Here is a 57,671-nt window from a genome sequence, read left to right as displayed (position 1 = left end):
GCCGGGATAGGGCCAGTTTTTGGGGCGACTTCATCACCGTATTGTTCATTTAACTCACCGCGAACATAGCAATGTAATGAATCATACAATGGTTTAATTTGTGCCCATAGGCGGTCTAATTCTGCAGAGAACGCTTCAGGTTCCATATCGTATTGACTACGCCACAATTCAGACAAGTCGCTGTAACCAAGATCTTGTGCGCCTTGATTAGCTAATTCCACTTCACGTTCAAATAAAGGACGCATTGGTTTAGCTATTTCGCGCCAACCTTTCCATGCTTCTAACAATAAGGCGGGGTCTTTTGACTCTGCCATAATATTGGATAACTCAGGTTGAGTTAGACAGCGACCGTCAGCAAAACAATATTTACCTTTACCATACAATCCATTGAGTTGTGAGACTATACTGGCAAGTTCAGCATTTTTAGCGGGATCAAGAGGAGCGGGTAATACTATGCTACTGCGGAGACTATTAAGCTTACGTGCATTAACGGCATCTAAATCTAGGTTAGCGTATTTTGCTGCTTCAGTTGCATAGCGCACTGATGTTGATGTGACTTTTTCTCCCATTGCTGCAGATAAGGCCGCGGTATCATCAGTAATGAAATTAGAGTAAATCCACTCCGCGCGGTTAACTTCAATTGATAAATTAGCTAAATCGGCTTCAGCTCGATTAACAAAATCAATTGCCGCAGCAGTATCAATTTTTTCTTTAGGTAACTGAGTAGTTGTAGTCGTATCACTACAGGCACTTAATCCTAATACTATTGAGACAATAAGTGCAATTTGAGACGGTCGTTTTAAAGGCAAGTTCATGTTGTGCGCATCCTTGTTTTATTTTTGACATCAGTGTACCGAAAAACAACATACATTGCATATAAGTTAACAATCTGGTGTGGTTGTTACCGTTTTTGTTGTTTGCCATGATAAAGAAAGCTGACAATTTCGATTGACATCTGTGCGCTCAATGATTAATTTAAACGGGTGTTTAAATTAACTTGGGTCTTGTAATGGCAAGCCGTACTGATACAAAAACAAGAATACTCGATGCAGCTGAAAAGTTGTTTGCTGAAAGAGGTTTTTCTGAAACGTCGTTACGACTGATCACCAGCAAAGCTGAAGTCAATTTGGCATCAGTCAATTACCATTTTGGTTCTAAAAAAGAATTAATTCGTGCTGTACTAGCAAGATACTTAGATGTATTTATGCCAAGCGCTGCGATAGAAATTAAACGTATACACCATGCGCCTGAAGATGCATCACTCAACGAGATTTTTTCTGCTTTAATTAAACCGTTACTTGAGCTCAATAAAGTCCGTAACGGTGGCACGATTATTTTCTTACAGTTGTTGGGACGTGGTTATATTGAAAGCCAAGGTCATTTGCGTTGGTTTATCACTACTCACTATGGCGAACATCTAGCCACATTTGTACAGGCAGTATCGGCTAGTGCGCCACATATTCCTGCCGCTGAAATGTTTTGGCGTTTGCATTTCACTTTAGGAACTATAGTATTTACTATGGCTTCTGCTGATGCATTAAATGAAATTGCTGCAGCTGATTATGGTGAACATAACAATATTGAAGCTATTCTTCGTAAAGTAATCCCCTACATGGCAGCCGGTGTTGCTGTCCCTGTGTTAACAAACTAAGAAGGTATAAAATGAGTATCGTCATATTGCTAGTTATAGCGATCATTGTCCTCTTTGGCGTACGTAATATCAGGATGCAATTTATTACGCGTCCGGTATTTTCGTTTTTCAAAAAAGTGTTGCCTCCTTTGTCGAGTACCGAAAAAGAAGCAATGGAAGCCGGTGATGTTTGGTGGGAAGGTGAGTTATTCCGCGGAAAACCAAACTGGAACACTTTACATGGCTATGGTAAACCAACGTTAAGTGCTGAAGAACAAGATTTTATTGATAATCAAGTTCAGACAGCGCTAACCATGATCGATGATTTTGATATCGTCCATAACCGTAAAGATTTACCCCCAGAGCTTTGGCAGTACTTTAAAGAGCAAGGTTTCTTTGCGCTAATTATCCCTAAAAAGTACGGTGGACGTGAATTTTCTGCTTATGCAAACTCCACGATTGTAGCAAAAATTGCCACTCGTAGTGTGAGTGCAGCCGTTACTGTTATGGTACCTAACTCATTAGGCCCTGGTGAATTATTAACTCATTACGGTACTCAAGAACAAAAAGAACGTTGGTTACCAACACTTGCTGTTGGTAAAGATATTCCTTGTTTTGCATTAACGGGCCCTGAAGCGGGTAGTGATGCTGGCGCAATTCCTGATGTGGGTATTGTGTGTCACCGTGAGTTTGATGGTGAAGAGACATTAGGCTTAAGCCTAACGTGGAATAAACGTTACATTACTCTTGCACCTGTAGCGACAGTTCTGGGGTTAGCGTTCCAAATGCGCGATCCTGATGGATTATTAGGTGATGTTAAAAATATCGGTATTACTTGTGCGTTGATCCCAACAGACCATAAAGGCGTTGAGATCGGCCGTCGTCATAACCCATTAATGATGGCGTTTATGAATGGCACCACAAGCGGTGAAGATGTGTTTATTCCATTAGATTGGATTATTGGTGGACCGCAGTTTGCCGGTAAAGGCTGGCGTATGCTGGTTGAATGTTTGTCTGCTGGACGTGGTATTTCATTACCTGCTCTTGCTACTGCATCAGGCCATGTGGCTACTAAAACGACCACAGCTTACAGTTATGTTCGTCAACAGTTTGGTATGCCAATCGGTAATTTTGAAGGCGTACAAGAAGCTATGGCGCGTATCATCGCCAACACATACCAGCTTGAAGCTGCGCGTCGTTTAACTACTCAAGGTATCGACTTAAAAGTTAAGCCTTCGGTAGTCACTGCTATTGCTAAGTACCACATGACCGAGTTAGGCCGTGATGTATTAGAAGATGCAATGGACATTCAGTCTGGTAAAGGTATTCAACTAGGGCCTAAGAATTATTTAGGTCATGCTTATATGGCAACGCCTATTTCGATTACCGTTGAAGGTGCCAACATCCTTACTCGTTCATTGATGATTTTTGGTCAAGGTGCAACCCGTTGTCATCCATATGTATTGGCTGAAATGGAAGCTGCGGCAATGGAAGATGAAACATCGGCACTTGATCGTTTCGATTCATTGTTACTAGGCCATATTGGCTATGCAATGGGGAATGCATTACGTTCATTTGGTTATGCATTAACTGGTAGCCGTTTGGGTAGTGCGCCAGTGAGTGGTCCAACTCAGCAATATTATCGTGATATGACGCGTATCTCTTCATCACTTGCGATAATGACTGATTTATCAATGTTGATCATGGGCGGCGACTTAAAGCGTAAAGAGATGATTTCTGCGCGTATGGGTGATGTGTTAAGCCAGTTATACCTGGCATCAGCCACATTGAAATTGTTTGAGGATAATGGCCGTCAACAAGATGATTTGCCTGCTGTTCACTATGTGATGACAGAGCGATTACATTTAGCTGCCAAAGCACTTAATGATGCCATTCGTAATTTTCCGAGTAAAGTTGCTGCGATTTTGCTACGAGTGTTGATATTCCCATTAGGAAATCACTTTAATGCACCAAGTGATAAGTTTGCGGTTGATTTAGTCACCGGAATGCTAAAACCTGGACCAGCTCGTGACCGTATTACTTTTCTTTGTAGCGATTTCGAAGGTGACGAAAGTGGTGTTGCTGAAGTTGAACAGGCTTTCTTAGCTAAGTATGCTGCCAAAGATTTGTATAAGAAGCTTAAAAAGGCTCAACGTAGCGGGCATTTAAAATCTAAGCTACCGATGATTGAGTTATTTGAACAAGCGCTAGAAAAAGACATCATTACTCAAGCCGAACATAAACAGCTTGTAGAAGCAGATGTATTACGCTTAGCTGCGATTAATGTTGATGATTTTGAAGCAATATAATCTTCGTTAAATGTAAGCTTTCGATGTAAAGTTTTACACAAAAATCCCTGACTCTGTCGGGGGTTTTTTTATTTATAATCTTGTGTCTAGAAGCAGATATCCACCGTTTAATTAGACCATTACAATCAGAGTTAGTCGACGCAATTAATCCCACAATACCAAGTGAGTTATTGAGTTACACAACTAATAAGGATAGGCCGCGCGAAGCCGCGTCCAATAAGAAATTAAATGGCTTTAATTAAATGACGTAATGCTATAGGCAACGACGGCTTTGCTTCTAACGTTCGAGTATTGATGGATTACAGACTGCAATGTGATGTATGCGTCCGGCGAACTACGTCTTGTCTAGCCTAACCTGCCAGGGTAAGAGACTGTTGAGGTCACAATCAGGGTAGGATAATTGTTCTAAGCAGTGTTCGATGTAATCGAACGGGATGAGTCCATTCGCTTTAGCCGTTTCTATGATGCTGTACAAAATTGCACTCGCCTCAGCGCCGCGATGGTTGTGATTGAATAGCCAGTTTTTACGCCCTATCACAAACGGTTTTACTGCCCGCTCTGCGCGGTTGTTGTCGATATTGAGGCGACTGTCTTGCGTGTAACAACTCAGCTTTGACCATTGATTGAGGCTGTAATGGATGGCTTTGCCTAGCGGACTTTCCTTTGATACTTGCAGCACTGATTTATCCAACCATTGCTTAAATAACCCCAGCTGAGCACGTGAGTGGGTGCGCCTAAAATACAATCGCTCTTCCAGGCTCAGTGCTTGTATTTGGGTTTCAATACGGTACAGCTTGGCTATCATGCTCAGCGCCATATCCGCTTTACTGATTTTGCCTACTTTGGGCTTGCCTTGTGCTATTAGCGCTTCTTTGAATTTACGCCGCGCATGAGCCCAACAACCGACCAGTTTATTGTTTGCTTGCTGATAAGCCGCGTAGCCATCGACTTGTAAATAACCATTAAATACCGTTTGCTCGGTAGCCAGAAAACGGCTCACGCAGGTGCCCGCGCGGCTACCGTCTTGATAGTCGTACAGTACTATATTGCGCAAACTTTGATATCGAGGCTCAGTGCTTGGTTTATCCGCGCCAGCGCAATACACCCACATGTAGGATTTCACCCGCTCATCGTTAATCACTTTGAGCGTGGTCTCATCGGCGTGGATGACATCTTGTGTTAATAAATGGTGGTGGAGTAAATCATATAATGGCTTGAACAGCGCTGCAGATTTCATCATCCAATCCGCCATGGTTTGCCTGCTTAAGGCGATACCGTGTTGCTTGAATAAGGTTTCTTGCCGATAAAGGGGTAATGCGTACTGATACTTACTGGTAATGAGTTGGCTTAACAAGCTTGACGTCGCCACGCTTTTAGGGATAGGACTGACTGGCACGGGCGCTTGTTTGATATTGGCCTGGGGTCCTTTAGTCTCACAATGCTTGCAGCTGTATTTTAATCTAACGTGCTCAATCACACTGATTTGCGCCGGAATAAACTTCAGCTTCTCACTACTGTCTTGGCCCATTAACGCCAGCTCATGACCACAGCACTCACACTGCTTATCTTCATCACTAATATCATGGATAATCACTTCACGTGGCAGGTTTTTAGGCAGTAATTTACGCTTGGCGCGCTGTTTAGGTGACACAGGCGCGTCAGTATCTGCTGTTAATTCAACAGGCTCATCAACCGTGACTTCAGCTTCGTTAAACAACTCACCTTGATAATCATGGCTTTCACTGCTGGCGCCGAAACGTTGTTGCTGGGCTAAGCGAAATTGTTCAAGCAAACGCTGCACAGAGTGTTTAAGTTCGGCGATTTCAGCGTCTTTCAACTCGATAACATTATCTTTAGCCGCCAGCGTCTCAAGCAATAATTGCTTAAGTAAATCAACGTCATTGGGTAAGTTATCAGGGTTTAGTTTCATGGTGTTATTATATCAAATATCCCATTAAATAAGGCTAAAGCAGTGATCTAATTATCGAAAACAGCCTTCGCAATGGCGATCAATTAACTGTAATTCAAGCCGTTCACATGCTGATGACCCAACACATCAAAGCCAGATAACAGCCAATGAAACTGTTGCTCAGATAAACTCAGGCACTCATCAATACTTTTCGTCGGCCACTTAAACTTATCCTGCTCGAGGCGTTTGTACCAAAGTGCAAAGCCGGTGTTATCCCAGTAGAGGATTTTTAATTTATCACGGCCTTTATTACAAAAGACAAACACACTGCCGTCGGTGGCCTGTAAGGATAATTGCTGCTCAACGATAACAGCTAAGCCATTTATCGATTTACGAAAATCCACCGGTGCACGGTGCAGATAAACACACGGAAGCTCACGAAACATCAACATGCTTGTAGGCCTTTTATAATCTCAAGCAGGTATCGTGCAGGCAAGGTGCTGGGGAAAGTCCATAGCCCTGTATGATGCTGAAAATGGATAGCCTGGGCTGAAGCGGAAGGTTGAGCTTGGGTTGTCATCGCTGTCGGCGATGTCACGGTAGCCTTAACAAACGGCGCTATCTGTTGGGTGCCCGTTTTAGCCATGTCCGCTTTGCGGGCGTAAAACCCACTAAGACTAAGCTTGTGCACACGACAAAAATTTGAAATCGTTAAGCCGCTAGCGGATTGCTGTTGTATCAAAGCAGCCCAATCTTGATGTGAACGTGTAGCCATGTTAACTCCTGATGTCATTACCAGTCGTTAAGATAAAGGCTCGATGAGCGCAGTTGAAGACGTACTTGCCCGGACGCATACAATGTGATAGGTAAGTTGTTTGTTGTTAACGCACTTGTAGATTACATTCATACAACTTGAATCGAAAAGTGGAGGTGCTCTGAACTATCCAGATGACTGACGAGCTTGGTAGCATGAGGGAGCTAGTTGTTTAACCTTAGCGAGGTAAAAATATGGGATAAACTTATAAAAATGGATTTATCGTCAATATCAAGCTAGTCATTTTTGTTAACAAAGAGCATGTTGACGGTAATAGCTAACCTTTTGCGAGTAAATAGAATGTAGTTTGCAGGGCACAGGCTTTGTTATTGATTTTTAGCTGAGATTAATCAATAAAAAAGCCAATCCGAAGATTGGCTTTAGTGCGAACAAGGTCATGGCAACACCATTACTTATAAAGCTAATAGCGAGTCAATAATCCTTATTATGTATTAAACGTAATTAAGCAACGATTAATACTTTACATGTGTTAGTGCCACCAATAGTTTCCATTGCGTCACCTTTAGTCATCAGCACCATATCACCACTAACTAAATAACCACGGTTAACCATGCAATTTAATGCTTCTTTGGCTAATTCATCAGCAGGGTACGCTGTTGAGTCAAACTCAATTGGTTGTACACCGCGGTACATTGCCATACTGGCTAATGTTTTTTGATGACGTGATAATGCGAAAATCGGCAATCCAGAACTGATGCGAGACATTAATTTTGCTGTCGCGCCAGACTCTGTTAATGAAATAATCGCTTTAACGCCAGGTAAATGGTTAGCTGCATACATAGTAGAAAGTGCAATCGTTTCTTCAACTGAAGAGAAACGTTGATCCATACGATGCTTAGACACATTGACACTAGGGTGTAACTCTGCACCTAAACAAACGTTAGCCATTGCCATAACCGTTTCTTCAGGGAAGTCACCAGCAGCAGTTTCAGCTGAAAGCATTACCGCGTCTGTACCGTCTAATACTGCGTTAGCCACGTCCATCACTTCTGCACGTGTTGGCATCGGGCTTGAAATCATCGATTCCATCATTTGTGTTGCAGTGATTACTGCTTTGTTAAGTTGACGCGAGCGCTCAATTAAACGCTTTTGTACAGCAACAAGTGCAGCATCACCAATTTCAACACCTAAATCACCACGAGCAACCATGACAATATCAGAGGCACGGATAACATCGTCCATTGCTTCATCAGTTTCAACGGCTTCAGCACGTTCAACCTTGGCAACGATCAACGCATAGCTGCCGGCTTCTTGTGCAAGCTTACGTGCCAAATCTAAATCAGCACCTGTACGAGGAAACGATACGGCAAGGAAATCAACATCAATCAACGCAGCAGTCTTAATGTCTGCCATGTCTTTTTCAGTCAGGGCTGGAGCGGTTAATCCGCCGCCTTTTTTGTTGATACCTTTGTTATTTGACAACGGGCCTGCAACCGTGACGGTTGTAAAGACTCTATGGCCTTCAACACGGTCAACTCTTAACTGCACTCGGCCATCGTCAAGCATTAATATATCGCCAATAACAACATCATTAGGCAGTTGCTTGTAATCAATACCAACTTGCTTATGATCGCCTTCGCCTTTTGCTAAGTCAGCATCAAGGATAAAGCTATCACCTAAGTTAAGTTTGATTTTTTGGTTATCTTTAAAGGTAGAAATACGTATTTTAGGGCCTTGTAAATCACCCAAGATAGCAACGTGTTTACCCAATTCTTTAGCAATTCTACGTGTATCCGTAGCGCGCTTTAGATGATCTTCTGGTGAACCGTGTGAGAAGTTAAGTCTAACAACGTTAGCACCTGCTGCGATAATTTTACGTAAATTGTCATCGCGGTCAGTTGCTGGCCCAAGTGTAGTAACGATTTTAGTTCTGCGGAACATAAGATACTCCGTTAATGATAAGAAAGATTTTGTGTTAAATTGAATTAGGTTATTTAAAGTACTTTAGCAATCTGGGTACTTAAATGATGTCACTATATTAACAGACATTCTTAATAAATGTAGTAAAGTTACCAACAAAAAGATCGTTTTTAATGTGTGATTTATGTGACAGATTAGCGATTTTTACAATAAAAAAGGCCAAACAGATGAATCCGTTTGGCCTTATAAACAATTTACAATGGCACTAGATGATAATTCACCCGAAAAAACATAACTAAATTGTGTAATTATTTACCAGTTATTCTGTAAGCTTTGTGAAAAAACACGACATAGTAAGCTTATTGTCGTGCAAAATGAGTCATAATATTCAGTCTACAGATTTTTAAAAAAACAATATCTAATCCTAAATGATGTCTCCACTTAAGTACCCATCAATTTAGATGGTTAAATCCTTATTCACACGTGATTCTTTTAATACTTCTTTAACGCGTTTTAAATTATCACGGAAACGAGGGCCTCGGCGTAGGGTAAACCCTGTTGCCAATACATCGATGGTAACCAATTGCGCTAAGCGTGATGCCATGGGTAAATACATGTCAGTATCTTCAGGGACTTCCATGGTGACAGGCAAAGTACATTCAAAAGACAATGGTGAGTTACGGGCGGTAATACCAATCACTGCAGCGCCATTCTCACGAGCAATACGGGCTATTTCTATTAGCGATTTAGTCCGGCCAGTATGCGAAATCAACACAACTACGTCGCCTTCATTGCAGTTAATACAGCTCATGCGCTGCATTAACACATCATCGAAACATATTACTGGTACATTAAAACGGAAGAACTTGTTTTGCGCATCATGAGCGACAGATGCAGACGCACCAAGGCCAAAAAACGAAATCGTCTTAGCTTGAGTGAGAATATCAACCGCTTTATTTATTGCTGATGTATCTAAACTTTGGCGTGCAGTATCGAGTGATGCCATTGAAGATTCGAAGATTTTTGTTGTGTATGACTCTGGAGTGTCATCTTCTTCAACATGTCGACTAACATAAGGTGTACCGTTAGCAAGACTTTGAGCCAAATGTAACTTAAAATCAGGAAACCCCTTAGTGTCTAATCGGCGACAAAAACGGTTAACCGTTGGCTCACTAACATCAGCCATTTTGGCTAATGTGGCAATACTTGAATGTATAGCAGTTTGCGGTGAGGCTAATATGACTTCGGCAACTTTACGTTCCGATTTACTAAATTGGGTAAGGCTTTTTTGAACCTTTTCAAGGGTATTCATAAGCAAGCATCCGCTAGAAAGTAGCTAAAAGTAGGTGATGTAATTTTATATCATAACTTACAGGAATTACGTGATTTAAGTTATTTATTTACCTTTAACAGTAAACTGTAGTTATTTTTCAAGACACTGGTCACGGTTAAATGGTTCGCAAGCCTTGTTGTTGGTAGAAAATCATAGCAGATAATAGATACGCGTGACTAGGTTAACAACAATACAAAAAGTGCAAATTAAAGATGCAATATTCAAATTCTGTTGTTATATTACAACAAAAGTGTGTTTTTATTCATCGACCGAATTCGAACATGATACACACATACAAATAGGAGAGCTTTCAGCAATGGGCAAATCAATTGGAGCCAAGGCTTGCGACTTCGTACTTTTCGGTACTAAAGGCGATTTAGCTAGGCGTAAATTATTACCTTCTCTATATCAGTTAGACAAAGCAGAATTGCTTGATAAAGAAACCAAGGTAATCGGAGTCGCAAAAGACGCATTTACTCAAGAAGAGTTTGTTGCCCTGGTGACTAAAGCATTAAATACATTTGTTAAAGATGAACTTTGCCCAATCACGTTAGCGCGCTTCCTCAGTCGTTGTCATTATATCGGTACTAATTTTACAGATCCTGAAGGTTACAGTGCCTTCCACGATTTACTAGAACCAAGTAAACGCGTTATGGTGAACTACTTCGCTACACCTCCTTCGATTTTCGGTGCCATCTGCCGTTGTTTACACGCACAAGACCTTATTCAATCTGACACTCGTGTTGTGCTCGAAAAGCCAATTGGTACTGATTTAGAATCATCGCATGTAATTAATGACCAAGTGGCTGAGTTCTTTAACGAGAACCAGGTTTACCGTATAGACCATTACTTAGGTAAAGAAACGGTACAAAACCTGATTGCTTTGCGCTTTGCTAACTCATTGTTTGCCTCTAAATGGGATAACCGTACGATTGACCATGTACAGATCACCGTTGCTGAAGAAGTGGGTATTGAAGGTCGCTGGGGCTACTTTGATGGCGCAGGCCAAATGCGTGACATGATCCAAAACCATTTATTACAAGTGTTAACGTTGGTTGCGATGGATCCGCCAGTCAATTTAGACGCTGATAGTATTCGTGACGAAAAAGTAAAAGTACTTAAATCACTTCGTCCAATTAACCAAGACAATGTGTATGAAAATACCGTCCGTGGTCAATACAGTGCCGGTTTTTTAAAAGGTTCGCCTGTTCCTGGTTATCTCGAAGAAGAAGATGCCAATACACAATCGAACACCGAAACCTTTGTGGCACTTCGTGTTGATATTGATAATTGGCGTTGGGCTGGTGTGCCATTCTATTTACGAAGTGGCAAGCGTATGCCATTTAAAAGCAGCGAAATTGTGGTGTACTTTAAAAACCCACCGCATAATTTATACCGAGCAAGCTTGCGTAATCTTCCGCCAAACAAATTGACCATCCGTTTGCAACCTCATGAAGGGGTTGAAATTCAGATGATGAACAAAGTTCCTGGTCTTGAGCAAAAGCAGCGTCTACAAACAACCAAGCTCGATTTAAGCTTTAGTGACACTTTTAAAAACGAACGTATTGCCGATGCATATGAACGTTTGTTATTAGAAGCTATGTTAGGTAACCAAGCCCTATTTGTTCGTCGTGATGAAGTTGAACAAGCATGGAAATGGGTTGATGGAATTATTCAGTCATGGGAACAAAGCGGCGAAAAACCTAAGCCTTATCCTTGTGGTACATGGGGACCAGTGGCATCGGTTGCATTGATAACCAAAGATGGCCGTTCTTGGGACGAGTAGGGAGTTCACATGATTAAAGATACTGTATTTAAATTGTTCGATACCCCAGCTGATTTAGAAGCTAAGTTAGCAGATAAAGTTGCTAAGCAATTACAAGATGCTGTTGATACCCGAGGTAAAGCCAGTTTAGTGGTTTCTGGCGGTTCAACTCCATTGAAATTATTTGAGCTATTAAGCCATAAATTAGTTGATTGGAGTGACGTGTATGTCACTTTAGCTGATGAGCGTTGGGTTAATTCTGATGAAAAAGATTCAAACGAAAGACTGGTTCGCCAACATTTGTTGCAAAACCGTGCTGCTAGTGCCAAGTTTCGTGGCTTGAAAAATATGTTTGCAACCCCTGAAGCCGGTTGTGATATGACTAGTGAATCGTTAGCTAATTTTCCACGACCATTCGATGTGGTGATATTGGGTATGGGGACAGATGGACACACGTGTTCATGGTTCCCTTGCAGTGCAGAACTCGATAATGCATTAACTACTAAAGCTTTGTGTGTTGCAGTCAATCCGACTACGGCAGCGCATGCTCGTATCAGTTTGTCTAAAGATGCCATTTTAAATAGTCGTCAGATTTATTTGCATCTTGTCGGAGAATCAAAATTAACTGTTTATCATCAGGCTCTTGAGAATGATGATGTAACCCAAATGCCCATTAGAGCAGTATTAGCGCAGCGTAAAACGCCCGTTGATGTGTTCTATAGCGCGTAAGGAGTTTTACCATGCACTCAGTAGTACAAGCAGTCACCGATAGAATTATCGCTCGCAGCCAACAGTCTCGCTCTACCTACTTAACAGCGTTAAATGATGCCAAGGCCAAAGGTGTTCATCGTAGCGCATTAAGTTGTGGTAATTTAGCTCATGGTTTTGCCGCCTGTCAGCCAGCCGATAAAGATTCTTTACGCCAGCTAACTAAAGCCAATATTGGTATTGTCACCGCATTTAATGACATGTTATCAGCGCATCAACCGTACGAAACCTATCCAAATATGCTCAAGCAAGCGTGTATTGATGTGGGCAGTGTTGCGCAGGTTGCTGCCGGTGTACCTGCGATGTGTGACGGTGTGACTCAAGGTCAGCCAGGCATGGAATTAAGCTTGCTGAGTCGCGAAGTCATAGCAATGTCTACCGCGATAGGCTTATCTCACAATATGTTTGACGGTGCATTACTACTGGGTATTTGTGACAAAATTGTACCTGGTCTATTAATTGGTGCGTTAAGTTTTGGTCATTTACCAATGCTATTTGTGCCTGCGGGTCCAATGAAGTCTGGTATTCCGAATAAAGAAAAAGCCCGTGTTCGTCAACAATATGCCCAAGGGCAGGTAGATCGTGCTGCATTGCTTGAAGCGGAAGCTAAGTCATACCACAGTGCTGGTACGTGTACTTTTTATGGTACGGCAAACTCAAACCAGTTAATGCTTGAGATTATGGGGTTACAGCTTCCTGGTTCATCATTTGTCAATCCTGATGATCCGTTACGTGATGAATTAAGCAAGATGGCGGCTAAACAAGTTTGTCGTTTAACTTCAATGGGAACTCAGTACACACCCATTGGTGAAGTAGTATCTGAAAAGTCAGTGGTTAACGGTATTGTAGGCATTCTTGCAACAGGTGGTTCTACTAACCTAACCATGCACATTGTTGCCATTGCTCGCGCTGCTGGGATTATCATAAATTGGGATGATTTTTCTGATTTATCAGATTCAGTTCCATTATTAGCTCGTGTGTACCCAAATGGTCATGCCGATATTAATCACTTCCATGCAGCCGGTGGCATGGCGTTATTGACTAAAGAGTTACTTGATGGCGGCTTATTACACGAAGATGTTAATACCGTTGCAGGTTATGGCTTACGTCGTTATACCCAAGAACCTCGTTTGCTTGATGGCGAGCTTAAGTGGGTTGATGGTGTGACTGAGAGCTTAGACAATGAAGTATTAACCCACCTTGCGACTCCATTTCAAAATAATGGTGGCTTGAAATTGCTTAAAGGTAATTTAGGCCGTGCAGTGATTAAAGTCTCTGCTGTGCCTGACAATAATCGTGTGATTGAAGGTCCTGCGATTGTGATTGATGATCAAAATAAACTCGACGCATTATTCCAGGCTGGTGAGCTTGACAGAGATTGTGTTGTGGTTGTTAGAGGCCAGGGCCCTAAAGCTAACGGTATGCCTGAGCTTCATAAACTCACTCCATATTTAGGTACGCTTCAAGACAAAGGTTTTAAAGTTGCATTAGTAACTGACGGACGTATGTCAGGTGCCTCAGGCAAAGTACCCGCCGCGATTCATTTAACTCCAGAAGCGCTTGATGGTGGTTTGATTGCCAAAGTTGAAAATGGTGATGTCATTCGTGTTGATGCCACAACAGGTGAGTTAACCTTGTTTGTTGATGAAAAAACACTTGCAAGCAGAACCGCAGGATTAGTGGATTTACACCATTCAAGTTACGGCATGGGCCGTGAATTGTTTGGCGCATTACGCCGCAGTTTAAGCAGCCCTGAAACAGGTGCTCGCAGTACTAATGCGATTGATGAATTATATTAAAAATAAAAGGAAGTCGGTAATATGATTGAGCCTAATAACTGGTTGCTTCAACCACATGACGTGTTTAAACGCAGCCCAATAGTTCCGGTCATGGTCATTAATAAAATTGAACATGCTGTGCCTTTAGCGAAAGCCTTAGTGGCTGGCGGTATTAGTGTTTTAGAAGTTACTTTACGTACTCCTTGTGCGTTAGAAGCGATTGCTAAAATTGCTAAAGAAGTGCCAGAAGCTTTGGTGGGTGCTGGAACTATTTTAAATGAAACCCAGTTACAACAAGCTATTGATGCAGGTTCACAATTTATTATCACCCCAGGTGCAACGGTTGATCTGTTAAAAGCAGCTAAGAAAGGCACCGTGCCACTGATCCCTGGCGTTGCCAGTATTTCTGAGATCATGGTGGGTATGGAGTTGGGATACACTCACTTCAAGTTTTTCCCAGCTGAAGCTTCAGGTGGTGTTAATGCGCTTAAATCTTTCTCAGGCCCTCTGTCTGGTATTCGTTTCTGCCCAACGGGTGGTATTAGTCCTGCGACTTATAAAGACTACCTAGCATTATCGAATGTCGATTGTATTGGCGGTAGCTGGATTGCACCAACAGATGCAGTAGACAATGAAGAATGGGATCGCATTACCCAACTGTGTAAAGAAGCGCTCGCTGCACTGTAATCTCTTTATTGTGTGATAATTCAAAAACCAGCATCTGCTGGTTTTTTCATAAGCATTTACTGGGGTTTTATTATAAACCGTATACTGTTTAGCACATTGATGCCGATTACTAAAATATTCACTAATCACTATGATATGTGAGATAAACTTTTCCTAGCAGCACCATTCATTGTGATTCCATAAAATGATGATGAATGATTCAAACAAATTTATTGATGGTTTAAGTCGATAACAAAGCAAGTCCATTTATATTAAGAGGTATTCTCAATGCTTTATGATTTAACGGTTGTACAATTTAGTAAAATGCTTAATAACTTAAGTGCAATCCTTGTCAAAGGTGAAGGCTTTGCAGAAGCTAAAAAAGTTGAAATGTCGGTGCTACTTAATTCACGTTTAGCCCCAGATCAATTTAACTTAACTCGCCAAGTGCAAATTGCGTGCGATACAGCTAAATTAGCAGTAGCGCGTTTAACTGGCCAAGAAGATAGTGCGCCAAAACATGAAGATAATGAGACGACATTAGCGGAGCTACAAGCTCGTATCGCATCAGTTGTCGATTATTTAGCCACGTTTACAGCCGAAGACTTTACTGGTGCAGAAACTCGCAAAATTACTCATCGTCGTTGGGAAGATAAATATCTTACTGGGCGTGATTTTGCTTTGGAACATGCCATTCCTAATATTTATTTTCATGTGACAACTACCTATGCAATTTTGCGCCATAATGGTGTTGAAGTGGGTAAAAAAGATTACTTAGGTGCAATGCCATTTAAGTCGTAAACAACCAAACGTTTATGCATTGATAGCACCATTTTATGGCAACAATAAAGCCAGCATTAGCTGGTTTTTTGTTACCTGCTTAACATGAATCTACGACAGACAGGTAATCAATGTCAATCATGACACCTTAGGTCCATAAAGCGGTTAATGGACTCAAACCTGAAAATAACAATATGGATCCTCCATTAAGCTTATTATCCCATATTATGTTTCTATCATGATAATAATGACTTTATAGACCAATAGCATTTAGTGATCGGAGTGAGTATGAAAACAATCGGTATGATAGGTGGTATGAGTTGGGAGTCGACACTCAATTATTACAAAGCCATTAATCAAGGTGTTAAGTCTGCATTAGGTGGGCTGCATTCGGCCAAAATTTTTTTATACAGTGTCGATTTTGCTGAAATAGAAACCCTGCAACATAAAGGATTGTGGCACGATACTGCTATTCATTTAACCACAGCCGCGAAAGCGGTTGAAGCTGGCGGGGCAGACTTCTTATTGATTTGTACCAATACCATGCACAAAGTGGCTGATGAGATCCAAGCACAAATCTCTATCCCCATTTTACATATTGCCGATGCCACTGCTGAGGTGTTGTTAGCCGATGGGATCAGTAAAGTCGGCCTACTCGGCACGCGCTTTACCATGGAACAGGACTTTTATAAGCAGCGGATAAGCGATAACTATCCCATTGAAGTACTAGTACCTTCATCAGACGAGCAAACATTAATCCATGACGTGATATATCAAGAGTTATGTCTGGGCACGATTAATCCGCAATCACGGGAATGCTATCTTGGTATTATTGATAAATTATATGCACAAGGAGCTGAGGCGGTAATTTTAGGTTGTACTGAAATAGCCTTACTAGTGCAGCAGCAACATACCCATGTTCCTTTGTATGATACGACTCAAATACATGCCAATAAGGCCGTTATGCTGGCATTAGCTCAGTAGATAGTTTTCGAGATAATCAACAGATTGTAAACGACACTTTGCTCCGCTAGCAGTGTTGATTTGAAACAGACTCGTTTTTGGATGCATGTTTAAGACATAAAAAACGCCTTACAATATTGTAAGGCGTAATGTTAAAAGCTTACTGCTTACTGCTTACTATCGAATCGACTAGTCTTTATAAGCTCGGCCATAGAAGCTGTCCAATAACACCTGCTTAATTTCGCTGATCAATGGATAGCGAGGGTTCGCACCAGTACATTGATCATCAAAGGCATCTTCAGCAAGTAAATCCAGTTTTGCAATAAAGTCAGCTTCATTGACACCGGCTTCTTGAATTGATGCTGGAATACCAATGATTTTTTTAAGCTCTTCTATTTTCTCGATCAGTTTTTCAACTTTTTGCTGGTCTGTCTTACCACCTAGTCTTAAGTGATCTGCAATAGCGGCGTAACGACACAATGCTTTAGGGCGGTCGTATTGACTGAACGCAGCTTGCTTAGTTGGCATGTCTGTCGCGTTAAAGCGAATAACGTTAGAAATTAACAACGCATTGGCTAAACCGTGAGCTAAGTGAAACTCAGCACCAAGCTTGTGCGCCATTGAGTGACAAACCCCTAAAAAGGCATTGGCAAAGGCAATACCGGCTATTGTGGCACCGTTGTGGACCTTTTCTCGCGCTACAGGAGCCTTAGCGCCTAATTCATAAGCATCAGGCAAGTATTTAACTAATAAGTCGAGTGCTTGCAGTGCTTGGCCGTCACTGTATTCGTTTGCCATCACACTAACATATGCTTCTAACGCATGAGTTATTGCATCAATACCACCAAAAGCGGTTAATGATTTAGGCATATTCATCACAAGATTAGGATCAATAATGGCGATGTTAGGCGTGAGTTCATAATCGGCAATAGGGTATTTCTTACCGGTGACTTCATCGGTGACAACCGCAAAAGGGGTCACTTCAGATCCGGTACCCGATGTGGTTGGTATGGCAACCATTTTGGCTTTAAGGCCCATTTTAGGAAACTTATAAATGCGTTTACGGATATCCATGAATCGCAATGCCAAATCAGCAAAATCAACATCTGGATGCTCGTACATGACCCAAATAATTTTAGCCGCATCCATTGGTGAGCCACCGCCTAACGCAATGATGACATCAGGTTGGAAGCTTTGTGCCACTTTAGCACCTTGACGGACAATGGCTAAGGTTGGATCAGCCTCAACTTCATAAAACACTTCGGTTTCTAGACCCTGTGCTTTTAGAATTTTTAAGGTCTCATTACAGTAACCGTTATTAAATAAAAACTTATCCGTAATAATCAATGCACGTTTTTTGTCGCTCAATTCTTCTAATGCAATCGGTAAGCTACCACGGCGGAAGTAAATTGACGAAGGAAGCTTATGCCACAACATATTTTCAGCCCTCTTAGCGACCATTTTTTTATTGATTAAGTGGCTTGGTCCAACGTTTTCTGAAATTGAATTACCGCCCCAAGAACCACAACCTAGCGTTAATGAAGGGGCGAGTTTAAAGTTGTATAGGTCACCTATTCCCCCTTGAGATGCCGGCGTATTAATTAAAATACGGGCGGTTTTCATTCTAAAACCAAAGGCTTTAACGCGTTCATCTTGAGTGTCTTGATCGGTATACAAACCAGAAGTATGGCCAATGCCGCCTAAGGTGACTAAGGCTTCTGCTTTATCCATCGCTTCATTAAAATCTTTTGCTCTATACATCCCCAATAGTGGAGATAATTTCTCGTGGGCAAATGCTTCAGCATCATCAATATCTGTCACTTCACCAATAAGCACTTTAGTGTTGCTAGGCACTTCAAACCCTGCCATTGCAGCAATATCTACCGCACTTTGACCAACGATATCGGCATTAAGGCCGCCATTTTTAAGGATTACAGATTGCATTGCAGCTGTTTCAGCCTTAGATAAAATGTGACCACCGTAGTGAGCAAAACGTTCTTTCACTTGCTTATATATGCTGTCTACCACAATCACGGCTTGTTCTGATGCACACACAACGCCATTGTCGAAGGTTTTAGACATTAAAATAGAACTAACTGCGCGTTTGATATCAGCGGTTTCGTCAATCACGATGGGGGTATTACCGGCACCCACACCAATAGCAGGTTTGCCTGATGAATAGGCTGCTTTAACCATGCCTGGGCCACCAGTGGCTAAAATTAAGTTAACTTTTGCATGGGTCATTAACTGGTTAGACAAAGCAACACTCGGTTGATCTATCCAGCCAATAATGTCCTTAGGAGCACCAGCCGCTACTGCAGCATCTAATACGATTCTGGCCGCTGTTGTAGTTGAGTTTTTCGCTCTTGGGTGTGGCGAAAAGATAATGCCGTTACGGGTTTTTAAACTAATAAGCGCTTTAAAAATCGCCGTAGATGTTGGATTGGTTGTTGGCACAATACCGCAAATAATGCCGACAGGCTCAGCGATAGTAATTGTACCAAAGGTTAAATCTTCCGACAGAATACCGCAGGTTTTTTCATCTTTATACTTGTTATAAATGTATTCAGATGCGAAGTGGTTTTTAATCACTTTATCTTCTAATACACCCATACCTGTTTCTGTTACGGCCATTTTTGCTAATGGTATACGAGCATCTGCTGCAGCAAATGCCGCTGCTCTAAAAATGCTATCAACTTTTTCTTGGCTAAAAGTGGCAAACTCTGCTTGGGCCTTAGCAACGCGTTCTACTAATAGGTCAAGTTCTTGCGTATTGGTGACTGTCATAAAGGTGTCCTCTAAAAATATTCAACAAATTAGTTTTGTAAAACATTCTTTGTAAATAAAATACAGCTTACAGACTGTATATGCTGTGATGATGACCACAAAAGTGTAATTTTGGTAATTTTATTACAATATTGTGTTTTATACTTACTTTATACAACAACGATTAAACTTGGTATTTAACGTTTTTAAGCTTGTCTTTACACAATACCTTGAACTATTAGCATTAAATTATCATTAAGTGAAATACATGCGTTTATGCAACTTGAGTAAGTGAATTTAGATTGTGTCTGTTTAGCGCTAAAGTTTACAGTGAGGTAAAGGTTTGGGTTAGCTCTCCTTTATTTAACCCGTCAGCGCTTGGTTGTTATAGCCAAGCGCTTTTTTACCTTCCGCCAATGCACGATCAAAATGCATTATTGTTCACGGCTTAATTCCATAATGCCTGCCGCTTTTGAACCAAATAATTGCTGATGCAAACGACTTGCAAATCCATCGGTCATGCCAGAAATATAATCTGCAATAACCCGCATTGGATTATTATTATCATGACTCTCTACTAACCATCGCTCGCGTGTGTTTAGTGGCAGCAGCCGCTCAGGATCTGAGGCAAATGCTTCAAACAACTCCATGACAATCTGCTGACCTTTATATTCCAACATCTGGATTTCTGGCTTACGTATTACATACTTAAACACTAATTGTTTCAGTACATGCAAGGTCGCAGCAAAGTCGGGCTCTAACTCTGCATTATATTTTAATAGATCTTCTTCAAATTGTAGGTTGGCATTAATACCTATTGCCGTGACAAAACCATTGACTAAGGTGCCAATGGCATCTTTGCGTAAATGGTGTTCATGGGAGAAGAGTTTGTCACCTATTCGGGCTATTTCTGCTATTAACCATTGATCTTTTATCTCACTTAACGGTTCAACCACATCGCGCTGCCACTGATGCTGGTTAACAATCCCCATAACGATAGCATCCTCGAGATCGTGTACCGCATAAGCAATGTCATCTGCCAATTCCATAATCGAGCAATCAAATGACTTATAGCGCGTTTTTAAATGGGGATAATCAACGTGTGTCTGACTTTGTTCACTGCTAATAAATAACTGCCGATCAGATTCTGACAATGCAGCTAAGACCCAATCAATAATGGATTTGTCATCATCAAATAAACCTTTTACCGGTGGCCATTCTGAGGGTTTTAATTGGCGATGATTGACGATATCTGGTCGTTGTTGGTCAACAAACAATTGGCCATGCATTGCGGGGTATTTCATTACACCTAATAGCGTCCTGCGAGTCAGGTTCATTCCCCATGACAGTGTATAAGGCTCTAGGCGAGTCAAAATGCGAAAGGTTTGCCCATTACCTTCAAAGCCTCCATGGTTACGCATCATATAATTTAATGCAACTTCACCACCGTGGCCGAAAGGAGGGTGTCCAATATCGTGAGCTAAGCATATCGATTCGATTAGGCTCATGGAGTTAAGTAAGTACCTAAGCTCTGGGTATTTACGGCGTAACTGCGCGGTAATACCGGTACCAATTTGCGACACTTCTAATGAATGGGTCAAACGTGTGCGATAAAAGTCATTCATGCCAACACCAAGCACCTGGGTTTTGGCTTGAAGCCGTCGAAATGCCGCGGAATGTAGAATTCGAGCACGATCGCGCTGATAAGGACTGCGATGATCATTACGACGTTGTTTATCTTCACCAAGTAAACGTTGTTGCCAACTATCTTGATGTTCTGTGTTACTCGGCATGACGGTGTTATCAGGCATATAATCCCTTTATAGCATTTGATTAATTTCGTCTAAATTCAATGTAAAACTGGGTATAAAACAGTCTCGGAAATAACCTACAGCCGGGTTAGGGTTGTCATTTAATATTTGTTCTAAACGCTTGCTGGCGCTATTAAATTCGCTGTTACCAGATTTTTGTTCTTCTAAGCATTTTAAATATGCACATAAGGTATCGGCAGCTTTTACAATGGCTTTGTATTGTGGGTCAGCATCCTCACTGATAAACAGGCTGCGGTAATCTTCTCTAAACTCTTCTGGCACCATTTCCAGCATACGCTGTTCGGCTATGGCTTCGATTTTTTTATATTCGGCTTCAATTTCTTTATTAAAGTATTTCACTGGTGTAGGTAAATCACCGGTCAAAATTTCGCTAGCATCGTGGTAAATAGCAATGGTTGCAGCTTTATTAGCATCTAAGTGAGTAGCAAACTTTTTATTACTAATAATTACCAAAGCGTGGGCAACCATAGCCACTTGCAGTGAATGCTCTTGGACGTTTTCACGACGCACGTTGTGCATTAACGGCCAGCGTTGGATCAGTTTCATCCGCGATAAATGGGCAAATAAATGACTCATGAGACTCCTTACTGCGCTCAATAGTTTGTGTCAGCTTACAGGAGCTTATCGATAAAAAAAAGCGACTGTTCAGTCGCTTAGTATTTTGTGCCAGAGGTGTCGTGTCAATAAACTATTGACGATAATCTTCTAAGAAATCACCAAACTCGGTAAGGGCTTTGGCCAAATCTGCTTTATGAGGTAAAAATACCACTCGAAGGTGATCAGGCTCAGGCCAATTAAAAGCAGTTCCTTGTACTAATAGAATTTTTTTGGTTTTTAACAAATCGAGCACTAAGCGCTCATCATCACGTAAATTAAACTTTTTCATATCTAATTTCGGAAATGCATACAAGGCACCTTTAGGCTTTTTACAACTCACCCCAGGAATTTGATTAAGCAACTCGTAAACAGCATCACGTTGTATGGTTAAGCGACCATTGGGCAATATAAGCTCATTAATTGATTGGTATCCACCTAGTGCAGTTTGAATTGCATGTTGGTTTGGTACATTGGCACACAAACGCATCGAAGCCAGCATTTCAAGGCCTTCAATATAGCTTTTGGCGGCTTTTAAATTACCCGATAACATCATCCAACCAACACGAAACCCTGCAGCACGATACGCTTTAGATAAACCATTAAAGGTGATGGTTAAAATGTCATCAGACAAACTTGCTGCAGGAATGTGCTTCGCTTCGTCATAGAGAATTTTATCGTAGATTTCATCTGCAAATAAAATCAAATCGTGTTGACGGCATAGTTCAATAACCTCTAACAATAACTCTTTACTGTAAACGGCTCCAGTAGGATTGTTTGGATTAATTAATACGATGGCACGGGTGCGGCTGCTGATCTTACTTTTTATGTCGTCTAAATCAGGAAACCAATCGGCTTCTTCATCACAGCGATAATGTACTGCTTTACCGCCTGCAAGGTTTGCTGCTGCAGTCCATAACGGATAGTCAGGCGAGGGGATAAGGACTTCATCGTCAGTGTTAAGTAAGCCTTGCATAGCCATTACGATAAGTTCAGAAACACCATTACCGATATAGATGTCTTCAATATCAACACCAAAAATACCTTGCGCTTGATAATGCTGCACAATCGCTTTACGTGCAGAAAATAAGCCTTTTGATTCACAGTACCCTTGCGAACTCGGTAGGTTTAAAATGACGTCACGAACAATTTCTTCTGGTGCTTCAAATCCAAATGGGGCCGGGTTACCAATATTGAGTTTTAAAATGCGATGACCTTCGTCTTCTAAACGGCGGGCTTCTTTATGCACTGGTCCACGAATATCGTAGCAAACAGAGTCAAGTTTATTCGATTTGATAATGGGTCGCATACTACTCTCAATAACTAAATACGGCTTAAGTTAGCGAACCATAACGAATTTATTGGTGTTGTGAAAGGGGTAAATGCGCAAAATTAACAATAATATCAGTCAAAAACACTGTTTTTATAGGTAAGTTAGTCATTGCTTTAGTGTTTTACGCTGTTTATTGGGGGTTTTTCAGTGGTAATGTGGCGTTTAATAACAAAAAAGCCAGCACGTAGTGCTGGCTTTTACTGAGTTCACTTGTGTTATTACTATTTTACTAATAACTCAAATTAACTGGCGATTAAACGCGCTTCTTGAACTCGCCTGTACGAGTATCAATTTCAATCTTGTCACCCACTTTAACAAAGTCAGCAACAGTCACAGTACCACCACCAGTAATGGTAGCAGGCTTCATCACTTTACCTGAGGTATCACCACGAGCAGAAGGCTCTGTGTAGATGACTTCACGTACAATGTGAACTGGCAATTCAACTGAAATAGCTTTGCTTTCGTAGAAAGTCACTTGGCAAACGTCTTCCATGCCATCAATAATATAGTCAGCAGCATCACCTAAGTTGTCTGCTTCTACATCATATTGGTTATATTCTTCATCCATGAATACATACATAGGATCAGCAAAGTATGAGTAAGTACAATCAAGACGTTCTAAAATGATATCGTCTAATTTGTCTTCACCTTTAAAGGTTTGTTCAGTGCCAGAATCTAGCAATACGTTTTTTAATTTTAACTTAACGATTGCAGCGTTACGGCCAGAACGAGTTGTTTCAGTCTTCTGAACAACCCATGGGCTGCCATCTAACATGATCACGTTACCAGGACGGATTTCATGAGCAGTTTTCATTTCACTATTTCCTATATATTTAGATTTTTTTTATTTATAGAGCAGTATCTTAGCTATTGTTAACGAATTGAACGAGTCGACTCGCAAGATCTGCATCATTTAACGCGTTAATTGGCCATTTAATAGCATGTTGCATTAAAGGCAAACTAACAGAATTTAACTGTTGCCAGTGCATTACTACCGCGCTTAAATTCTCCTGATTGAAGGCCAAATTCACCTCAGACCAAGTGGTAGCAATTTCTGGAGCAAGATTATCGCAGTAAATTTGCATAAAAGCTTGTAATTTTACCAGGTGATAATCATCTTCTTGAGGATAAATGTGCCATATAAAGGGTTTTGCAGCCCATTGAGCACGTAAAAACGAATCTTCACCCCGCACAATATTAAAATCACAGCTCCATAGCAAGCGATCAAAGCCATTTTGATCGGTCATGGGTAATATATGTAGGGTTAAGTTACCCAGGGTAAATTGTTGACCGGGTATCAAATCGTCAATAGTACAAGGCAACAAATCTATTAAACTATGTAAACTGCGCCCTTTTGGTATAAGTGCATGAATCGGTGTTTGCGACGTTTGCCAAAGTTCACACAAAGCCGTTAATGCTCGGGTTTCATAGCTAAATACACTAATAACCGTATCTTGCGCATTAATACCTTGTAAGCCCAGTTGCTGAAACAAGGCTAATTTATGTCTAGGGTCTGCTTGCCACTGGTCGCGTTGGTTAAATAATTCACGCTCACAAATGAGTCCACCAGTTTTAGGGCTAAAACCAGGAAAGTAAAACCACTTTTTAACCCCATTAGGCTGGGTTGATGGCAGCCCATGGCATCCATCAACCCAGGCTTCTGCGCTCAAGTATTCAAGATTTAACCAAGTGGGGGCCTGAGTGTGTGGCTGTAGATGCAACCGTTCAATAATCGCTTTAACCTGTGATGGTAATTCACAAGCAAACGCTTCAATAATGGCATTGCCAGCATTGAATTGGATTTCTAAAGGGTTATTCCAATGAAAAATATTCACGCTATTAAAGCTTTGCTGCTTTTTGCTAGCATCAAGCTTAGGTAAAATATGGGAAAAACTGAGTAAATCATCAACCCATAAATTAATCGGTATGTCATATTCGTTAACCAACTGCTTAGCTAAACGCCATGTGACACCTATGTCACCATAATTATCCACAACGGTACAAAATATATCCCAATGCTTGACCACACCATTATTGTCGGGGGTAAAAACATTGTTCATAAATCTGGCCATATTGATTTATTCTTTTGTCTATTATAAATTTATTTAAGATATTCTTTTTTTGATACTGCATATAAGCCTGGCTAAGATTTTTGATGGTTCAAATTTAAGGTGCTGTAATCTTTGCTTGGTTTTATGCCAATATATTATTAACACTCTACGGTTTGTATAGCTCATCGTCGGTTGTTTATATGCGTCTCTAAAATAATAACTGAGTTTACGTCTCTCTTTAAGCCCACGATAGAAAGAGTTGTTATCGATAGTGCCGACTCTAAATTGTAATATAACATCAGATAACATATCTAAATGTTGAAGAGTGCGCGGGATACGATGCCCTACACCAAATATTTTCAATCGTGTGCCTCGTTGTTGATAGCGATCTACATGTAACTTATCGGGCAGTGAAAGCGGGTCATAAATAAAGGTTATAGGCGTTTTACATGTTCTGCCATCAAGAATGGCCATGTCTGAATTGATGCTGTCTTGTGCATTAATAACAATAGAATCCCATGGTGCAGTTTTTTTACAATATGTACTTTGAGGCATCATAAGTAAAACTTTACTTAACCCTAATCTATCGGCATGTAAACCTAGGGAAAATGCACCTAAACTTGAACCATAGCCAACTTTACTTGGAAATACGGTTATGGCTTGTTTGAGTTTATCGAGGAAAGATACGAAGGTTCTAGAGTCAAAGTAATTTCCTTCACCAATATGATTAAAAGCCACGATATTGAGCTTTCGTTTCGCAAAAAAATCAAAACTCCACACTGGCGCCGATATGACATCGTCATTATTCTTGATGCTTTGACATACTGGTGGAAACGTTATCATTAAAGGTTGGGAAATATCAAAAATATGATATTGCATTAGCACATTATCAATAATTTCTTTTACTTCAGTATTCAATTTTAACATTCATACCTATTCGAGCCGATGATAAGATAAAAAAAAGCGGCTAAATGCCGCTTTATTTAATGTGTTATGACTGAATTAATCTTCTAATTCTGCTAAACACATTTCTTCATAAATCTGTTTAACCCAGCCATCCACACGTTCGTCTGTGAGTTCTGGCTGACGATCTTCATCAATACCTAACCCGACAAAGTGCTTGTCGTCGGCCATGCCTTTAGAAGCTTCAAAGTTGTAGCTCTCAGATGGCCAATTACCAATAATAATACCACCGCGTGCTTCAACGATGTCACGGATCATGCCCATCGCGTCAAGGAAGTATTCCGCATAATCTTCTTGGTCACCACAACCAAAAATAGCGACTAATTTATCAGTAAAATCGATTTGCTCAAGCTCTGGGAAAAAGTCATCCCAGTCACACTGTGCTTCGCCGTAATACCATGTTGGAATACCAAACATAAGCAAATCATATTCAGCAATTTGCTCTTTGGTACTCTTAGCGATGTCTTTGACATCAAGCATGCTTTTACCCAGTTTTTTCTGGATCATTTTGGCTACAGCTTCGGTGTTGCCAGTGTCGCTACCGAAAAAAAGACCTACAGTTGCCATTGTCTATCCTTTAAATATCTAGTTCGCATTGTGCGATGTTCTAAAAACGTCTCAGTTGTCGAGTTGCTGTTGCAGAATAAATTCGATTAACTGGCTACGGCTGATGTTACTGTTCAAAGCTTGTTGGTTCAAGGCATCGTACAAATCTTGTGACACCTTTAACTCTATTCGCTTTAAACCGTTAGCGCGATCACGCTGAATTTGGTTACGCTTATTGATCTTTAATTGCTGCTCCCGAGAAAGTGGGTTGCTTCTCGGACGCCCGCGGCGAGTTTCAGCGGCGAAAAGGTCAATAGTCGTTCTATCTGTTGTTTCTTTTGCCATTGTACTCTTTAACCGATCCCAGAGCCTTCCCAGGTCATCTGAATAATACCTTTTACAATAAACCCGGCACAGCCGAGGAATAAAACTAACCACACAATAAATCGACCAAACTTTGGGACTTCACCTTGTTTAAGCACATCATGGATAGCCATGCCGATAAAAAAGAATATCGATGCGAAAAACAAGTTTAGGCCTACGGCTTCAATCTGTTCAATGTATTGGTTTAACATACTTCTACCTTCGCTATTATGTGTCTGGCGAAAAGAGGGCGCGAATATATCACATCACGTTACGATCGGCTATGTTCAAAAGAGTAAATATTAAAAAATTACCCTTGGTTTTGTTCAATAAACTCAGCCACAATGCGATTAAATATCTCTGGCTTTTGTGCGTGCAACCAATGCCCTGTGCCATTTAATGTTTTGGCACTAGCGCGAGGAAATTGCCGCATGATTTCATCTCGATGCTCAGCCGTGACATAGTTTGACTCACCACCACGGATAAATAGTGCAGGTTTATCAAAATGACTGTCATTGGTTAATGGTAAATCCCAACCAATAATACGGTCGTAAGATTCGATTAGCCCAGTTAAATTCATTTTCCATTCAAAGCCGGTATCAGTCCTCTGCAAATTTTTAAGTAAAAACTGCGATGTTGGCTCATCAATACCCGCATCCATTAAATGCGTTAAGGCTGCTTTACGGGTGGTGTTACTGGTTAATTCTAAACTGGTTAAGCCAGCAAACACGGTTTGATGTCTAGGGCTGTAAGCAACGGGGGCAATATCAGCCACGACCAAGCTTACTACTCGATCTGGGTGTAATAGTGCCATTGCCATGGCAATTTTACCGCCCATGGAATGACCTACAACATGTGCTTGTTTTATATGTAATTCATCAAGCACGTCTATCATGGCATCAGCCAGTTGTGCGTAATCCATGTTGTCCCAGTGCTGACTTAAGCCATGATTGGGGACATCAACTCGTATAACTTGATGCCGCTGCTCAAGCACACTGCCAAGATTTTTTAGATTATCAAGATTTCCAAACAATCCGTGAATGAGCAGGACTGCTTCACCTTGACCAGAAGATACGTAATGCATAACGTCATAAGCTCATTGGCGCAATTTGTGCGGGAGATTTTGCTGCAATGAGTCTATCAAATCAAGTTATGATGACTGTTACCACCATTATTGATGATATTTTAAACGGCTTTTAAAAATTTATTGTCAATATGGACTATTTAATGATTTTGTCACTTTATTAGTAGGTTAAGCTTGGCTTACACTGAGGCAATATTTTTTTGATCGCATTAATAATAATTTGATCTGCGATCCCGTATTGCCAAGTGCCAGTCAAATAATGGCTACAGTAGTAACAAAGACAGATAGAAAAAGGATGACTCTGATGAAATACATTGAAATTGACGAAGAACTTTATCGCTTTATTGCCAGTAAGACTGAACGTATCGGCGAAAGCGCTTCGGATATTTTACGTCGTTTATTGAACTTATCCGTCGAAAATGTCGATATAAGCTTACCCACTGCCATTAGCCAGCCAAGCTTAGAATCTGAATCATCAACGAATCACAATCCGGTATTCAATCAAGCTAAAGCAGCAGTAGAAAAAATTATTGCTGAACAAAGTCGTGTCACTCAGGATTCTCCGTTTGAAGAAGACATTCCAACGTCAACAAAGATTGATTTTGATGCCATCGTTAGCCAGCACTTATTAAGCCAACAAAAAGGCGCGGTAGGGCGTTTTATGTATCTACTCTCCAGCCTTGAGGCAAATGCTCGTAGCGATTTTAACAAAGTGCTTAATGTGCAAGGTAAAGGGCGTTTGTATTTTGCTCGTTCTAAACAGGCGCTACTTAATTCAAGTAAATCGTCTAATCCAAAAGAAGTTGCCTCAAGTGGATTTTGGGTGACTACTAATAATAATACTGCTAAAAAACAAACTATATTAACCGAGGTATTGGAGCATTTAGGCTGTGACAGTGAAAGAGCGAAGAGTATTGCTGAACACATTTAACGTTTTAGTTTTGTCGAAGATTCAATTAATCATTTACTCATAGGAGACCACTCGTGGCCATTCATCAACGCGCAGGACAGCAGGCTCTACAAACGGATTTAGTGAATATTCCTAAATTGATGAGTCATTATTATCGCATTATTCCTAACGTGGAAAACGTGCAGCAAAAAGTGACATTTGGTACGTCGGGTCATCGTGGTAGTGCGTTTACATCCAGCTTCAATCAAAATCACATTTGGGCCATTACTCAAGCAGTTGTCGATTATCGTCATTTAGCGAATATTTCTGGGCCAATGATTGTTGGTTTTGACACCCATGCATTGTCGTATGCGGCGTTTATGTCGGTTGTTGAAGTATTAACCGCGAATCAAGTTAAGATGTTAATTCAACAAGATGACGGCTTTACCCCAACACCTGTGGTGTCGCAAGCCATTGTGCGCGCTAATGCTTCTGCACCAGCAGCATTAGTTGATGGATTAATTATTACACCTTCGCATAATCCCCCACAAGATGGCGGCATTAAGTACAATCCGCCACATGGCGGCCCTGCAGAAGGTGACATCACTAAAATCATCGAAGCCAGAGCGAATGAATATTTAGCCAATCAGCTTTCAGGCGTTAAAAAAGTTAATTACGGTGTGGCGGTTAAATCAGGCTGGATTGACGAGGTTGATTTTATTGCACCTTATGTAGATTCTCTGGCTGAAGTCATAGATATGGAAGCGATTAAAAAAGCCAATATTCGAATAGGTGTTGATCCATTAGGTGGTTCTGGTATTTACTATTGGCAGCATATAGCAGCTAGATATGGTCTTGATATTACTTTGGTTAATGACAAAGTGGATCCTACCTTTGGTTTTATGCCGCTGGATAAAGACGGCAAAATTCGCATGGATTGCTCGTCTCCTTATGCCATGGCAGGCTTGCTAGCCTACAGTGAAGATTATGATTTGTGCGTTGGTAACGATCCTGATTATGACCGTCACGGTATTGTGTGCCCAGGATTTGGCTTAATGAATCCTAATCATTACTTAGCGGTAGCAATAGACTATTTAATGACACATCGTCCGCAGTGGTCTAAGTCATTAGCCGTTGGCAAAACCTTAGTATCAAGTGCGATGATTGACAGGGTGTGTGATGCGTTAGGTCGTCAATGTTTAGAAGTGCCGGTTGGCTTTAAATGGTTTGTGGATGGATTAGCCCAAAGCACCATCGCCTTTGGCGGTGAAGAAAGTGCCGGCGCAGCGTTTTTAAAACGAGATGGCAGCACTTGGTGTACTGATAAAGACGGCTTTATTTTAGCTTTACTTGCAGCAGAAATATTAGCTGTAACCGGTCAAACGCCAGCTCAACGTTATCAAGAATTAACCGCTCAATTTGGTGAGAGTTTTTATACTCGTATCGATAGTCCCATTAGCCTGAAGAAAAAAGCTAAATTTGAGCAATTAAATAGTGACAGCTTTACTGACACAGAATTAGCGGGTGAGGCTATTACGGCAATTTTAAGCCATGCACCTGGTAACAATGCTGCAATTGGCGGCATTAAAATAACGACTAAAAATGGCTGGTTTGCTGCGCGTCCATCGGGCACTGAAGCGTTATTTAAAATCTATGCAGAAAGCTTTATTAGCCAGCAACATCTTGAAGCCATTATCGCCCAAGCACAGACGATGATTGATTCAGCTCTTAAAGGTTAAGTTAAGATTAAGCTATTCTGATTTGAATCTAAATACAGAATACTCATAAATAAAAAAGCACTGAATTTTCAGTGCTTTTGTGTATAAAAATGATGAGGATTATGCGATATCGAATCGATCTGCATTCATCACTTTAGTCCATGCTTTAACAAAGTCTTTAACAAACTTTTCTTTCGCGTCATCTTGAGCATACACTTCAGCGTAAGAGCGTAAAATTGAGTTTGAACCAAAGACCAAGTCAACTCGAGTAGCGGTCCACTTTACTTTATTTGTGCTACGTTCAACTATTTGATACTCGTTTCTGCCAACAGGTTTCCAAGTGTTAGACATATCAGTTAAGTTAACGAAAAAGTCGTTTGAAAGCACACCTACGTTGTCAGTAAATACCCCGTGTTGAGTATTGTCGTAGTTAGTGCCTAATACACGCATACCGCCAACTAACACTGTCATCTCATGAGCGGTTAAACCCATTAATTGAGTGCGGTCTAGCATCATTTCTTCTGGCTGAACAACATAGTCTTTCTTTTGCCAATTACGATAAGCATCATGTAAAGGTTCTAACACCTCAAACGATTCAATATCAGTTTGCGCTGCTGTTGAGTCTCCACGACCAGCGACAAACGGTACGGTTACTTTAACACCAGCCGCATCAGCAGCCTTTTCAACCGCAGCAGTACCACCAAGTACAATCAAGTCAGCCATACTAATCGGCTTCGCTAGACCAGCTTGGATAGTGGTTAATGCCGCTAATACTTTTTGTAACCTTACTGGTTCATTACCTTGCCAGTCTTTTTGTGGTGCTAAGCGAATACGCGATCCATTAGCGCCACCGCGGAAATCTGAACCACGGAAAGTACGTGCGCTGTCCCATGCGGTTGCGACTAATTCGGCAACAGACAAACCACTGGCTAAGATTTTAGTTTTTAATTCATTGATTTCTTGTTCTGTTAAGGTGTAATCAACTTGTGGAACCGGATCTTGCCAAATTAACTCTTCGGCTGGCACATCGCTGCCAAGGTAACGGCTCTTAGGACCTAAATCGCGATGGGTTAATTTAAACCAAGCACGGGCGAATACGTCAGAGAAATACGCAGGGTCTTTATAAAAACGATCTGAAATCTTGCGATACTCAGGATCCATTTTCATTGCCATGTCAGCGTCTGTCATCATTGGATTGACTTTGATAGACGGGTTTTCAACATCCGCGGGCTTATGTTCTTCTTTAAGATCAATTGCCTGCCATTGCCATGCACCAGCAGGGCTTTTGGTCAGTTCCCAATCATAATTGAGTAATAGCTCAAAGTAACCGTTATCCCATTGTGTTGGGTTAGTGGTCCACGCGCCTTCGATACCACTTGTTACTGTATCACGGCCAATGCCGCGGCTAGTTTTGTTTAACCAACCAAAACCTTGGTCTTCTAATTCAGCCCCTTCTGGTTCTGGACCGAGGTTTTCTGCTCGGCCGTTACCGTGTGCTTTACCTACCGTATGCCCACCAGCAGTAAGTGCAACAGTTTCTTCATCATTCATTGCCATGCGTTCAAACGTGGTGCGAATATCATGTGCTGTTTTTAATGGATCAGGATTACCATCAACACCTTCTGGATTGACGTATATTAATCCCATCATTACAGATGCTAATGGATTTTCAAGATCACGTTCACCTGAGTAGCGGCTATTTTCTGAACCACTTGGGGCAAGCCATTGTTTTTCTGAACCCCAGTAAATATCAGTTTCAGGATGCCAAATATCAGCTCGACCACCCGCAAAACCAAATGTTTTAAGTCCCATAGATTCATAGGCAATAGTACCTGCCAAAATGATCAAATCTGCCCAAGAAAGCTTACTACCGTATTTCTTTTTGATTGGCCATAATAAACGACGGGCTTTATCTAGGTTGACGTTATCTGGCCAGCTATTAATAGGTGCAAAACGTTGATTACCGGTACCTGCACCACCTCGACCATCTGCAATTCGGTATGTACCTGCAGAGTGCCAAGCCATGCGAATCATTAGTCCACCATAATGGCCCCAATCTGCTGGCCACCAATCTTTACTATCAGTCATAAAAGTGTGCAAATCTTGTTTAACAGCAGCGAGATCGAGGCTTTTGAATGCTTCGCTGTAATTAAATGTTGGATCCATTGGATCCGTTTTTTTATCATGTTGATGGAGAATGTCGAGATTGAGTGCTTTGGGCCACCAGTCCATGTTGCTGGAATCGTTTGAAGTATTGCTGCCGTGCATAACAGGGCACTTGCCTTGACTTTGTTGTGCTTTGTCCATGAGATTTTCCTTTATCGCTAGAATAGCTTAAATTTGATACAACATTGGAATACCATATTAGGCTAACTGACTGTGGTTATTAATGAAAGCGACTTTTTTCGGTTCAGTTAATCGGTTTTACTGATACATAATAAGCAATTACCGAAGTCATAAATCAATTAGTCATACAACAGATAACTGGTGGTGATATTAAGTTAACATTTTAGTGGGCATTATGATCTAGATCATTAAATTAAATTATTAACTTATAAAGGTTTATCATAAAGTTACGCTACAGATTTCTTGATGAATGAGTCGAAATTTGTTATCTGTATCGGCCTACTATAATAGTAGCCTTGCGCTAAATCACAACCTAATGATTTGAGCAGGTCGACCGTTTCAATCTGTTCTACGCCTTCAGCAACAACGGCACAATTTAGATGTTGGGATAGAAAGATTACTGATTTAACGATAGCGAGATCGGCATCTTTATGGTGAATGTTACTGATAAAAGAACGGTCAATTTTAATTTGTTTCACGGGTAAGTCGCGTAATAATTCTAGTGATGAAAACCCAGTACCGAAATCATCAATACTGAATGTCCCCCCTGTTGCGGTAATTTGTGCCATGGCCATTTTGGCTTGTTCAACATTGGTCATCATTGCACTTTCTGTAATTTCAAACATAATTTTTTGTGAGGTAAGATTACCGTTTAACAATGAACTGGTTTTATCGATAAGCTTTGGGTCTTGTAAATCTTTGGCTGACAAGTTGATGTGAATACACAAAGCTAAGCCTAATGACTCAAAATAGACAATGTCCTTAGACACCTGTTGCAACACCCAATCTGTTATTTGGTTTATCAGTGTGGTTTGTTCGGCAATATGAATAAACACGCTAGGAGAGGTATAACTGCCATCAGCACGAGGCCAGCGAATAAGTGCCTCAACACCATACAGGCTGTTGTCGTTTAGATGAATGATAGGCTGGTACCAGAGTTCAAATTCCTGTTGTTCAACGGCGCGTTTTAATGAGGCACTAATGTTGACTTTTTCGACTGCATTATTTTCTAATGTGAGATCATAAAGAGTGTACGGTGTAGTTAATCTTTTACTGGAATACATCGCAATATCAGCTTGTTGTAGTAATTTACCAATATCGGTTGCTTGACTTGGGAAAAGGCTTACACCCACACTGGCTCCAACCAATAAATCATAACTTTCAATGCAAAATGCACTCTCAAGTGCCAGATGAATCGAATTGATAGTCTGTTCTACTTTCAATAATTCGACCTGGGTAACGATAATAGCAAATTCATCTCCGCCTAATCTAAATAATCGTGCATCAGTAGGAATGTGTTCAGCCACATTTTTACCTACTTCAATTAGCAGTAAATCACCATAATAGTGGCCAAGAGCATCATTGACTTGCTTAAAACGATTTAAATCAATTAGTAATAAACTAAAGGGCAGGCCAGCATTAACATGATAACTTAACGAATTCATTAAATATTGGCGATTAGGTAAGCCTGTTAAGCTGTCGTGTAGAGCAATATTACGCTCATTGATAATCAGCTTTTCCACTTTGAGTAAACTCAATAAACTCAAACGCGTCACTAATACTACAAACGCGCCACCAAAAAGCATAATAATACAAAATATAACATCTGATACGGCTAAGTTAGATTGTTTACACAGGTAATAAAATACTCCTAAATAACCTAATACGAAAAAGACGATCAATCCTCTAAGCACTCGCCAGCCGATATTATTATCCTTAATACAAATTTTATTTACTGCTCTTAAGCTGAAGACCAGCATACTTATCCCTAATATGAGCATTGATAAAGCCAATATCTGTAACAATCGCGTGTTCCTATTGTAAGAGGAGTCGAATGATCTATTTGAGGGAGCGGTAGTAATTGATAGTTGTATTTTAATTGTCCATCGAAAACAAAAATGGCTAACCTACTAAGGGTTAGCCATTTAACAATAGAGTATTAAAACACTTTTTGCATAATGAAACTGAAAATGAAATCAATTATTTAAGTGCAATTAAGCATAATCTCTCAGCATCTCATATTGTCATCATACGTTTATCTGAACCAGAACCTGATCGTTTAGTGATGGTGAAAAGCAATCGCTGCTTACTATCCACGGTAACCGAATAATTTTTGTTCCATAATCGCTTGGCTTACTGTTTCCGGAACAGCGTCAATCCAATCTCCCTGACCCCGGCAAATTTGTTGTAAGATTTCTCGAGAAAAAATATTAAACAAATCAGGATCACTTGATTCAATACTGGTGATAAAACCGTTATCGAGCACATGGCGGAATAAATAGCGCAGATTATGGGGTACACTAATAGTGGTTAAGTCAGTGAGTTCACCTTTTTCATCACGTTCAGGATAGACAAATAAACGCGTATTGTCAGGGAATAACTTACCAAAAGCTTCTAGAATTCCGCCTTCCATACCACGATAATATTCTTCATCAAAAATTTGTTTAATGTTAACCATTCCCACCACTATACCGATTTGTAATTGGGTGTATTGGCGGAAATAAGCGCGTAACGAGAAATAGCGGGTGTAGTCAGAAATCATCACGTTATAGCCTAATAAATTAAGCAATTTAACCCGTTCCATAATGTCTTTTTCGGTCATATTGGCATCTTTACCGTGTAAGTCATTTAGGGATATTTCAGCAATTAATACCGTATTCTTATCCGTTACGCCCTCTTGTGTAGAAAAGGCTTTAAAGCCTTGTTCAATCATATCCACATTAAGTTTGGTAATGGGCTTGAAGGAGCCTCGAATGGTTAATACGTTCTTTTTATATAGCATGTCAGCGGGTACAGCAACGCTACCGTCAGCTTTAAACATGATGGCACGAGTTTTCCAGCTGCGAATAAGGTGAATATTTTTAGCTTGGTTATCAACATCCTCAAAGTAAGGACCTTGAAAATCGATACAATCAATTTCAATCCGATTGGCTTTCATATTATCGGTTAGTGAATCGATAATCATTTTAGGATCTTCAAAATAGTAGTAACTGGCGTAAATCAGGTTTACCCCTAAAATACCCAATGCTTGTTGTTGTGCTTCAGCGGTGTCGTCAAACATGCGTACATGGACAATAATGTTAGATGGCTCTGCACCAGGGTACATTTGAATTCGCACACCACACCATGCATGGCATTCATTTTTACGATTAAAGCTTTTAGCCGACACTGTTGTTGCATAAGAAAAATAACGTGATGATTTTGAGCGAATCGCACCGACACGGTCAACCACTAAATCAAATTCTTGCTCCATCATTGCTAATACACGTGCTTTACTTACATATCGACCATCTTCTTGAACGCCATAAATAGCGTCAGAAAACTTCATATCGTAGGCCGACATGGTTTTCGCTATCGTTCCCGCAGCAGCGCCAGCCACAAAAAAGTTACGCGCGACTTCTTGTCCTGCACCAATTTCGACGATGGTGCCGTACTTCTTTTCGTCTAAATTTAAACGAAGGGCTTTTTCTTTTGTGCCACGCGAACTGACTTGCTTATCCATAATATCTCCACACGATAAAACATTGATATCTTAAGGTTACGGTTAGTAATGTTATAGCAAGTTGAAATATGCGCTAGTGCTGAAAGGATATTTGTGGTGATAAAATGCTGATTTAACGTTTATGGTTACTTTATAGATGTTTATTGCGACAGTTTTGCTTAACTTGATCCTGTTGTTGGTGATAACAGCATACAGATGTAAGCCGCAACAACTGCTCGTTGCGGCTTAATGGCACTATTCTCTGGGTACGTCCATCATGGTTTGTAAAAACACTGCTGAAAATGGTGCTTTTTGTTGTTTTTTAATTTGTGGGCTTAAGCCATTTTCGAACAATACAAATAAATAGTCGTGGCCATTACTGGCATTAACTTTGCCTGCTAAGTTGGCAATGCCTAGCATACTGCCCGTTTTAGCAAATACGTGGTTTTTGAGCGGTGATTTATTGAAGTAGCGTTTGTAGCGTAAAGTACCACTGACACCAGACTCAGGCAGTAAATCGAGCAAAAATCGGTATTCGGGTTGTTGATATATGGCGGTTAGGACACTTAATACGTGCTCTGGGGTGAGTAAGTTATAACGTGACAAACCTGAACCGTCTGCGATGTTGGCGTTGGATAAATCAATCCCAATAGAGTACAAAATCGTTTTCAACGCTTGGCCACTTCGAGCAAAATCACTTGGCGCTTGATAATACTCTTCACCGAGTTTTTTTAATAAACTGTCGGCAATTAAATTATCTGATTTGAGTAACATGGTGGTGAGTAATTGAGGCAATGCCGCCGATTTGTGGCTGGCGATAACTTGCCGTTGAGCTGTAAATTGTATTGCTGTATTGGTTTTGCTCGCGGTAATGGGCTGCTGATGTGAGATGCCTAAAGAAGCCAGTTGTTTAGCAACGATGTGCTGCGCATAAAGTTGTGGTTCGGTAATGGCTATCGCCAAAGGTAATGATTTAGCCCCAACATAACATCCACTGAGATGATAGCGATTATTATCGAAACGACTTAAGGTTAAGTGACACTGTGGCACCGATTCTGTTAGGAATGCCGGCAGAGCAACGGCATCAGTTGCAGTAGTAACAGCGGGTTTAGCTACTGGGCGATTAATGATGGGGGTAACAAAATAAGCATCATTACTGATTTCTATAGGACGATTTCCCATCATAGTGATATTGGCTACTGTGTTGTAGCCCGTGGTTGATAATCGACCATAGACACAATTTTTATCGATGATAAAAGGTGATATTGGCGCCGCATAACAGATGCCCAAATCATCCCATACCCAACCAGGAGCCTGTAATTGACTGTCTTGTTCACTGGTTAATACGATATTTCCGCTGAGTTGTGTAATCCCCAATTGTTTTAAGGAGGCAAGTAACTGACGTAAATCTTGGTATTTCAACGTGGGATCACCACTAAACTCGATATATATGTCACCAGTATAAATACCGTTGTCAATTTGGCTTTTATCTAAAGGTTGCTCTGCTAAAGTGATTAGTCGAGTTTGATAGCTAAAATCTTTACCCAGCTGTTTAGTCGCAGCCAATGCTGTTAACAATTTTTGCACGCTAGCAGGCTGCATTAACGATTGATTATTGTATTCAAATACCGTTTTTTGGCTAGTCATATCCCACACAGTTATGCCCAGCTGTGAATGGGTTGGCTTTAATAGCTGCAACATATTATCTAAATATAAGCCTGCAGCCTGTGGGTTAATATTATCGACAGGTGTTGATAGTATTTGTTGTTGACTGAGTGCAGCCTGGAGAGGTTTTTCAGTTGCTATAACAAAAGAGGGCAGGCTTGCAATAAATGCACTTAATAGCCATAGGGTTCGACTCAGACCTCGTGATTGATGCTCATCACGCGAACGAGGCTGGGGGAGACAGAAAAACATTGAATTCATAAAAGCCTACATCAATAAATGACTAACGATAAGTTATGGTAGCTGATGATAACCTCGGCTGATACGCATTTGATTATTTTTCCATATTTTTGATGCGATGAATGTGCCTTTATCTATTTAATGAAGCCGCCTTTGCTGACTAGTTAGCAAGCAATCTGGCTTTAATGCACTAATTTTTGACAAAAAAGCACACTAAAATCGTTACTAAGTGAAAAAAATCTTGCTCATCACCTTGTTAGTCGGTAATTTCTATCAGCTTAATAGAGCGCCAAACTCCGTAATCTGTCTAAAATCGATGTTTCAGCGCTACAACTGCTTCATTTGCACAATGATTGTGGCGTTGTAAAACAAGATTTGAGTTTGGTTGACTGGCCGACATTATCATTAAGCAGTGAATTTATTACGCTAATGTTAATAGATAAAACGGTCTTAATAGTATTGAAAGAAACATTGTAAGTTGAGGCTCAAGTTTGCTGACTATCATTGATAGTAGCCTCTATTAGTTTAGTCAACTTGTCGTGTACTAAACGATGCTATTGATTGCTAAACAGTTCAACAGCGTACTCAAAATTACCATATATCGCTGTGATGTTTTTTAAATTCGTTCCCATTACTGATTATTGTAATGGTCACCCATTTTAAGGAGGATGCCTTGCTGGATAAGCTAGGTGGTATTGCCCTAAATGCAGATGCTGTGTCTTGGTTGCTTAATCCAAAAGATTTTAAGCAAGCCATATTAACTAAAATTGCATCGGCAACATCTTCAATTTACATCGCGGCATTATATGTTGAAGATGATGAAGCAGGCCGTGAAGTATTGCATGCGCTATTAGACGCAAAAAAACAAAATCCACAATTAGATATCAAAATATTAGTTGATTATCATCGTGCACGCCGTGGCTTAATTGGCCAAAAGGGTGACAGTGGTAACTATATTTTATATCGTAAATTGATGGCTGAAGCGTCGCACCCATTTGACATTGTTGGCGTGCCGGTAAAGTCTCGTGAATTTATGGGTGTGTTGCACCTTAAAGGATTTATTATCGACGACACTGTTATTTACAGTGGCGCGAGTATTAATAACATTTATTTACAGCAGCAAGAAAAGTACCGTTTTGATAGATATCATATTATCGATAGCCCAGAGCTGGCTCGCAGTATGCGTGACATGATAAAACAAGACATTGTCAGCGATCCTGCCGTAAGTATATTAAACCAAGCTGCTGATAATGAAGATAACCCTGAAAAGAATGATATTAAAAGTTTTAAACATCGATTATCTCAGGTCCGTTATCAGTACACGTCAACTACTGTAGGCAATCGTGTAACACCTTTGATTGGCTTAGGCAGAAAGAATAACGAATTAAATGACACAATCGTTAAGTTAGTCGATTCATCAACCAAAGAGTTATTTATTTGTACGCCTTATTTTAATCCACCAACAATATTGACCCGTGCGTTAGCGAGACATCTACGTGAAGGTAAAAAAATTGATATTGTTGTTGGCGACAAAACAGCTAACGATTTTTATATCCCACCTGATCAAGACTTTTCAACCATTGGTGCATTGCCTTACATGTACGAACAATCACTGCGTAAGTTTGCCAAAAACCAACAGTGGGCGATTGATAATGGGCAGCTTAATATTCATTTATGGAAAGATGGAATTAACAGTTTTCATTTGAAAGGGATAAGTGCTGACAACCGTAAACATTTGATCACTGGATCGAATCTAAATCCACGGGCGTGGGCATTAGATTTAGAAAATGGTTTATTGTTGCATGATGACTCAGGTAGCTGGAAAGAGTCGTTTATTAAAGAACAGCAATATATCTTGCTTCACACTGAACGGTTATTTCATTACAGCCAAATTGATACCTTACAGAAATACCCCAAACCGGTGAAAAAGATTATGAATCGTATTCGCCGTTTAAAAGCAGACTTTTTATTGCGTCGTATTTTATAATTACCTCATAAGACCTACATTAATTCATCACCAGTATTGGTGATGAATTTTTTTCACTTCAGAGTTTTCTAATGTCAGACATATCAATAAAATCCACCAAAGCACCTATCCACGCGGTACATCGTTTGCATGAATACCGAAAGTCTTTGTCGACTAAACCTTTTGGAGCGCGAGGAAAGAAACTTGTTAGGTGTAATTTATGCTTGTTGGGTGAATTATTTTGTACCTGTATGCATCGACAATATTTAAGTACTAATGTCAGTTTTATGTTGATTATGTATAACGATGAAGTATTAAAACCAACTAATAGCGGTAAGTTAATCGCGGATTTAATTCCTGACACACATGCATTTTTATGGACTCGCACAGAGACAGATAGCACAATGTTGGCGTTATTAACGGATCCACAATATCAACCTTTTTTAGTTTTCCCACAACAATATCTTGAGAGCGATCAAGCCGTTGTTGATCAAATAACCGCAGCATCGTTATCAACGGTTCAAGGTCAATCAAAAACACCATTGTTAGTCATGCTCGATGGCAGTTGGCGTGAAGCGATAAAAATGTATCGTAAAAGCCCATATTTACATCAAATGCCAGTACTATCATTTGCACCTGAGACCTTAGCCACTTATGCGCTACGTAAAGGTAGCCATGATTTTCAATTGGGCACTGCTGAAGTTGCAGCGTTAGCGTTAACCGCCGCCCAAGAGCCACTAAACGGTGTCGCATTGTCCACTTGGTTTGATTTATTTGTAGAATCTTCGTTATTGGGGCGTAACCGCCGAGCCAAAGAAACGTTAACGCCGATTACGGTGTATATTGATGCGTTTAAACACGCTTTAGCTGCCAGTTATAAGTAAGCTAAATCGACGATCTTAGTGGCTAATTAAATGGATTTATCCCCGCTAAACGGTTGCATATTGTGACCAATTACGCGATGCTAACTGAACGCCTATGGTATGAGTTACGGCTGTGGTGCTATAGCCTTGTTTAACGTTACAATTTTTGCCGGGATATCATTTTAATCTGCAGCTTTCTATTAAGGATAGTGTCGTACACGTTATGGAAGAGTTGATCAAAAGCGCTAGAGAGATAAGTACTAAGAAATTAGTTGTTTTATACCGTCTTGAACCTGGTTGTTTAGGGCCTGATGGCGTCGATCATATCAATGCTTTTTGCCAAGTTGCCGAACGTGCATTAGTCAATTTAAATGCTGATGTGTGTCATTGGTTTCTTGCGCCTCGCTTAGATAAAAGCTTAATTGAAATTCAATACAGTCTTGCGGGTAAGGTGTTGTCTCGCGATAAAGCGATTAAGTTTATTGGCTCTTTTGATCAAGACCTTGATGTAATAGAAGAGCATTTTGAAGACAAACTAACACAATTGATTAATCAGTATATTGCCCGTAAACCTTAGTTTTGGTCCGCTTTACTGTAGATTTAACCCACAGAAATAAAGGCTCACTGCCTTGTTGTTAATTGTATAATCCTATTATGTTTGGGGTTAATAACAGGATTTATTATGACTCCCTTTACACATCCAGCCACACTAGGCCCTGAAGCCTCCCAAACACCTTTTGATGATCTGGCGTTGCATCACTTATTACAACAACAATTCGGTTTTACTGAGTTCAGAGAAGGTCAGCAAGCCGTTATTGAAACGATTTTAGCGGGTCATTCCGCATTAGCAATATTTCCTACCGGTTCGGGTAAATCTTTGTGTTATCAGTTTTGCGCTCAACAATTACCTAATCTCACGTTAGTGATTTCTCCCCTGTTGGCATTAATGAAAGATCAGTTAGCATTTTTAGCCAGTAAAGGTATTGCAGCAGCCAGTATTGATTCAAGTTTAACCTATGAGCAAACTCAACAAGTCATGCGCGACGTAAGAGAGCAACGTACGCGAATTTTGATGGTGTCAGTTGAGCGTTTTAAAAATGAACGGTTTAGGCAATTCCTTAACTCGGTAGCAATCTCTTTGCTGGTGGTCGATGAAGCACATTGTATTTCAGAATGGGGACACAATTTTCGTCCAGACTATCTAAAAATCCCTCAATACTGCCAAGAGTTTTCAATTCCGCAAAGTTTATTATTAACTGCGACAGCGACTGAACAAGTTAAATTAGATATGGCTAAACGTTTTAATTTAGCACCTCAACAGGTGGTACAAACGGGGTTTTATCGGGCCAATTTAGATTTGACGGTGATTGCTGTGAGTCAGCAACAAAAGCTCACTAAGCTAACACATACCGTAAAAGCCTATACCGGTGCCGGCATTGTCTATGTCACCTTACAGCAAACGGCTGAGGACGTTGCTGCACAGTTAATTCGCCAAGGTGTTAATGCTGCTGCATATCATGCGGGAATGGATCAAACGCTGCGTCAACAAATCCAACAACAATTTATGGATAATCAAATACAAGTCATTGTCGCGACCATTGCCTTTGGTATGGGTATTGATAAATCCGATATTCGATTTGTTATTCATTTTGATTTACCTAAATCGATTGAAAACTACAGCCAGGAAATTGGCCGAGCAGGGCGCGATGGTCAATTATCCCATTGTGTAACGTTAGCAAACCTAGACGGATTAAACACCGTTGAAAATTTTGTTTACGGTGACACTCCAGAATCACACAATATTGGTCAGTTATTAGAGATCATTGCGAGTGAGACCGAAAATGGTCGCTGGGAAGTCCAAGAAACGCCATTGTCGACCGCGTGCAATATTCGTTCGCTGCCGCTGAAAACACTTTTTGTCCAGCTAGAGCTTTTGGGCGTGCTCCGTCCAAGTTATGCTTATTTTGCTGAATTTAAATATCGATTTATTGAAGACAAGCAAGCCATTCTCAGTCGATTTAATGATCAACGTCAACAGTTTCTTACCCAAGTGTTTGCTCATACGCAGTTTAAAAAAGTGTGGGGACAGTTGGATTTTGACAGTTTATATCAACAACATGGTTGTGAAAGGCAGCGAGTTGTTGCGGCATTAGACTATTTAGCTGAGCAGAATTTGATAATTCTTGAGACAAAAAAAATCACTCAAGTGTATGATGTACAACAGCAGGCATTAGCGACACCGCAACAATTACAACATTTGACTCAGCAACTCAGTCAATATTTTAGTGAGAATGAACATAAAGAGATTGTGCGGATTGGTAAGCTAGTCGATTTTTTTGAACTTGATCGTTGTTTAAGTGCGAATTTAGCTCAATATTTTGATGATCACTCGGTACCACAACAATGTGGACACTGCAGTGTTTGTCGTGGGCAAATTGCCGTCTTATCCAAACAAGCTGTGGCTCCGTTACCAGACTCGGCTACAGTGACAACATTGCTTGAACCGTTAACCTTAGTGGCTCAAGCAAAATCGTTACCCACTCCAACCACTGCCACGCAGGCTAAATTTCTTGCTGGCATGATAATGCCAATGTTTAGTCGTTTGAAAGTTAAACAATTAGATGGCTTTGGACGTTTTAGTGCTTATCGATATCAAGATATCCTGGATACTGTTAAGAAGGTAAATTCATGAAACCGGTTCCTAAAATACTGTTAGAGCGACACGGTGAGTTAATACAAAGTGAAGGCGTGACGGTGGTGTCCCATATTCAACGTCAAGTTGGAGAATGGGTGGTACAAACATTAATGATTAAAGATTGTGATGTGCCATTTAAATACAAGCGACCTCAACGATTTAAGAGTTTGTTAGACCATAAAGTCAATTTAATTTACTACCCGGCAAAAGAAGTCGTCGGCGGTTTTGAAATTGAAATAATGCAAGTAGTAAGGGTTCGCCGTTACTAGAGCTTATATATTAAGCTCAGCACACTAACGACTTTATCAGTGTGCTGAGTGTTAATTGTTGGGTTATTTAAGTTTTTTAGCAATATTATTTAACAACTGATGAGCCATTTTCATATCACGTTTACCCATCATGGCAATGCCATCGCTAAGCCATTGCACAAGCTTGCTATCATCTCCAGCATCAATCTGTTCAACTAATGCCATTGCTTTAGCCTTTAAGGCTTGCAATTGATCTGTCGCAGTATCAGTGGCCAGTGCTTGTTGTAGACCTATTTTTGTATTTATCTGGCTGAGTTGATATGCAAACACCATGACTGCTTGCGCTAAATTAAGTGAGGGATATTCAGCCGCTAATGACACGTAGCTGTAAAGATCACATAGGCTTAATTCGTCATTATTTAATCCGCTAGACTCCCGACCAAAGATAATTGCACACGAATGAGCTCTATTTTGTGATGGATGGCTATTTGAGTGAGGTTGAATATCTATTGGCCGTAATATCTGTTTGCTTTGTAATGTGCTAACTAACTCTGTAGGTGATAAATAACGCCTTGGGCTGCCTCTTTCACGCGCGGTAGTGGCAACCAGTAAGTCAGTTTGTTCACGCACATCGTTTAAGCTGTTAACCATAATCGTATTGGCTAATATATCTTGTGCACCGTGAGCCAACCACTGTGCCTCAGATTCTAAATGCAGTGCAGAATTAACTAAAATAAGCTGTTCAAAGCCCATCGTTTTAATCGCTCTGGCCGCAGCACCAACATTGGCCGCTCGGGTGGGTTCAACTAACACAAATGAAATAGACATAAATCAACAACTGATGAAAAGTGGCTCAAGTATAAACTTAAGCCGTTTGAGCCTCAACGCCTACTGTCCACTAAACACAAACTCGTTAGTTGTTTTCCATACTCGGTAACGTAAATCTGTATCTTGTGGTAAATAAAACACCTTTGGCTGACGGCTGTCATAGCTGAGTGTCATTGCTTTATTGAGGACAATAAATTTGGCCGTTTTAGCTTCAGTACACATCATTCTGGTTGTCGGCCCCTGCATTATGTTGTCTACTTGATAATAGGTGTATCCCCAGCCAGCTAATGACAGAGTGTTAATTTCACCAATGAGTTGAGCCTTATTACAATCGACGATTTTATTTTGACCTATTTGTACTTCAAGCATGTAATCTTGTTCATCTGTTAACGCTGGCAAGGTAAGCACGTGCTGTACCATTCCAGTGGTAGGGGCTGGGTACATTTTACTGGCATCTAGCGGTTGATAATGGCTCTGATCCATAACCATGCTGTTAATTTTAATGGTGTTGAGGTTATTGTTGTCAATGGGGCTAGTAGCATAGGATCCAAATGATAATATGCTAGCCATGATAACGGTTGTAGTAACCGAGAGTTTCTTTGTATAAGCAAGTGATACCTGGTTCATATTGTGTCCTCATAAAATAAATTTACTACCGTATTGCATTATAACGGCATACTATTTCTGCTCATCACACTAAAAAGAGTTAATAATGCGTATCGGTTTAGCTCAGCTATTTACTGTAAACGCTGTTTTGCATTAAAAGGGTTAAATGAATAAACATTATTTACACTCATTTAATGCTCATCATAACGATCAATAATTGAGTTTAGTTAATAAGTATGACATAACATACTGATAACCTTTGACACATTGTATTTATTAATAAGGTATCGTCTGCGATGCATAATAGCCAAAATATTGAACAAACCTCGCATATCCTACATTTAGCATTACCTAAAATGGCAACTCTAGCGATTCCTGTCACGCCAGAAAATTATGCTATTTGGTTTGATTATTTCGCCGAGACGAACCTTAACCTCAAACGAGCTATTGATGGTTTAATTGCTAATGGTGTCCAATTTACTCCCGAAGTTAATTTAGGTTTGTACAATCGATTTATTGAAGAACGTTCACCAGAGATTATTGAAAATGTACAAATCGAAACTCAGATCCTGATTAATAGTCTGTTAAATAAAATTGAGCAATTAAATGTTGGTACAGAATCTTTTTCAACTAATCTCAATCAATTTGGTGAAAAGCTTCAAACTAACCCAAATGCTGATGAACTTAGCTTTATTGTCATTAGCATTGCGGCTGAAGTCGATCAAGTCATTGCTAATAATCGTCACATGGCAGCGAGTCTTGAGTCGCTATCTGATGAAATAGTCAATCTTAAAGACGAAATGGACAACTTAAGTAAAGTGGCCATGACGGATGAACTTACATCATTAAAAAATCGTCGTTCATATGAATTGTTTGCCGCTGAGCAAATGACAAAGTTTATTGATACCCAAACGGTATGCAGTTTATTGATGATTGATATCGATGATTTTAAACTGTTTAATGATACTTTTGGCCATTTAATTGGCGACAAAGTGTTGGCTTATGTTGCCTTAGCGATGAAAAAAACAGTCAAAGGTGACGATTTGGTCGCCCGTTATGGTGGTGAAGAATTTGTGGTGATGTTACCGAATGCAAAACTTAATGATGCCGTTAATGTAGCTGAAAAAATCCGTGACAGAATTTCGTTAAAACAACTTTCTATTGGCAAAGAAAAGAAACAAAACCTAGGCCATATTACGGTGTCAATCGGGGTGGCTACAATTCAAACCGGTGACGATGTGGATACTTTATTTTCACGGGCGGATGAACAGCTTTATATAGCCAAATCAGCCGGTAAAAATTGCGTGAAGTTTGCCTAATTCAACTTGATTGATATTAATGTTTTGGCTCCGACACCTCACTCAGTGGCAAGTGTAATCCACTATGTGGTTAGCGATTACTCTATCTGATTAGTTATCGATTGAACCAAGTATTGCAAATGATGGGTGTTATTAATGTTGTCTTTGCACGCACAATGCTTAGGGCCTGTTGATCTTTCAAGGTTATTTTTGCAGCGAATTGTTGGCCATTTGTACAAGGCAGAGACTTTGAGGTGTAGTTATTCTACATAAAAAGTCGATAACACAGTAAAAATGGCCAACAAACGCTGCCCGAAGGGTTCGGCTAAAAACGTTTTACTCTTTGTTGAATGCATTTTGCTTAGATGACTAGGCATCAATCCATTCGCCTCGATTAAAACGTTTTTAACTCGAACAAAATTCAACCAGCAAAGATCAACAGGCCCTAGTGTCAGCGCAATTATTTGTTTATCCTGCAAAATGCTATGTGGACCTATTTAAGCCTAGCAATGAAATAAAGCTTTATGAGTCATTGCTAGGCTGGTGCTTATCTAGCGTGAATCAATACCATGTGATAGTGACAATGTTATTGTTCTTGTTCTTGTGCTTTAGGTCATAAATCCATGTGCATTTTTATCAGATGTTCTTCCATATCAAATGACACCGTAAAGCCAAGTGACTTAGCCAGATTGGCCATGTTACGGTTTTCAAACATGGTAAAACCCATTAAAACAGGTGTATTATTCGTTTTGTAGTAGGCAATCAGTTTTTCGAGTAATAACTTACCCAAGCCGATCCCTTGATAGTTACTGCGCACAGCCATAGCAAACTCAGCTTCGGTATTATCTGGGTCAATAGAGGCTCTTACCGCGCCTAAAGTGAGCTCTTCACCATCATCAGTCATAGTGGTGGCAATAAATGCCATTTCGCGCGAATAATCAATTTGGGTTAATACCGCCATTTCTTCATGGGTCATACGTGAACGCACCCCAAAATAGCGTTTATAACGGTCTTCATCACTTAATGAATTATCAAACTCTAAGTGCCTGGGTTCATCTTCTGGCAAAATGGGCCGGAGCATCACATGCAAACCATTTTTTAACACAGTAGTTTGTTCTAATTCCTTTGGGTAGGGCAAAATCGCTAAGCGGTTAATGTTGTCTTGTGGGGTGTCATGCAAGCGCATATTGACGTCTAACAAGGTAATTTTCTCACCTGCAGCCAACACTGGGTTTATATCAATTTCGGCGATTTCTGGACAATCAATAATTAAGTGCGAAATTTGCGTTAGCATTACACACAAAGCGTTCATGTCTAAACCTAGCGGTAAGTGACGGTCACGCAATTTATGGGTTTTAAGCGCTTGGATCACCATATAGCGCGCCAATGCCATATTTAACGGTGGCAGGGCAACCGCAGCATCGCGAGTAGGGTCCCATTCGGAGCCTCCTTCACCTAAACAAATAGCCGGGCCAAATACTGGATCATTAATCACCGACACTCTAATTTCTTGTGCGCCAGCGGTTAAGGCCATTTTTTGAATAATTAAGCCGTCTATTTTTGCCGTAGGATTAATTTGATGAACTCGTTCAATAATAGAGTGAGCTGCATGACTCACTTCTTCATCTGAAGTTAAATTTAACACAACTCCATGTACATCAGATTTATACAGTATGTCGGGTGATTGTACTTTTAGCGCCACAGGATAACCTGCTTGGTTAGCGACGTTAACAGCTTCATCAACATCTTTTACGAACCAGGTTTCAATGGTATTGAGTCCGTATGCGTGTAAAATATCCACCGCTTGATGGGTTTCTAGTACGGTTTGTCCGTTTTCTAAGGCGCGCTGCAGTAATGATCGTGCTGCTTTGCTGTCGGTTGGTATGTTATCTGGTATTGATTGTGGTACTTCTTGGAGTAACTTTTGGTTACGTCGATACTCGACCATGTGCATAAAGGCTCTTACTGCGCCTTCTGGAGTTCGATAGGTTGGAAGACCCGCAGTAGTAAAGCGCTTACGAGCAAGATAGGCTGAATCTTCACCGCTCCAGTTAGTCAGCATATTGATTCTATTTCGATTGGGGTGTTGATTGACCGTTTCAATAATGCTGTTAGCAATCTCGACACTCTCACCTAATATTGATGGTGAATGCAACACTAAAATGGTATCAGTATCGTTACTGCTCATTAGCACTTTTAAGGTATCAGCGTAGCGTTGACTGTCGGCATCGCCAATCATGTCGATAGGATTCTGTTTCGACCAAGTATTGGGCAAAATAGCGTTAAGCTCGGCGACCGTTTTTTCTGATAATTGCGCCAGCTTACCCCCTTTGATGATTAGCTCATCTGCTGCCAGCACAGCAGGGCCGCCGCCATTGCTCATTATGACTAAACGCTCACCTTTAAGTGGGGTCGAATGCGCCAGACTTTCAACCGCGGCAAATAATTCAATTAAGTCGTTAACTCTTAGCATACCCGCACGTCTAAACGCAGCTTCATAAACGGCATCATTACCACCGATCCCGCCGGTATGCAGCATGGCGGCTTGCACGCCTTCTCGGCTGCGGCCTGATTTAATCACGAAGATGGGTTTATTGCGTGAGGCAGCGCGGGCGGCAGATAAAAAGTGGCGTTTTTCGTTAATAGAATCGATGTACAGCATAATAGCGCTGGTTTTACTGTCGCGACCTAAATAATCGAGTAATTCATCAAAATCGATATCGGTGGCATCGCCGAGTGAAATAAACGATGAGAAACCAATACCTTTATTGTTGGCCCAATCGAGGACTGTGGTGCAAATGGCGGCAGATTGCGACACAAATGCAATTTTGCCGACGTTGGCTCCTGCGTGGGCTAAACTGGCATTGAGCCCTATAGGCGGTAAAATCATTCCTAAACTGTTAGGGCCTAACAAACGCATACCGTAGCGTTTGGCATATTGTTTGGTGAGCGCCAGTAAATTGTTACCTTGCTCATCAGTTTGCGATGCCATACCTGAGGCCATAATAATCGCCACTTTACAGCCAAATTGGGCTAAGCGCTCAACAATACTGGGGACTTTTAAGGCATTGGTACAAATAATGGCTAAGTCAGGCTTAATGGGTAACGCTTCAATATTAGGGTAAGCCAACACCCCCATAACAGCGGTATACTTAGGCGTCACCGGCATAATGGGTCCTGAAAAACCACCAGAAAGGAGGTTTTTCATTACCGCTTTACCTGCGCGTTTATTGCCATTAGATGCGCCTATGACGGCAACGGATGTGGGCTTAAAAAGTGCACTAATGCTGCGTTGACTCATAGAATGTGACCTTAGCTGTATGGCAATAAACACCGTAATGAAGCTTAGATTAGCATAATATTTTATCGAATAATGTTAAACAGACTATTTTTACGCAGTCGATATTTTATGCATAAAACCAATTACTCAGTCTGTCTGTAACAATCAATCAAAGCATGATGAAATAGCGTGCTGAACTTAGCCCAAGACTAGAAATCCGTCTTCAAAGAATAATAGATAAGGGTACATAGAAAGCGATAATAAAAAAGGGCCATTTATGGCCCTTTTTATTATCGTTGCTAATCATTAATGCTAACGATTAGTGCTCTGTTGCGGCATGCGGCGTTGGTACATAAATGTTGATAAGTTTGCGCATCATCGTTTTACCATCTTCAATCGCAATGTATAAACAAGGAATGAGGCATAAGGTTACGACTGTGGCAAACAATACCCCAAACGCTAAAGACACAGCCATTGGGATCACCATTTGTGCTTGCATACTGGTCTCAGCCATAATCGGCACTAAGCCAATAAAGGTCGTCAATGAGGTTAGCATTATCGCTCTAAAGCGTCGGCAACCAGCATTGAGCACGGCTTCTTTCATGGCTATACCGGCTTTGCGGGAGTTGTTGACATAATCCACCATCACTAGTGAATCATTTACGACTACGCCTGCTGCGGCAATAATACCAAACATTGATAGAACACTTAAATCAATGCCCAAGATGATGTGACCCATTACAGAACCGATAACACCAAACGGGATCACCGACATGATCATAATTGGCTGAATGTATGAGCGCAGTGGAATAGCCAATAAGCTATAAATCAGCAATAGCGATAAAATAAAATCACGCATTTGTGTATCTGCGCTGTCTAATTGCTCTTGAATACTGCCAGACACTTCGCTGTGTACCCGCGGATACTTAATCAATAGCTCAGGCATAAAGTTATCGCGAATATCTTTAGCTAACTTAAACGGTTCAGTTTGTTCAGCATCCACATTGGCCCATACGTTAATCGTTCGGTTACCATTTTCGCGGCGGATACTGTTAACGCCTTGAACCACCAATATTTCAGCCACTTCAGATAGCGGTAATTCTGCACCTTGTGGGGTGTTAATCATCACATCTTGTACCAGTGCTATTGAATTACGTTGCTCTTCAGGGTAGCGAAGCATCACTTTTATTTCTTCACCATTGCGAATAATACGTTGTGCTTCAAGACCGTAAAAGCTGTTGCCAACCTGTGAGGCGATATTGGCTAAGGTTAAACCCAATGCATTGGCCAACGGTTTTAATTGGAACTGCACTTCTTTGGCACTTGATTGACGGCTGTCGTTTACGTCACTAACACCTTTAAGTGAATTTAGTTTGGCTTTTAGGGCTAATGACGCTGCCACTAATTGGCTTTCATCTTTGCCTTCAAGCCTGAAGCTAATATCGCCGTCTTCACGACCGCCGCCCATTAAACTGTCTTGAATACTAAACGATTTAACCCCAGGAATTTGCGGCATCGCCTTACGCCATAAGTCTGCTAACGCAAAAGTATCCATTGGTCTGAGTGATGGGTCGACCAATTTAGTCATCACTTCAGCAGTGGTTTGCCCTTTAAGATCGACTTGCATGTCAGAAATCATTTTCTGGCCATATTGCTGTTCAATCTTTTTATCAACATCATATAAAGTCTGCTCTATGGCCAGTGCGGCCGCGAGTGTCGATTTTTCTGATGCATCAACGTTCATTTCAACGGTGACTCTTGGAAAGTCGTGGGGGATTTTTGGTTGCCCAATAAAACGCACCAAACCGCCCATATAAAGCCCAACACAGATCAAAATCAAGCTAATAAACAACATAATAACCGCGTAACGATACTCAACCGCTAATTCAAGGGAAGGGCGATAGACAGACTTAATAAATTTCGTTAAGCCGCGATCAATTTTACCTTGAACAAAATTAACCCCGTTACGCAACCAATCTAATGGGTTTTTTGAACCGGGTTTAACAATGGTTGGCTTTTTCATGTGCGCTAAATGCGCAGGTAGAATCAACTTTGATTCTATCAATGAAAATAATAAACATAAAATAACAACAAAACCAATAGCTTGACCAAATGCAGATGATGGGCCATCGTCCATGGTAATGGGAAGGAAAGCGGCAATCGTCGTTAGTACCCCAAAGGTAGCCGGCATGGCGACTTTTTTTACTCCACGGATAACACTTTCAATACTTTGACCATGTTCTTCAGATTCGCTATGGGCACTTTCGCCCATCACAATCGCATCGTCGACCACGATCCCCAGCACTAAGATAAAGGCAAACAAGCTAATAACGTTAATAGTGACATCGATAAAGGCCATTGGCATAAACAATAGGGTGCCTAAGAAACACACTGGTAGTCCCATCATTACCCAAAATGCTAAGCGAACGCGCAAGAACAAAGCCAGCATGATAAAGACTAATATGGCCCCACTTTTCATGCTGTCGAGCATCAGTTCTAAGCGGCCGTCTAGGTAGTAAGTCATGTCTACCCAGGGTTCTAGTATTACCCCTTGTGGTAATATTTTTTGCTGTTTATCAACAAAAACATTAATGGTTTTGGCAACGTCAGTAATACTTTGGTTTTTAGCCGCGCCAATAAAAAAGGTTACTGAATTTTTGCCATTAAACTTTGAGTATTGAATGCCTTCTTCAAAGCCATCATTTACCGTAGCAATATCACCCAATAGAATCTTAGTGCCATCATCTAGAGTCAGTAAGGGGAGCTGTTCAAACTCATAACCTACATAGGCTTGGTTCTGAACGCGTAAATTGATGTAACCGTTTTCTGCTTTAATTTGTCCAGCAGACATATTGCGTGAATAACCGCGTACGGCATCAGCAACATCATTAAAGGTTAAGCCAAACTCTCGTAAACGATCTTTACTGACTTCAATACCAATTTCATAACCTAAGCCACTATAATATTCGCTAATATTGACGCCTGGCAGCTGCATAATTTCGTCATTTATGCGTTCGCCTAAGTCTTTGAGTTGTTTTTGATTTAAGTCACCATACAGACTTAAATACATGACCTCTTGTCTAAATTTGATTCGTTCAACTTGAGGAGGTTCCATGCCGCCAGGGAATGTTGATATAGAATCAATTTGAGATTTTACTTCTTCAAGTACCACCTGTGGATCATAAGATTCTTCAACCTGAAAATACCCCTGAGCTATGTTGCGGTTAGAGTAGGTAATAACCCTTTTTAATCCTTGAACACTTTCTAATGCTTGTTCAATTTTGATGGTAATGCCTTCTTCCACTTCTTGTGGGGCTGTACCGGGATAAATGGCGCTAAACTGAATCCAACTAATTTCAACGGCAGGGAAGAACTGTTTACGGATAGTATTGGCCGTCAACAGACCACCCAATATAATAATGATCATCAACAAGTTTGCCGCGACACTATTACGAGCAAACCAGGCGATAATTCCTTTGTTAGTATCGTCCATGATGTTTATTTACCTTCCATCGCAAGTTCATTTTTGTCGGTTTCTACTGAATCTTGCTGGAGGACTTTGTCTTCCGGCAAAGCCAATTTCATCCCTTCTAATGGATAATCAAGCGCTGACGTTATCACTTGCATTCCTGACTCAAGCCCTTCAGAAATAACCACATTGGCTCCTTCTTGACGGATAATGGTTACGGGCTTATAACGTAAGGTTTTGTCGTTATCCATTACTGCAACTAAGCCATTTACAATTAAATGGCGTGGAATTATGGCGACATTACCGGCATTACTGCCTTCTACGTAAGCGGTAACATAGGTGCCAAAACGTAATTCATTTTTATCTGTATTAAGCCCATACGGGTCATCAATTTCTGCCACTAGGTAAGTCATGCGACTTTTACTGTCGACGACGCCTTCACTGCGAACGATTTTTCCAATCCATTGTTGTTTACTTCCGGCAAAGTTGCCCACAATGCGGACTTCAGCATGGGTGCCTTTTTGATCTAAATATTGCATTTCTTTATCGGCGAGTGGTAAGCGGATCTCAGCCGTATCAGTATTGTATACATGACCAATTTTACTGCCAGTAGTGACATAAGCACCTAAACCAATTTCACGACTGGAGATGAGTGCGTCGTACGGGGCGCGGATAATGGTGCGTTCCAGGTCGCGCTGTGCTCGTAATAAACCTGCTTCTGCACTTTTTAATTTGGCTAACTCTTGGGCTAATTGCGGTTTACGCAAACTGAGATCGGTAGGCTTACTGCTGGTGATCTCTGCCCATTCTCGTAAGGCGACTTCAGCATTGGCTCGTTCTTGCACCATATTGGCTTTAGATGAGGCTATATTGGCTTGAGCGTCTAATAATCCTGCTTCATAGTCACTAGGGTCAATTTTAGCTAAGACATCCCCTTTTTTGACAAAGCCACCCTTAACGAATGCATCGGCTAAATAAATGATTTCACCGCTTACTTGGGACACGAGTTCGGTATCGTATTTTGCTGCAACAACCCCATATGAACTAACCGAAAAGGTCATTGGTTTGTATTCTATAGCTTCAATTGACACTAAAGGCGTGGTATCAACAGCGGGCTTTTCTTCTGGGGGCTTCTTTAACGCTGATATCCCAACTAAACCGGCTATACCAATTCCTAATACTATGATGGGTAATATGATTTGTTTCTTAGTAGCCACAATCCTTCCTCTTCGTCATCCGTTATTTTTGCTGCCAGTGTATTTATCGACTGCCAATAGTCTTTTTTCTACTGTATATGTTAATCGATATGTTTAGTGTTTGTTGTGCCATTGTGTAAACTTGTGTGTCAACCCAAGGAGAAATACTATGTTGGTCGCCAATACCCCTAGATTGCAGTTATCACTAATGACCCTTAATGATAGTGCATTACTATTTGAACTCGACCAAGATGAAAGAGTGATGCACATCCTTAATGGTGGAACCAAAACGACTCAATATTAAATTGATACGGTGATGATCCCCAGGTTAGCGCAATATTTAAATCCAGCAAAAGGCTGGGGGCTATGGAAAGTCCATGCGCTCGATTGCGACGCCAATGATCAACACGGGTTAAGCGGCGAGTATTTAGGCTGGGTATTAGTCAGGCCAATGCACTTTTTCACCCAAGCACAACCGCATAACTTGGAATTAGGTTGGCGTTTTAAGCATATTTGTTGGGGTAAGGGCTATGCTACAGAAGCTGCCAAAGCGGTTATGGATAAAGTCAGTGAGCCTGATGGCGTGACTCATGTGAGTGCCGTTGCTGTAGAGGACAATCTTGCCTCAATTGCGATTATGAAAAAACTCGGTATGACGTTTCAACATAAAAGTATTCACCGCGATCCTTTAGGCGATACTGAAGCAGTGTTTTATCAAAAAGCGGTGTAATGTTTTTTAAGGCAATAAAAAAGAGCAGCCTGAGCTGCTCTTTTGTTGTATTACATCCAGTCGATTACTTTTTTGCGTCTAAATAACGCTCAGCATCAAGTGCTGCCATACAACCTGTACCGGCTGAAGTGATGGCTTGACGATAATGTTGATCCATTACGTCACCACAGGCATAAACACCTTCGATGCTAGTTTGTGTTGCATTGCCTTGTAAGCCACTGTTGACTTTTAAGTAACCGTGATTCATTTCTAGCTGATCAGCAAAAATGCCAGTATTTGGGCTGTGGCCGATCGCAACAAACACACCAGCGACTTCTAAGTCGGTAACTGAACCATCTTTAGTGCTCTTTTTCTTAAGACCTGTCACACCCATGTCATTACCCGTCACTTCTTCAAGTGTTTGGTCTAGATGCAAAATGATATTACCGTTAGCGACTTTGTCCATTAAGCGGCTAATCAAAATCTTTTCTGAACGGAAGCTGTCACGACGGTGAATTAAGTGAACTTCAGATGCAATATTACTTAAGTAAAGTGCTTCTTCAACAGCAGTATTACCACCACCAATCACCGCAACTTTTTGGTTACGATAAAAGAAACCGTCACATGTAGCGCAGGCAGAAACACCGCGGCCCATAAATGCTTCTTCAGATGGAAGACCTAAGTATTTAGCAGATGCACCAGTGGCAATAATTAATGCATCACAGGTAAATTCGCCATTGTCGCCTTTTAAACGGAAAGGGCGCTCAGTTAGGGTCACTTCATTGATATGATCGAAAATAATTTCGGTATCAAACTTCTCAGCGTGCTTTTGCATGCGATCCATTAATGCTGGACCGGTTAAGTCTTCTGCATCGCCTGGCCAGTTTTCTACTTCAGTCGTGGTAGTTAATTGACCACCTTGCTGCATGCCTGTGATCATCACAGGATTTAAATTTGCACGCGCAGCATAAACAGCAGCGGTATAGCCGGCAGGGCCAGAACCTAAAATTAGTAGGTTAACGTGACGAGCTTCACTCATGATTTTTTTCTCCAATAACATGCCTTAAGCAATATGCATGGGATTGTAGGGAATTTACTACTGCGGGTAAAGTGAAGTTGAGTGTAGGAAACCGATTGGGCTAATCTATTGTGTAAATAATCCTTTTCAGGTGAGTGACGTTACCTGACATAAATCAAAACTACCCAGCACCTGTTGATCTTCATTCGATATAATAATCAATCGTTATAATTTGCTTAGGTAGAAGTAACCACAACGAGAAAATACACCAAATGAGTACTGACGAACAATATAAGTGATATGAAAAATTTTTATTATGAACAAATTATAACTGGTGTTCAAAAAATCGTTTTTGAAATAGCGCCTGAATAATTGCTGTGTTTAAAGCATACCTTGGATCAGAAAAATAATATTTATTCCAATGAAATGAAATGAAATGACATTGCTAATAGCTAAGGCTTTATATTACTTTAAGAATTATACATCGTTTTTTTTTAATGGTAATATAAACATTACTCACGGAATGAAGTTCAAACGATTCATCGTAACTTCAATAGGATTGATTTTTTAAAGGACTAAACTATGTCAAATGATATAGAGCTATGCTACAGCAAAAGTAATATCTATCCAGTAAACCCAAATAACGAGCAAGCTTTTGCTACGTTTCAACAAGACAACCCACATATTAATAGTGCCTTTGTCTCTGCGGGCACTCCGTTTATTATGCGTAGTGGCAACACTAATGGCACTAATTGGCGCCAAGAAAGACCGGAATTAGTCTGCACGCTTAATCAAATACAATCATTACCACAACAAGCAAAACGAAATATCGCTTTGATGGATGATATGTTTTGAGGCGAAAACCTACAAGCACTCGCTGATTTTTATCAAGCAGAATTAGCACCCATGCTGCGCAATGAAAGCATAGGCGCCATAGGCGCAGCATCAACTGCCTTAGATACAAGATTAAGTAACTTTGCTAAAGCCGCTAATAAACTTCAAGTTGCATTAGAGAAAGTAAGAATTGG

At 40.7% G+C, this 57,671-nt stretch carries 47 protein-coding genes (2 of these 47 only partly in view); 20 read left to right on the top strand and 27 right to left on the bottom strand.

From position 1 onward, the window contains the following. Positions 1–815, bottom strand: partial view of a M2 family metallopeptidase gene (locus EGC82_RS12125; protein ID WP_124730994.1) — the beginning only. It extends 1,027 nt beyond the left edge of the window; the window shows 815 of its 1,842 coding nt (coding positions 1–815); it begins with the start codon at positions 813–815; the stop codon falls past the left edge of the window. Between the two features lie 194 nt (positions 816–1,009). Between EGC82_RS12125 and psrA the strand changes: the two genes are divergently transcribed. Both psrA and EGC82_RS12115 read left to right on the top strand, forming a co-directional pair. Then, complete coding sequence (psrA, locus tag EGC82_RS12120) at positions 1,010–1,651, top strand: TetR family transcriptional repressor PsrA (protein WP_124730993.1); 642 nt, start codon at positions 1,010–1,012, stop codon at positions 1,649–1,651. 11 nt (positions 1,652–1,662) lie between these two features. Beyond that, positions 1,663–3,939, top strand: coding sequence for an acyl-CoA dehydrogenase (locus tag EGC82_RS12115; protein ID WP_124730992.1), 2,277 nt, complete (start codon positions 1,663–1,665; stop codon positions 3,937–3,939). Between the two features lie 334 nt (positions 3,940–4,273). On the opposite strand, the gene tnpC is transcribed toward EGC82_RS12115, so the two are convergent. The 5 genes from tnpC to EGC82_RS12090 form a co-directional block, all read right to left on the bottom strand. Next, the gene (gene tnpC / locus EGC82_RS12110; RefSeq protein WP_124730991.1) at positions 4,274–5,869 is read right to left on the bottom strand and encodes an IS66 family transposase; all 1,596 of its coding nucleotides are present in this window, start codon (positions 5,867–5,869) and stop codon (positions 4,274–4,276) included. A gap of 83 nt (positions 5,870–5,952) precedes the next feature. Continuing rightward, positions 5,953–6,300 (bottom strand): IS66 family insertion sequence element accessory protein TnpB, encoded by a 348-nt coding sequence (gene tnpB, locus EGC82_RS12105; RefSeq protein ID WP_124730990.1) that lies wholly within the window; start codon positions 6,298–6,300, stop codon positions 5,953–5,955. Next, positions 6,294–6,623 carry an IS66 family insertion sequence element accessory protein TnpA gene (tnpA, locus tag EGC82_RS12100; RefSeq protein ID WP_124730989.1) on the bottom strand — a complete coding sequence of 110 codons (330 nt, stop codon included), beginning with the start codon at positions 6,621–6,623 and terminating at the stop codon, positions 6,294–6,296. The genes tnpB and tnpA overlap by 7 nt, the downstream gene beginning before the upstream one ends. A 501-nt stretch (positions 6,624–7,124) precedes the next feature. After that, a complete protein-coding gene (gene pyk / locus EGC82_RS12095) occupies positions 7,125–8,564 on the bottom strand; it encodes a pyruvate kinase (protein ID WP_124730988.1) in 1,440 nt (479 codons plus the stop codon). 436 nt (positions 8,565–9,000) lie between these two features. Beyond that, positions 9,001–9,855, bottom strand: coding sequence for a MurR/RpiR family transcriptional regulator (locus EGC82_RS12090; protein WP_059744860.1), 855 nt, complete (start codon positions 9,853–9,855; stop codon positions 9,001–9,003). 337 nt (positions 9,856–10,192) lie between these two features. Between EGC82_RS12090 and zwf the strand changes: the two genes are divergently transcribed. From zwf to EGC82_RS12060, 6 genes are all read left to right on the top strand, one after another. Beyond that, complete coding sequence (gene zwf, locus EGC82_RS12085; RefSeq protein WP_124730987.1) at positions 10,193–11,662, top strand: glucose-6-phosphate dehydrogenase; 1,470 nt, start codon at positions 10,193–10,195, stop codon at positions 11,660–11,662. A gap of 9 nt (positions 11,663–11,671) precedes the next feature. Beyond that, positions 11,672–12,370 (top strand): 6-phosphogluconolactonase, encoded by a 699-nt coding sequence (gene pgl / locus EGC82_RS12080; protein WP_124730986.1) that lies wholly within the window; start codon positions 11,672–11,674, stop codon positions 12,368–12,370. A gap of 11 nt (positions 12,371–12,381) precedes the next feature. After that, positions 12,382–14,208 (top strand): phosphogluconate dehydratase, encoded by a 1,827-nt coding sequence (edd, locus tag EGC82_RS12075; RefSeq protein ID WP_124730985.1) that lies wholly within the window; start codon positions 12,382–12,384, stop codon positions 14,206–14,208. Positions 14,209–14,229: 21 nt separating this feature from the next. Further along, positions 14,230–14,874: a bifunctional 4-hydroxy-2-oxoglutarate aldolase/2-dehydro-3-deoxy-phosphogluconate aldolase gene (locus EGC82_RS12070; protein ID WP_124730984.1), complete on the top strand. Its 645-nt coding sequence runs from the start codon at positions 14,230–14,232 to the stop codon at positions 14,872–14,874. Between the two features lie 267 nt (positions 14,875–15,141). Beyond that, positions 15,142–15,654: a DUF1993 domain-containing protein gene (locus EGC82_RS12065; protein WP_124730983.1), complete on the top strand. Its 513-nt coding sequence runs from the start codon at positions 15,142–15,144 to the stop codon at positions 15,652–15,654. A gap of 267 nt (positions 15,655–15,921) precedes the next feature. Then, a complete protein-coding gene (locus tag EGC82_RS12060) occupies positions 15,922–16,617 on the top strand; it encodes an aspartate/glutamate racemase family protein (RefSeq protein ID WP_124730982.1) in 696 nt (231 codons plus the stop codon). 168 nt (positions 16,618–16,785) lie between these two features. Here EGC82_RS12060 and adhE read toward each other — a convergent pair whose 3' ends face one another. The 11 genes from adhE to EGC82_RS12005 all read right to left on the bottom strand — a co-directional run bounded on the left by adhE (position 16,786) and on the right by EGC82_RS12005 (position 28,128). Further along, the gene (gene adhE / locus EGC82_RS12055) at positions 16,786–19,383 is read right to left on the bottom strand and encodes a bifunctional acetaldehyde-CoA/alcohol dehydrogenase (RefSeq protein ID WP_124730981.1); all 2,598 of its coding nucleotides are present in this window, start codon (positions 19,381–19,383) and stop codon (positions 16,786–16,788) included. A 413-nt stretch (positions 19,384–19,796) separates the two neighbouring features. Further along, entirely contained in the window at positions 19,797–21,173 is a 1,377-nt protein-coding gene (locus tag EGC82_RS12050; RefSeq protein ID WP_415837686.1) for an anti-phage deoxyguanosine triphosphatase, read from the bottom strand. Between the two features lie 9 nt (positions 21,174–21,182). Then, entirely contained in the window at positions 21,183–21,770 is a 588-nt protein-coding gene (gene yfbR, locus EGC82_RS12045; RefSeq protein ID WP_124730980.1) for a 5'-deoxynucleotidase, read from the bottom strand. A gap of 112 nt (positions 21,771–21,882) precedes the next feature. Then, a complete protein-coding gene (locus tag EGC82_RS12040; RefSeq protein ID WP_124730979.1) occupies positions 21,883–23,097 on the bottom strand; it encodes a pyridoxal phosphate-dependent aminotransferase in 1,215 nt (404 codons plus the stop codon). A 277-nt stretch (positions 23,098–23,374) separates the two neighbouring features. Further along, the gene (gene efp / locus EGC82_RS12035) at positions 23,375–23,935 is read right to left on the bottom strand and encodes an elongation factor P (RefSeq protein WP_124730978.1); all 561 of its coding nucleotides are present in this window, start codon (positions 23,933–23,935) and stop codon (positions 23,375–23,377) included. Positions 23,936–23,984: 49 nt separating this feature from the next. After that, a complete protein-coding gene (earP, locus tag EGC82_RS12030; protein ID WP_124730977.1) occupies positions 23,985–25,181 on the bottom strand; it encodes an elongation factor P maturation arginine rhamnosyltransferase EarP in 1,197 nt (398 codons plus the stop codon). A 45-nt stretch (positions 25,182–25,226) separates the two neighbouring features. Further along, a complete protein-coding gene (locus EGC82_RS12025; RefSeq protein WP_124730976.1) occupies positions 25,227–26,099 on the bottom strand; it encodes a hypothetical protein in 873 nt (290 codons plus the stop codon). A 75-nt stretch (positions 26,100–26,174) separates the two neighbouring features. Next, on the bottom strand, positions 26,175–26,702 hold the full coding sequence (gene fldA, locus EGC82_RS12020) for a flavodoxin FldA (RefSeq protein ID WP_124730975.1): 528 nt from the start codon (positions 26,700–26,702) through the stop codon (positions 26,175–26,177). Between the two features lie 51 nt (positions 26,703–26,753). After that, entirely contained in the window at positions 26,754–27,026 is a 273-nt protein-coding gene (gene ybfE, locus EGC82_RS12015) for a LexA regulated protein (RefSeq protein ID WP_011637372.1), read from the bottom strand. An 8-nt stretch (positions 27,027–27,034) separates the two neighbouring features. Then, entirely contained in the window at positions 27,035–27,256 is a 222-nt protein-coding gene (locus EGC82_RS12010) for a DUF2788 domain-containing protein (RefSeq protein ID WP_124730974.1), read from the bottom strand. A 98-nt stretch (positions 27,257–27,354) separates the two neighbouring features. After that, positions 27,355–28,128 (bottom strand): alpha/beta fold hydrolase, encoded by a 774-nt coding sequence (locus tag EGC82_RS12005; protein WP_124730973.1) that lies wholly within the window; start codon positions 28,126–28,128, stop codon positions 27,355–27,357. 304 nt (positions 28,129–28,432) lie between these two features. Here EGC82_RS12005 and seqA point away from each other — a divergent pair, with 304 nt between their 5' ends. After that, entirely contained in the window at positions 28,433–29,059 is a 627-nt protein-coding gene (gene seqA / locus EGC82_RS12000; RefSeq protein WP_124730972.1) for a replication initiation negative regulator SeqA, read from the top strand. A gap of 53 nt (positions 29,060–29,112) precedes the next feature. Then, the gene (pgm, locus tag EGC82_RS11995) at positions 29,113–30,756 is read left to right on the top strand and encodes a phosphoglucomutase (alpha-D-glucose-1,6-bisphosphate-dependent) (protein WP_124730971.1); all 1,644 of its coding nucleotides are present in this window, start codon (positions 29,113–29,115) and stop codon (positions 30,754–30,756) included. A 99-nt stretch (positions 30,757–30,855) separates the two neighbouring features. On the opposite strand, the gene katG is transcribed toward pgm, so the two are convergent. The 4 genes from katG to dacB form a co-directional block, all read right to left on the bottom strand. Then, the gene (katG, locus tag EGC82_RS11990; protein WP_124730970.1) at positions 30,856–33,042 is read right to left on the bottom strand and encodes a catalase/peroxidase HPI; all 2,187 of its coding nucleotides are present in this window, start codon (positions 33,040–33,042) and stop codon (positions 30,856–30,858) included. Between the two features lie 266 nt (positions 33,043–33,308). Then, entirely contained in the window at positions 33,309–34,841 is a 1,533-nt protein-coding gene (locus EGC82_RS11985) for a putative bifunctional diguanylate cyclase/phosphodiesterase (protein WP_124730969.1), read from the bottom strand. Positions 34,842–35,170: 329 nt separating this feature from the next. After that, positions 35,171–36,583: a TonB-dependent receptor gene (locus EGC82_RS11980; protein ID WP_124730968.1), complete on the bottom strand. Its 1,413-nt coding sequence runs from the start codon at positions 36,581–36,583 to the stop codon at positions 35,171–35,173. Between the two features lie 234 nt (positions 36,584–36,817). Then, on the bottom strand, positions 36,818–38,488 hold the full coding sequence (gene dacB / locus EGC82_RS11975; protein ID WP_124730967.1) for a D-alanyl-D-alanine carboxypeptidase/D-alanyl-D-alanine endopeptidase: 1,671 nt from the start codon (positions 38,486–38,488) through the stop codon (positions 36,818–36,820). A gap of 652 nt (positions 38,489–39,140) precedes the next feature. On the opposite strand from dacB, the gene pssA reads away from it, so the two are divergent. From pssA to EGC82_RS11950, 5 genes are all read left to right on the top strand, one after another. Further along, positions 39,141–40,454 carry a CDP-diacylglycerol--serine O-phosphatidyltransferase gene (gene pssA / locus EGC82_RS11970; protein WP_244212459.1) on the top strand — a complete coding sequence of 438 codons (1,314 nt, stop codon included), beginning with the start codon at positions 39,141–39,143 and terminating at the stop codon, positions 40,452–40,454. A 71-nt stretch (positions 40,455–40,525) separates the two neighbouring features. Further along, entirely contained in the window at positions 40,526–41,317 is a 792-nt protein-coding gene (locus tag EGC82_RS11965; protein ID WP_124730965.1) for a tRNA-uridine aminocarboxypropyltransferase, read from the top strand. Between the two features lie 202 nt (positions 41,318–41,519). Beyond that, positions 41,520–41,873, top strand: a complete 354-nt coding sequence (locus tag EGC82_RS11960) for a hypothetical protein (RefSeq protein WP_124730964.1) — start codon at positions 41,520–41,522, stop codon at positions 41,871–41,873. 105 nt (positions 41,874–41,978) lie between these two features. Beyond that, positions 41,979–43,988: a RecQ family ATP-dependent DNA helicase gene (locus EGC82_RS11955; protein WP_244212458.1), complete on the top strand. Its 2,010-nt coding sequence runs from the start codon at positions 41,979–41,981 to the stop codon at positions 43,986–43,988. Further along, positions 43,985–44,260, top strand: a complete 276-nt coding sequence (locus EGC82_RS11950; protein WP_011637386.1) for a hypothetical protein — start codon at positions 43,985–43,987, stop codon at positions 44,258–44,260. Before EGC82_RS11955 ends, EGC82_RS11950 begins: the two co-directional genes overlap by 4 nt. A gap of 63 nt (positions 44,261–44,323) precedes the next feature. Here the strand turns inward: EGC82_RS11950 and EGC82_RS11945 are convergent, their stop codons facing one another. Beyond that, positions 44,324–45,067 carry a tRNA/rRNA methyltransferase gene (locus EGC82_RS11945; protein WP_124730963.1) on the bottom strand — a complete coding sequence of 248 codons (744 nt, stop codon included), beginning with the start codon at positions 45,065–45,067 and terminating at the stop codon, positions 44,324–44,326. Between the two features lie 60 nt (positions 45,068–45,127). Then, positions 45,128–45,694, bottom strand: a complete 567-nt coding sequence (gene eco, locus EGC82_RS11940) for a serine protease inhibitor ecotin (RefSeq protein ID WP_124730962.1) — start codon at positions 45,692–45,694, stop codon at positions 45,128–45,130. 275 nt (positions 45,695–45,969) lie between these two features. On the opposite strand from eco, the gene EGC82_RS11935 reads away from it, so the two are divergent. Next, the gene (locus tag EGC82_RS11935; protein ID WP_124730961.1) at positions 45,970–46,992 is read left to right on the top strand and encodes a GGDEF domain-containing protein; all 1,023 of its coding nucleotides are present in this window, start codon (positions 45,970–45,972) and stop codon (positions 46,990–46,992) included. A gap of 592 nt (positions 46,993–47,584) precedes the next feature. On the opposite strand, the gene EGC82_RS11930 is transcribed toward EGC82_RS11935, so the two are convergent. From EGC82_RS11930 to EGC82_RS11920, 3 genes are all read right to left on the bottom strand, one after another. Further along, complete coding sequence (locus tag EGC82_RS11930) at positions 47,585–50,272, bottom strand: bifunctional acetate--CoA ligase family protein/GNAT family N-acetyltransferase (RefSeq protein ID WP_124730960.1); 2,688 nt, start codon at positions 50,270–50,272, stop codon at positions 47,585–47,587. Between the two features lie 298 nt (positions 50,273–50,570). After that, on the bottom strand, positions 50,571–53,744 hold the full coding sequence (locus tag EGC82_RS11925) for an efflux RND transporter permease subunit (RefSeq protein ID WP_124730959.1): 3,174 nt from the start codon (positions 53,742–53,744) through the stop codon (positions 50,571–50,573). Between the two features lie 5 nt (positions 53,745–53,749). Then, positions 53,750–54,937 carry an efflux RND transporter periplasmic adaptor subunit gene (locus tag EGC82_RS11920; RefSeq protein ID WP_124730958.1) on the bottom strand — a complete coding sequence of 396 codons (1,188 nt, stop codon included), beginning with the start codon at positions 54,935–54,937 and terminating at the stop codon, positions 53,750–53,752. A gap of 148 nt (positions 54,938–55,085) precedes the next feature. Here EGC82_RS11920 and EGC82_RS21810 point away from each other — a divergent pair, with 148 nt between their 5' ends. Together EGC82_RS21810 and EGC82_RS11915 are read left to right on the top strand one after the other, a co-directional pair. Then, a complete protein-coding gene (locus EGC82_RS21810; RefSeq protein ID WP_341867772.1) occupies positions 55,086–55,220 on the top strand; it encodes a GNAT family protein in 135 nt (44 codons plus the stop codon). Positions 55,221–55,232: 12 nt separating this feature from the next. Beyond that, positions 55,233–55,646, top strand: a complete 414-nt coding sequence (locus EGC82_RS11915) for a GNAT family N-acetyltransferase (RefSeq protein ID WP_341867771.1) — start codon at positions 55,233–55,235, stop codon at positions 55,644–55,646. 64 nt (positions 55,647–55,710) lie between these two features. Here the strand turns inward: EGC82_RS11915 and trxB are convergent, their stop codons facing one another. After that, positions 55,711–56,664, bottom strand: a complete 954-nt coding sequence (trxB, locus tag EGC82_RS11910; RefSeq protein ID WP_124730957.1) for a thioredoxin-disulfide reductase — start codon at positions 56,662–56,664, stop codon at positions 55,711–55,713. Positions 56,665–57,225: 561 nt separating this feature from the next. Here trxB and EGC82_RS11905 point away from each other — a divergent pair. Then, entirely contained in the window at positions 57,226–57,498 is a 273-nt protein-coding gene (locus tag EGC82_RS11905) for a hypothetical protein (protein WP_124730956.1), read from the top strand. A gap of 51 nt (positions 57,499–57,549) precedes the next feature. After that, on the top strand, positions 57,550–57,671 hold the 5' portion of the coding sequence (locus EGC82_RS11900) for a hypothetical protein (RefSeq protein WP_124730955.1). Its footprint extends 589 nt past the window's final position; only the first 122 of its 711 coding nucleotides appear in the window; the start codon lies at positions 57,550–57,552; the stop codon falls past the right edge of the window.

Origin of the sequence: Shewanella livingstonensis (assembly GCF_003855395.1) — a bacterium.
Taxonomy (GTDB): domain Bacteria; phylum Pseudomonadota; class Gammaproteobacteria; order Enterobacterales; family Shewanellaceae; genus Shewanella; species Shewanella livingstonensis.
The sequence above is the reverse complement of the archived record's forward strand: the minus strand, read 5'-3'. Positions and strand labels throughout refer to the sequence as shown.

Excerpts from the sequence above, each read along its gene's own strand:
- edd (WP_124730985.1), top strand. The coding sequence starts at position 12,382 with ATGCACTCAGTAGTACAAGCAGTCACCGATAGAATTATCGCTCGCAGC.
- EGC82_RS12010 (WP_124730974.1), bottom strand. The coding sequence starts at position 27,256 with ATGTTAAACCAATACATTGAACAGATTGAAGCCGTAGGCCTAAACTTG.
- EGC82_RS11950 (WP_011637386.1), top strand. The coding sequence starts at position 43,985 with ATGAAACCGGTTCCTAAAATACTGTTAGAGCGACACGGTGAGTTAATA.
- EGC82_RS12065 (WP_124730983.1), top strand. The coding sequence starts at position 15,142 with ATGCTTTATGATTTAACGGTTGTACAATTTAGTAAAATGCTTAATAAC.
- psrA (WP_124730993.1), top strand. The coding sequence starts at position 1,010 with ATGGCAAGCCGTACTGATACAAAAACAAGAATACTCGATGCAGCTGAA.
- ybfE (WP_011637372.1), bottom strand. The coding sequence starts at position 27,026 with ATGGCAAAAGAAACAACAGATAGAACGACTATTGACCTTTTCGCCGCT.
- EGC82_RS11945 (WP_124730963.1), bottom strand. The coding sequence starts at position 45,067 with ATGTCTATTTCATTTGTGTTAGTTGAACCCACCCGAGCGGCCAATGTT.
- pyk (WP_124730988.1), bottom strand. The coding sequence starts at position 8,564 with ATGTTCCGCAGAACTAAAATCGTTACTACACTTGGGCCAGCAACTGAC.
- yfbR (WP_124730980.1), bottom strand. The coding sequence starts at position 21,770 with ATGAGTCATTTATTTGCCCATTTATCGCGGATGAAACTGATCCAACGC.
- tnpB (WP_124730990.1), bottom strand. The coding sequence starts at position 6,300 with ATGTTGATGTTTCGTGAGCTTCCGTGTGTTTATCTGCACCGTGCACCG.
- EGC82_RS11960 (WP_124730964.1), top strand. The coding sequence starts at position 41,520 with ATGGAAGAGTTGATCAAAAGCGCTAGAGAGATAAGTACTAAGAAATTA.
- EGC82_RS12050 (WP_415837686.1), bottom strand. The coding sequence starts at position 21,173 with ATGCCTGATAACACCGTCATGCCGAGTAACACAGAACATCAAGATAGT.
- dacB (WP_124730967.1), bottom strand. The coding sequence starts at position 38,488 with ATGAATTCAATGTTTTTCTGTCTCCCCCAGCCTCGTTCGCGTGATGAG.
- tnpA (WP_124730989.1), bottom strand. The coding sequence starts at position 6,623 with ATGGCTACACGTTCACATCAAGATTGGGCTGCTTTGATACAACAGCAA.
- eco (WP_124730962.1), bottom strand. The coding sequence starts at position 45,694 with ATGAACCAGGTATCACTTGCTTATACAAAGAAACTCTCGGTTACTACA.
- EGC82_RS11965 (WP_124730965.1), top strand. The coding sequence starts at position 40,526 with ATGTCAGACATATCAATAAAATCCACCAAAGCACCTATCCACGCGGTA.
- EGC82_RS11980 (WP_124730968.1), bottom strand. The coding sequence starts at position 36,583 with ATGGATAAGCAAGTCAGTTCGCGTGGCACAAAAGAAAAAGCCCTTCGT.
- EGC82_RS12070 (WP_124730984.1), top strand. The coding sequence starts at position 14,230 with ATGATTGAGCCTAATAACTGGTTGCTTCAACCACATGACGTGTTTAAA.
- EGC82_RS12090 (WP_059744860.1), bottom strand. The coding sequence starts at position 9,855 with ATGAATACCCTTGAAAAGGTTCAAAAAAGCCTTACCCAATTTAGTAAA.
- EGC82_RS11915 (WP_341867771.1), top strand. The coding sequence starts at position 55,233 with ATGATCCCCAGGTTAGCGCAATATTTAAATCCAGCAAAAGGCTGGGGG.
- EGC82_RS11905 (WP_124730956.1), top strand. The coding sequence starts at position 57,226 with ATGTCAAATGATATAGAGCTATGCTACAGCAAAAGTAATATCTATCCA.
- EGC82_RS12025 (WP_124730976.1), bottom strand. The coding sequence starts at position 26,099 with ATGTTAAAATTGAATACTGAAGTAAAAGAAATTATTGATAATGTGCTA.
- EGC82_RS12060 (WP_124730982.1), top strand. The coding sequence starts at position 15,922 with ATGAAAACAATCGGTATGATAGGTGGTATGAGTTGGGAGTCGACACTC.
- efp (WP_124730978.1), bottom strand. The coding sequence starts at position 23,935 with ATGAAAACTGCTCATGAAATCCGTCCTGGTAACGTGATCATGTTAGAT.
- trxB (WP_124730957.1), bottom strand. The coding sequence starts at position 56,664 with ATGAGTGAAGCTCGTCACGTTAACCTACTAATTTTAGGTTCTGGCCCT.
- earP (WP_124730977.1), bottom strand. The coding sequence starts at position 25,181 with ATGAACAATGTTTTTACCCCCGACAATAATGGTGTGGTCAAGCATTGG.
- EGC82_RS11985 (WP_124730969.1), bottom strand. The coding sequence starts at position 34,841 with ATGCTGGTCTTCAGCTTAAGAGCAGTAAATAAAATTTGTATTAAGGAT.
- katG (WP_124730970.1), bottom strand. The coding sequence starts at position 33,042 with ATGGACAAAGCACAACAAAGTCAAGGCAAGTGCCCTGTTATGCACGGC.
- seqA (WP_124730972.1), top strand. The coding sequence starts at position 28,433 with ATGAAATACATTGAAATTGACGAAGAACTTTATCGCTTTATTGCCAGT.
- EGC82_RS12005 (WP_124730973.1), bottom strand. The coding sequence starts at position 28,128 with ATGCATTACGTATCTTCTGGTCAAGGTGAAGCAGTCCTGCTCATTCAC.
- EGC82_RS12040 (WP_124730979.1), bottom strand. The coding sequence starts at position 23,097 with ATGCGACCCATTATCAAATCGAATAAACTTGACTCTGTTTGCTACGAT.
- EGC82_RS11955 (WP_244212458.1), top strand. The coding sequence starts at position 41,979 with ATGACTCCCTTTACACATCCAGCCACACTAGGCCCTGAAGCCTCCCAA.
- adhE (WP_124730981.1), bottom strand. The coding sequence starts at position 19,383 with ATGACAGTCACCAATACGCAAGAACTTGACCTATTAGTAGAACGCGTT.
- fldA (WP_124730975.1), bottom strand. The coding sequence starts at position 26,702 with ATGGCAACTGTAGGTCTTTTTTTCGGTAGCGACACTGGCAACACCGAA.
- EGC82_RS11930 (WP_124730960.1), bottom strand. The coding sequence starts at position 50,272 with ATGAGTCAACGCAGCATTAGTGCACTTTTTAAGCCCACATCCGTTGCC.
- pgl (WP_124730986.1), top strand. The coding sequence starts at position 11,672 with ATGATTAAAGATACTGTATTTAAATTGTTCGATACCCCAGCTGATTTA.
- tnpC (WP_124730991.1), bottom strand. The coding sequence starts at position 5,869 with ATGAAACTAAACCCTGATAACTTACCCAATGACGTTGATTTACTTAAG.
- EGC82_RS21810 (WP_341867772.1), top strand. The coding sequence starts at position 55,086 with ATGTTGGTCGCCAATACCCCTAGATTGCAGTTATCACTAATGACCCTT.
- zwf (WP_124730987.1), top strand. The coding sequence starts at position 10,193 with ATGGGCAAATCAATTGGAGCCAAGGCTTGCGACTTCGTACTTTTCGGT.
- EGC82_RS11925 (WP_124730959.1), bottom strand. The coding sequence starts at position 53,744 with ATGGACGATACTAACAAAGGAATTATCGCCTGGTTTGCTCGTAATAGT.
- EGC82_RS11935 (WP_124730961.1), top strand. The coding sequence starts at position 45,970 with ATGCATAATAGCCAAAATATTGAACAAACCTCGCATATCCTACATTTA.
- EGC82_RS12115 (WP_124730992.1), top strand. The coding sequence starts at position 1,663 with ATGAGTATCGTCATATTGCTAGTTATAGCGATCATTGTCCTCTTTGGC.